This window comes from Paenalicyclobacillus ferrooxydans (assembly GCF_001399675.1).
In the GTDB taxonomy this organism is placed as follows: domain Bacteria; phylum Bacillota; class Bacilli; order Alicyclobacillales; family Alicyclobacillaceae; genus Alicyclobacillus_B; species Alicyclobacillus_B ferrooxydans.
On the sequence record NZ_LJCO01000019.1, the window covers coordinates 1 to 55,724 of the forward strand.

At 51.4% G+C, this 55,724-nt stretch carries 60 protein-coding genes, 4 tRNA genes, 1 pseudogene and 2 riboswitches (1 of these 67 running past the window's edge); of the genes and pseudogenes, 20 read left to right on the top strand and 45 right to left on the bottom strand.

Annotation, left to right across the window (positions count from 1 at the left end):
- Positions 1–1,658: 1,658 nt before the first annotated feature.
- Positions 1,659–1,847, bottom strand: coding sequence for a helix-turn-helix domain-containing protein (locus AN477_RS04545; protein ID WP_054967995.1), 189 nt, complete (start codon positions 1,845–1,847; stop codon positions 1,659–1,661).
- A 282-nt stretch (positions 1,848–2,129) separates the two neighbouring features.
- On the opposite strand from AN477_RS04545, the gene AN477_RS04550 reads away from it, so the two are divergent.
- Positions 2,130–3,197, top strand: coding sequence for a site-specific integrase (locus AN477_RS04550; RefSeq protein ID WP_054967996.1), 1,068 nt, complete (start codon positions 2,130–2,132; stop codon positions 3,195–3,197).
- 464 nt (positions 3,198–3,661) lie between these two features.
- On the top strand, positions 3,662–4,816 hold the full coding sequence (locus AN477_RS04555) for a tyrosine-type recombinase/integrase (RefSeq protein WP_054967997.1): 1,155 nt from the start codon (positions 3,662–3,664) through the stop codon (positions 4,814–4,816).
- Between the two features lie 111 nt (positions 4,817–4,927).
- Here the strand turns inward: AN477_RS04555 and AN477_RS04560 are convergent.
- The 4 genes from AN477_RS04560 to AN477_RS04575 all read right to left on the bottom strand — a co-directional run bounded on the left by AN477_RS04560 (position 4,928) and on the right by AN477_RS04575 (position 5,510).
- Positions 4,928–5,002, bottom strand: a tRNA-Cys gene (locus tag AN477_RS04560).
- 4 nt (positions 5,003–5,006) lie between these two features.
- Positions 5,007–5,081: transfer RNA gene (locus AN477_RS04565), tRNA-Gly, on the bottom strand.
- A 51-nt stretch (positions 5,082–5,132) separates the two neighbouring features.
- Positions 5,133–5,208: transfer RNA gene (locus AN477_RS04570), tRNA-Phe, on the bottom strand.
- 227 nt (positions 5,209–5,435) lie between these two features.
- A tRNA-Ala gene (locus tag AN477_RS04575) sits at positions 5,436–5,510 on the bottom strand.
- Between the two features lie 206 nt (positions 5,511–5,716).
- On the opposite strand from AN477_RS04575, the gene AN477_RS04580 reads away from it, so the two are divergent.
- Positions 5,717–6,235: a PepSY domain-containing protein gene (locus AN477_RS04580; RefSeq protein ID WP_245631715.1), complete on the top strand. Its 519-nt coding sequence runs from the start codon at positions 5,717–5,719 to the stop codon at positions 6,233–6,235.
- A 102-nt stretch (positions 6,236–6,337) separates the two neighbouring features.
- Here AN477_RS04580 and speD read toward each other — a convergent pair whose 3' ends face one another.
- From speD to AN477_RS04600, 4 genes are all read right to left on the bottom strand, one after another.
- On the bottom strand, positions 6,338–6,721 hold the full coding sequence (speD, locus tag AN477_RS04585; RefSeq protein WP_054967998.1) for an adenosylmethionine decarboxylase: 384 nt from the start codon (positions 6,719–6,721) through the stop codon (positions 6,338–6,340).
- 243 nt (positions 6,722–6,964) lie between these two features.
- A complete protein-coding gene (locus AN477_RS04590) occupies positions 6,965–7,657 on the bottom strand; it encodes a rhomboid family intramembrane serine protease (RefSeq protein WP_157061816.1) in 693 nt (230 codons plus the stop codon).
- A 93-nt stretch (positions 7,658–7,750) separates the two neighbouring features.
- On the bottom strand, positions 7,751–8,908 hold the full coding sequence (locus AN477_RS04595) for a glycosyltransferase (RefSeq protein ID WP_054968000.1): 1,158 nt from the start codon (positions 8,906–8,908) through the stop codon (positions 7,751–7,753).
- Positions 8,909–8,957: 49 nt separating this feature from the next.
- Entirely contained in the window at positions 8,958–9,263 is a 306-nt protein-coding gene (locus AN477_RS04600) for a hypothetical protein (RefSeq protein ID WP_054968001.1), read from the bottom strand.
- A gap of 164 nt (positions 9,264–9,427) precedes the next feature.
- Here AN477_RS04600 and AN477_RS04605 point away from each other — a divergent pair, with 164 nt between their 5' ends.
- Entirely contained in the window at positions 9,428–10,288 is an 861-nt protein-coding gene (locus tag AN477_RS04605) for a zinc metalloprotease HtpX (RefSeq protein WP_054968002.1), read from the top strand.
- Positions 10,289–10,460: 172 nt separating this feature from the next.
- On the opposite strand, the gene AN477_RS04610 is transcribed toward AN477_RS04605, so the two are convergent.
- Genes AN477_RS04610 through AN477_RS04620 form a run of 3 tightly spaced genes read right to left on the bottom strand, consistent with a single transcriptional unit; the run spans position 10,461 to position 13,403 of the window.
- The gene (locus AN477_RS04610; protein WP_054968003.1) at positions 10,461–11,669 is read right to left on the bottom strand and encodes an ABC transporter permease; all 1,209 of its coding nucleotides are present in this window, start codon (positions 11,667–11,669) and stop codon (positions 10,461–10,463) included.
- Entirely contained in the window at positions 11,666–12,334 is a 669-nt protein-coding gene (locus tag AN477_RS04615) for an ABC transporter ATP-binding protein (RefSeq protein ID WP_054968004.1), read from the bottom strand. Before AN477_RS04615 ends, AN477_RS04610 begins: the two co-directional genes overlap by 4 nt.
- Positions 12,327–13,403: an efflux RND transporter periplasmic adaptor subunit gene (locus tag AN477_RS04620; protein ID WP_054968005.1), complete on the bottom strand. Its 1,077-nt coding sequence runs from the start codon at positions 13,401–13,403 to the stop codon at positions 12,327–12,329. The genes AN477_RS04615 and AN477_RS04620 overlap by 8 nt, the downstream gene beginning before the upstream one ends.
- 293 nt (positions 13,404–13,696) lie before the next feature.
- Between AN477_RS04620 and AN477_RS04625 the strand changes: the two genes are divergently transcribed.
- Both AN477_RS04625 and AN477_RS04630 read left to right on the top strand, forming a co-directional pair.
- Positions 13,697–14,068: a hypothetical protein gene (locus AN477_RS04625; RefSeq protein ID WP_054968006.1), complete on the top strand. Its 372-nt coding sequence runs from the start codon at positions 13,697–13,699 to the stop codon at positions 14,066–14,068.
- Between the two features lie 372 nt (positions 14,069–14,440).
- On the top strand, positions 14,441–14,875 hold the full coding sequence (locus tag AN477_RS04630; RefSeq protein WP_054968007.1) for a CBS domain-containing protein: 435 nt from the start codon (positions 14,441–14,443) through the stop codon (positions 14,873–14,875).
- A 260-nt stretch (positions 14,876–15,135) separates the two neighbouring features.
- On the opposite strand, the gene AN477_RS04635 is transcribed toward AN477_RS04630, so the two are convergent.
- The 7 genes from AN477_RS04635 to AN477_RS04665 form a co-directional block, all read right to left on the bottom strand.
- Positions 15,136–15,339 carry an alpha/beta-type small acid-soluble spore protein gene (locus AN477_RS04635; protein ID WP_054968008.1) on the bottom strand — a complete coding sequence of 68 codons (204 nt, stop codon included), beginning with the start codon at positions 15,337–15,339 and terminating at the stop codon, positions 15,136–15,138.
- Positions 15,340–15,599: 260 nt separating this feature from the next.
- On the bottom strand, positions 15,600–15,803 hold the full coding sequence (locus AN477_RS04640; protein ID WP_054968009.1) for an alpha/beta-type small acid-soluble spore protein: 204 nt from the start codon (positions 15,801–15,803) through the stop codon (positions 15,600–15,602).
- A gap of 95 nt (positions 15,804–15,898) precedes the next feature.
- On the bottom strand, positions 15,899–17,038 hold the full coding sequence (locus AN477_RS04645; RefSeq protein WP_054968010.1) for a citrate synthase: 1,140 nt from the start codon (positions 17,036–17,038) through the stop codon (positions 15,899–15,901).
- Positions 17,039–17,302: 264 nt separating this feature from the next.
- Positions 17,303–17,932 (bottom strand): response regulator, encoded by a 630-nt coding sequence (locus tag AN477_RS04650; RefSeq protein ID WP_054968011.1) that lies wholly within the window; start codon positions 17,930–17,932, stop codon positions 17,303–17,305.
- The gene (locus tag AN477_RS04655) at positions 17,929–18,942 is read right to left on the bottom strand and encodes a sensor histidine kinase (RefSeq protein WP_245631724.1); all 1,014 of its coding nucleotides are present in this window, start codon (positions 18,940–18,942) and stop codon (positions 17,929–17,931) included. The genes AN477_RS04650 and AN477_RS04655 overlap by 4 nt, the downstream gene beginning before the upstream one ends.
- A gap of 2 nt (positions 18,943–18,944) precedes the next feature.
- Entirely contained in the window at positions 18,945–19,745 is an 801-nt protein-coding gene (gene liaF / locus AN477_RS04660; protein ID WP_054968013.1) for a cell wall-active antibiotics response protein LiaF, read from the bottom strand.
- 250 nt (positions 19,746–19,995) lie between these two features.
- A complete protein-coding gene (locus AN477_RS04665; protein WP_245631716.1) occupies positions 19,996–20,808 on the bottom strand; it encodes a C40 family peptidase in 813 nt (270 codons plus the stop codon).
- Between the two features lie 6 nt (positions 20,809–20,814).
- A riboswitch (cyclic di-AMP (ydaO/yuaA leader) is annotated at positions 20,815–20,971 on the bottom strand.
- 95 nt (positions 20,972–21,066) lie between these two features.
- Between AN477_RS04665 and AN477_RS24285 the strand changes: the two genes are divergently transcribed.
- Positions 21,067–21,207, top strand: a complete 141-nt coding sequence (locus AN477_RS24285; RefSeq protein WP_157061817.1) for a hypothetical protein — start codon at positions 21,067–21,069, stop codon at positions 21,205–21,207.
- Between the two features lie 19 nt (positions 21,208–21,226).
- Positions 21,227–21,736: a thiol peroxidase gene (gene tpx / locus AN477_RS04670; RefSeq protein WP_054968014.1), complete on the top strand. Its 510-nt coding sequence runs from the start codon at positions 21,227–21,229 to the stop codon at positions 21,734–21,736.
- A 164-nt stretch (positions 21,737–21,900) separates the two neighbouring features.
- On the opposite strand, the gene comA is transcribed toward tpx, so the two are convergent.
- From comA to map, 4 genes are all read right to left on the bottom strand, one after another.
- A complete protein-coding gene (gene comA / locus AN477_RS04675; RefSeq protein ID WP_054968015.1) occupies positions 21,901–22,872 on the bottom strand; it encodes a phosphosulfolactate synthase in 972 nt (323 codons plus the stop codon).
- A gap of 95 nt (positions 22,873–22,967) precedes the next feature.
- Positions 22,968–23,513, bottom strand: a complete 546-nt coding sequence (locus AN477_RS04680; protein WP_245631717.1) for a manganese efflux pump MntP — start codon at positions 23,511–23,513, stop codon at positions 22,968–22,970.
- A gap of 15 nt (positions 23,514–23,528) precedes the next feature.
- Positions 23,529–24,941, bottom strand: a complete 1,413-nt coding sequence (locus AN477_RS04685) for a folylpolyglutamate synthase/dihydrofolate synthase family protein (RefSeq protein ID WP_054968016.1) — start codon at positions 24,939–24,941, stop codon at positions 23,529–23,531.
- A gap of 118 nt (positions 24,942–25,059) precedes the next feature.
- Positions 25,060–26,280, bottom strand: a complete 1,221-nt coding sequence (map, locus tag AN477_RS23655; RefSeq protein ID WP_083485962.1) for a type I methionyl aminopeptidase — start codon at positions 26,278–26,280, stop codon at positions 25,060–25,062.
- 222 nt (positions 26,281–26,502) lie between these two features.
- Between map and AN477_RS04695 the strand changes: the two genes are divergently transcribed.
- Positions 26,503–27,303, top strand: coding sequence for a peptide deformylase (locus AN477_RS04695; RefSeq protein WP_054968017.1), 801 nt, complete (start codon positions 26,503–26,505; stop codon positions 27,301–27,303).
- 69 nt (positions 27,304–27,372) lie between these two features.
- Here the strand turns inward: AN477_RS04695 and AN477_RS04700 are convergent, their stop codons facing one another.
- Both AN477_RS04700 and AN477_RS04705 read right to left on the bottom strand, forming a co-directional pair.
- Positions 27,373–28,854, bottom strand: coding sequence for an amidase (locus tag AN477_RS04700; RefSeq protein WP_054968018.1), 1,482 nt, complete (start codon positions 28,852–28,854; stop codon positions 27,373–27,375).
- Between the two features lie 77 nt (positions 28,855–28,931).
- A complete protein-coding gene (locus AN477_RS04705) occupies positions 28,932–29,120 on the bottom strand; it encodes a hypothetical protein (RefSeq protein ID WP_054968019.1) in 189 nt (62 codons plus the stop codon).
- Positions 29,121–29,298: 178 nt separating this feature from the next.
- On the opposite strand from AN477_RS04705, the gene AN477_RS04710 reads away from it, so the two are divergent.
- A complete protein-coding gene (locus AN477_RS04710; protein WP_054968020.1) occupies positions 29,299–29,562 on the top strand; it encodes a hypothetical protein in 264 nt (87 codons plus the stop codon).
- 32 nt (positions 29,563–29,594) lie between these two features.
- Here AN477_RS04710 and AN477_RS04715 read toward each other — a convergent pair whose 3' ends face one another.
- Positions 29,595–30,548, bottom strand: a complete 954-nt coding sequence (locus tag AN477_RS04715; protein ID WP_054968021.1) for an NAD(P)H-dependent flavin oxidoreductase — start codon at positions 30,546–30,548, stop codon at positions 29,595–29,597.
- A 221-nt stretch (positions 30,549–30,769) separates the two neighbouring features.
- Here AN477_RS04715 and AN477_RS04720 point away from each other — a divergent pair, with 221 nt between their 5' ends.
- Complete coding sequence (locus tag AN477_RS04720; RefSeq protein WP_054968022.1) at positions 30,770–31,030, top strand: DUF4031 domain-containing protein; 261 nt, start codon at positions 30,770–30,772, stop codon at positions 31,028–31,030.
- Positions 31,031–31,084: 54 nt separating this feature from the next.
- Here the strand turns inward: AN477_RS04720 and pruA are convergent, their stop codons facing one another.
- On the bottom strand, positions 31,085–32,635 hold the full coding sequence (gene pruA / locus AN477_RS04725) for an L-glutamate gamma-semialdehyde dehydrogenase (protein WP_054968023.1): 1,551 nt from the start codon (positions 32,633–32,635) through the stop codon (positions 31,085–31,087).
- A gap of 216 nt (positions 32,636–32,851) precedes the next feature.
- On the opposite strand from pruA, the gene AN477_RS04730 reads away from it, so the two are divergent.
- The 3 genes from AN477_RS04730 to AN477_RS04740 all read left to right on the top strand — a co-directional run bounded on the left by AN477_RS04730 (position 32,852) and on the right by AN477_RS04740 (position 34,665).
- The gene (locus tag AN477_RS04730) at positions 32,852–33,466 is read left to right on the top strand and encodes a DedA family protein (RefSeq protein ID WP_054968024.1); all 615 of its coding nucleotides are present in this window, start codon (positions 32,852–32,854) and stop codon (positions 33,464–33,466) included.
- 203 nt (positions 33,467–33,669) lie between these two features.
- Entirely contained in the window at positions 33,670–33,864 is a 195-nt protein-coding gene (locus AN477_RS04735; RefSeq protein ID WP_054968025.1) for a hypothetical protein, read from the top strand.
- Between the two features lie 369 nt (positions 33,865–34,233).
- Positions 34,234–34,665 carry a helical membrane plugin domain-containing protein gene (locus AN477_RS04740; RefSeq protein WP_054968026.1) on the top strand — a complete coding sequence of 144 codons (432 nt, stop codon included), beginning with the start codon at positions 34,234–34,236 and terminating at the stop codon, positions 34,663–34,665.
- Positions 34,666–34,825: 160 nt separating this feature from the next.
- On the opposite strand, the gene AN477_RS04745 is transcribed toward AN477_RS04740, so the two are convergent.
- The 4 genes and pseudogenes from AN477_RS04745 to AN477_RS04760 all read right to left on the bottom strand — a co-directional run bounded on the left by AN477_RS04745 (position 34,826) and on the right by AN477_RS04760 (position 38,117).
- Positions 34,826–35,602: an ABC transporter permease gene (locus tag AN477_RS04745; protein WP_054968027.1), complete on the bottom strand. Its 777-nt coding sequence runs from the start codon at positions 35,600–35,602 to the stop codon at positions 34,826–34,828.
- Between the two features lie 22 nt (positions 35,603–35,624).
- Positions 35,625–36,566 (bottom strand): ABC transporter ATP-binding protein, encoded by a 942-nt coding sequence (locus tag AN477_RS04750; RefSeq protein ID WP_211265954.1) that lies wholly within the window; start codon positions 36,564–36,566, stop codon positions 35,625–35,627.
- Positions 36,567–36,618: 52 nt separating this feature from the next.
- Positions 36,619–37,149: pseudogene (gene msrA / locus AN477_RS04755) on the bottom strand (peptide-methionine (S)-S-oxide reductase MsrA); the annotation flags it as partial.
- On the bottom strand, positions 37,146–38,117 hold the full coding sequence (locus AN477_RS04760) for a fumarylacetoacetate hydrolase family protein (RefSeq protein ID WP_054968029.1): 972 nt from the start codon (positions 38,115–38,117) through the stop codon (positions 37,146–37,148). The gene AN477_RS04760 and the pseudogene msrA, both read right to left, overlap by 4 nt.
- Positions 38,118–38,352: 235 nt before the next feature.
- Here AN477_RS04760 and AN477_RS04765 point away from each other — a divergent pair, with 235 nt between their 5' ends.
- A complete protein-coding gene (locus AN477_RS04765) occupies positions 38,353–38,784 on the top strand; it encodes a DUF2249 domain-containing protein (protein WP_054968030.1) in 432 nt (143 codons plus the stop codon).
- An 80-nt stretch (positions 38,785–38,864) separates the two neighbouring features.
- On the top strand, positions 38,865–39,659 hold the full coding sequence (locus AN477_RS04770) for a TVP38/TMEM64 family protein (RefSeq protein ID WP_083485966.1): 795 nt from the start codon (positions 38,865–38,867) through the stop codon (positions 39,657–39,659).
- A 108-nt stretch (positions 39,660–39,767) separates the two neighbouring features.
- On the opposite strand, the gene AN477_RS04775 is transcribed toward AN477_RS04770, so the two are convergent.
- From AN477_RS04775 to AN477_RS04790, 4 genes are read right to left on the bottom strand one after another with little or no spacing between them, the layout of a single operon-like run.
- Positions 39,768–40,904 (bottom strand): Gfo/Idh/MocA family protein, encoded by a 1,137-nt coding sequence (locus tag AN477_RS04775; protein WP_054968067.1) that lies wholly within the window; start codon positions 40,902–40,904, stop codon positions 39,768–39,770.
- 20 nt (positions 40,905–40,924) lie between these two features.
- Entirely contained in the window at positions 40,925–41,893 is a 969-nt protein-coding gene (locus tag AN477_RS04780; protein WP_054968032.1) for a sugar phosphate isomerase/epimerase family protein, read from the bottom strand.
- 53 nt (positions 41,894–41,946) lie between these two features.
- Entirely contained in the window at positions 41,947–43,035 is a 1,089-nt protein-coding gene (locus AN477_RS04785) for a Gfo/Idh/MocA family protein (RefSeq protein WP_054968033.1), read from the bottom strand.
- Entirely contained in the window at positions 43,035–43,760 is a 726-nt protein-coding gene (locus tag AN477_RS04790) for a ThuA domain-containing protein (protein WP_054968034.1), read from the bottom strand. The genes AN477_RS04785 and AN477_RS04790 overlap by 1 nt, the downstream gene beginning before the upstream one ends.
- A 179-nt stretch (positions 43,761–43,939) precedes the next feature.
- Positions 43,940–44,086: riboswitch (cyclic di-AMP (ydaO/yuaA leader) on the top strand.
- Between AN477_RS04790 and AN477_RS04795 the strand changes: the two genes are divergently transcribed.
- On the top strand, positions 44,085–44,645 hold the full coding sequence (locus AN477_RS04795; protein ID WP_245631719.1) for a C40 family peptidase: 561 nt from the start codon (positions 44,085–44,087) through the stop codon (positions 44,643–44,645). Its footprint overlaps the riboswitch before it by 2 nt.
- Positions 44,646–44,788: 143 nt before the next feature.
- On the opposite strand, the gene AN477_RS25375 is transcribed toward AN477_RS04795, so the two are convergent.
- Complete coding sequence (locus AN477_RS25375) at positions 44,789–45,127, bottom strand: hypothetical protein (protein ID WP_054968035.1); 339 nt, start codon at positions 45,125–45,127, stop codon at positions 44,789–44,791.
- Here AN477_RS25375 and AN477_RS25380 point away from each other — a divergent pair.
- Complete coding sequence (locus tag AN477_RS25380) at positions 45,126–45,500, top strand: TlpA disulfide reductase family protein (RefSeq protein WP_245631720.1); 375 nt, start codon at positions 45,126–45,128, stop codon at positions 45,498–45,500. The genes AN477_RS25375 and AN477_RS25380 overlap by 2 nt on opposite strands.
- Positions 45,501–45,510: 10 nt before the next feature.
- Here the strand turns inward: AN477_RS25380 and AN477_RS04810 are convergent, their stop codons facing one another.
- Complete coding sequence (locus AN477_RS04810) at positions 45,511–46,869, bottom strand: MFS transporter (protein ID WP_054968037.1); 1,359 nt, start codon at positions 46,867–46,869, stop codon at positions 45,511–45,513.
- A gap of 393 nt (positions 46,870–47,262) precedes the next feature.
- Between AN477_RS04810 and AN477_RS04815 the strand changes: the two genes are divergently transcribed.
- Together AN477_RS04815 and AN477_RS04820 are read left to right on the top strand one after the other, a co-directional pair.
- Positions 47,263–47,799 carry a TlpA family protein disulfide reductase gene (locus AN477_RS04815; protein ID WP_054968038.1) on the top strand — a complete coding sequence of 179 codons (537 nt, stop codon included), beginning with the start codon at positions 47,263–47,265 and terminating at the stop codon, positions 47,797–47,799.
- Entirely contained in the window at positions 47,799–48,491 is a 693-nt protein-coding gene (locus AN477_RS04820) for a hypothetical protein (protein WP_054968039.1), read from the top strand. The genes AN477_RS04815 and AN477_RS04820 overlap by 1 nt, the downstream gene beginning before the upstream one ends.
- 44 nt (positions 48,492–48,535) lie before the next feature.
- On the opposite strand, the gene AN477_RS04825 is transcribed toward AN477_RS04820, so the two are convergent.
- The 8 genes from AN477_RS04825 to AN477_RS04860 all read right to left on the bottom strand — a co-directional run.
- A complete protein-coding gene (locus tag AN477_RS04825; RefSeq protein ID WP_245631721.1) occupies positions 48,536–48,832 on the bottom strand; it encodes a rhodanese-like domain-containing protein in 297 nt (98 codons plus the stop codon).
- 102 nt (positions 48,833–48,934) lie between these two features.
- Positions 48,935–49,906, bottom strand: a complete 972-nt coding sequence (locus tag AN477_RS04830; protein WP_054968041.1) for a magnesium transporter CorA family protein — start codon at positions 49,904–49,906, stop codon at positions 48,935–48,937.
- A gap of 128 nt (positions 49,907–50,034) precedes the next feature.
- Entirely contained in the window at positions 50,035–50,595 is a 561-nt protein-coding gene (locus tag AN477_RS25825) for an HNH endonuclease (RefSeq protein WP_054968042.1), read from the bottom strand.
- A gap of 6 nt (positions 50,596–50,601) precedes the next feature.
- Entirely contained in the window at positions 50,602–50,889 is a 288-nt protein-coding gene (locus tag AN477_RS04840; RefSeq protein WP_054968043.1) for a hypothetical protein, read from the bottom strand.
- Positions 50,890–50,949: 60 nt separating this feature from the next.
- Complete coding sequence (locus tag AN477_RS04845; protein ID WP_054968044.1) at positions 50,950–51,960, bottom strand: ROK family protein; 1,011 nt, start codon at positions 51,958–51,960, stop codon at positions 50,950–50,952.
- 262 nt (positions 51,961–52,222) lie between these two features.
- Positions 52,223–53,200, bottom strand: coding sequence for a 2-keto-3-deoxygluconate permease (locus tag AN477_RS04850; protein WP_054968045.1), 978 nt, complete (start codon positions 53,198–53,200; stop codon positions 52,223–52,225).
- A 189-nt stretch (positions 53,201–53,389) separates the two neighbouring features.
- Positions 53,390–54,403, bottom strand: a complete 1,014-nt coding sequence (pdxA, locus tag AN477_RS04855) for a 4-hydroxythreonine-4-phosphate dehydrogenase PdxA (RefSeq protein ID WP_245631722.1) — start codon at positions 54,401–54,403, stop codon at positions 53,390–53,392.
- Between the two features lie 34 nt (positions 54,404–54,437).
- On the bottom strand, positions 54,438–55,724 hold the 3' portion of the coding sequence (locus tag AN477_RS04860) for a four-carbon acid sugar kinase family protein (protein ID WP_054968046.1). The gene runs 33 nt beyond the window's last position; only the last 1,287 of its 1,320 coding nucleotides appear in the window; its start codon lies off the right edge, out of view; it ends in the stop codon at positions 54,438–54,440.

The window sequence follows — 55,724 nt, forward strand, 5'->3', positions numbered from 1 at the left end:
ATCTTGTCTGTAGAAGCCATCGACGTGCCTCCTCTACTATTTGCTCGTCACCTTTAGTAGATTGCACTCGATGGCTTTCTCGTCAAGATCCAGCCTTGGAATTTACACCACTACATGAGACTCTAACAATTCCAGCATCAACGACTGTTAATATGGTGATAATTTAGCGTTAAAAATGAGATAAAAAGGAGATAAAATGGCGATAATCTGGGTCCCTTATAATCTTACTGTCAGTAGAATTTGACTGGACGACTTGGTTCTAGGATTCAGGACGAGTCGATCGGAAACTCGTTTCTCGAGCTTGGTACTGGATTGGCCAAATAAGTTGTCCCCGTGAGTCATCTGTCCAAGGTAAACACACGGCTGCTCGATGCTGTTCGACAGGTGGTAGCCAGTCCTCTCCGCCTACCGACGTATCTGGGTTCTGTTTTGAAAGGCAAACCCATGTCGGTGATACGTGCCACATATGCGCCGAGATTCATCAGTACAACGCGAAAAGATGAAGCAGCCTGCAGCCACTTCCTTCGAAATTCACCTAGCCTATAGCTTCTCCCCATCATGATTTCAGGGAGCTCTATGCAACGTGATTATACTCGTATGTCTCGTGTGCCGATTTACTCGCTGCCTCAGTCTAGCTCTGGCTGCCTCAGTCTAGCTCTGGCTGCCTCAGTCTAGCTCTGAATTCCTAGAACCAAGTCATCCGCTTCAAGCATACCCTGAGTAGGCTCTATCGATCCCTTGATTTGCATAAAGTTGATCTAAACTTAGCGTCAAATTAGCATCAAACTTGCAGGCCAAAAATGAGGAACTGATTAGCTTTTTCCGTAACAATCATTGCTAAAATTATTGCCGTGTGGTCGTCAAGAGTAACCATTTTAACCCCCCATCCCCGCTTCACGACGGTCTGCATTCCACTACTAAGAGTGTCTTACGACTCCAAGCACCTAACCGCTTTCACTTCCAAACCACAGTAGGAGCTTGAGACTTATGTTCGGTCAACGCTCTTGCCTACTCCCACAGGCGACGTCCTTTTGTCGTTTCTGGTGCGAAATTGTCACCTGTTACCTTGCTTACTATTTTGTTGTTGGTGCTGAATTCGCACTACTAAGGACTCCCTGCGCGATACGAGCCTTGGTGGGCCACAAATGGCGTCTGTGTTAGCTCGTCGCAACGTGCATTTTTCTTGGCGTCAAAAACGCGCCTTTTTAAAGTCATGCCGATGTACCTTCACGTCATTGCCCCGCCTAAGGATGAACTTTTAACCGTGTCGACCCGTCTTCGGTTCCCACAGCTCGGGCTTGATTTCACTCTGTCCCTTGGCAACGATTTTACTGTCGTCATTGCTCTTGTTTACGTTACCCTAGTTCCGATCTGTCAGTTAATGACTCAAGAGACTCGTTGCCGCGTGCGACTTTCCCGGCACAGCCTATTTGACGCAACCTACGTCTTTTCCGTTCCCAACAGCTTTTCGCAGGTTTCAGGTAATCGCAGATAAGTGACGTCCACTTCGGAAGTTACGACACCTGCAATCTCAATTTCAGAAGCAAAAAGATTTGTGACGGCCCCTTCTTCAGTGAAGGTCGCTAATACCGAGCCTTCGCTTGTGGTAGGACCGTCTCAATTACATCAGATTGATTTGTTCACGTACTACCAACTTGTTACGCCTGAATCTGACTCCGGTGAATCCTCCAGTTGTTTCCCCATTTTTTGCCCTGCAAATCACCCTTGTTTAGAAGCGCATAAACCGTTTTTTTGTCAAGCCTCATTAGTTTTGCAACCTCTGCAGGGGTTAAGAATTCCTTGGCAAGCAACTGGGCTACCTCTTCCGGTGTCAAAGACTTCCTCATCCTTTCCATCTCCTCATCCGCTTTGATTTGGTGAAGCGGGTAAGCATACTCGTTCCGTTCCCAAAAACGTCATTAAAATCCGCTCAATGGGAGTAAAAGTTGAAAAAAATCTCGTCTTTACGCAAAAATACGTTTCTCTTCCTCTAATACATATTGTTTGATAAGGTGATTTGAATTGTCAGAATAAACTTTGTTCGGAAATGGCAGACGATCTCATTAGCGTTTGGTATATGCTCAGTCACTTCGATTTCTCGAAGAACCTACCAGACGGAGGAATGCAGAGTGAAAGGATCAGTTCAAAAACAGGGAGAAACATGGCGTTATGCAATCTACTTGGGTGTCGAGAACGGCAAAAGGAGGTACTTACGCAAAGGGGGAATTCTAACTCAGCAAGAAGCCCAGAAAGCCATGCGCGAAATTTTAAGCTCCGTGGACAACGAAACGTTCGTTGAACCAACCCAGATGACCGTTGGAGAATATCTTGCTGAATGGCTACAAGATAAGGCAACGGTGGTTCGTTACGGGAGGATGAGGCAGTACAGATGGATGATAAATTATCACATAGTTCCTGTCCTTGGTTCCGTTCCATTGCAATCGTTGACACCACAACATGTGCAGTCTTTTTACAACTCACTTCGTAATGGTGACAAACCCCTCTCACTTCGTTCAACGATCCATGTGCATCGCATTTTACACGAGGCACTGAACGGAGCACTGCAACGGGGAGCCGTGGTGAGAAATGTAGCAGCCGCCGTCGAAGCACCCAAAACCGGCAAGCCTGAAATCAAAGTTTGGACTATAGAAGAAGCAACTGCATTTCTGAATGTCGCTCGAGGTAATCGTTACTATGTTGCTTTTGTCCTTGCCCTTGAGACAGGAATGAGATGGGGCGAAATTCTTGGGTTGAAATGGTCCGACGTAGACCTTGAAGGTGCCAAATTACACGTCAAACGCACCAACTCTTTTGGTTATAGCTGTGAACTGATTTCCGGGCGACGTATTGTACCGCTAACTCCATCCTTGACCACAGTTTTACGGTCACACAAGACAACACAATCTGAGAAAGCACGATTTGTTGGGCCTGACTACCAAGACCATAATCTCGTAATCTGCAAACAGGATGGAACACCACTCCGTGAAAGGAGTCTCTGCCACCACTGGTACAAACTCCTGAAGGAGTCGGAGTTGCCGGAGATTCGCTTCAACAATATTCGTCACACATTTGTAAGTTTGATGCTGACACCGCCCGTGCTCGACATCTATTCTCATGTACTCACAACCCAGAAAGACGACACAGACACAAAATGTTCTGGTTGTTTTCGTGATGATATGCACGAGATTGATGGATAACCGACAATAACATTCCCGTTCTGAGATACATCTAAACGCGGCGTTCCGAATAAACCCGGAACGCCGCGTCGTATTTGCGCTCCTCCTCCCCATGTCCTAGCAGTCTCTTTAGGTTAGCTCTGTCTAAACGTACTCGCACAAGCCGTCGTCAAACTCCGAGTTCTTCCGTGTAATTCCCAGTGGTAGAAATGGCACAAACTGTGTAGATGTTAATCGTCCAAACGGTTAAAACTTGTCATCCCGTTTGTTCCCTTCAGAAGCAAATAAGGGTGCTCGTGTTTGTTGCAACAAGAAATCATGTTCTTCTCGAAAGTTTGTTGGCCTTAGATTCCACTCGTTGAATAGGAAGAGATAAAATTGAACCGTGTTCTCCAACTTTTTTCCCGGAAGGGAGGCGATCTTGGGCGGTTCTCGTCTACACTCATACGATTTCAATTTTCATTTTGAAAATGGAGGACGAGAACATGGCAAAGTATCCGGGCGTGGAACCACATGGCAATGGGTGGAGGTACAGTCTGTATCGCGGATGGGTGAACGGAAAGAAGAAGTACGACAAGATTGGGGGCTTCAAAACCGCGCAGGCAGCATACCGGGCACGCTGTGAGGCTATCCGTCAGCTGCAAACAAATACTTTTATCGAACCAAGTAAGCAAACTGTGGCGGAGTATCTAACAGAATGGTTAGCTTCTAGGGAGATTGATGGGACGCGCTATAACACACTCAAACAGTATCGTTGGTTGACCTATCGCCACGCCATACCAAATATCGGCCAAATTGAGCTTCAGAAGCTATCTGCACAGCACATTCGGTCGATGTACACGACACTTCTTGGTGGTGAAAAGCCACTGAGTAAACGATCAGTTCGACACTTGCACCACATGCTACATGGTTCGTTCTCAGAGGCTCTTCAATTGGATTTGATTTCGAAAAATCCACTTGAAGCTGTACGTTGTCCAAAGCCAGATGATCACGAACATCAAGTTTGGACTCCGGCACAGTTGGAAAAGTTCCTCGATGAAGCCCGCAACGAGCAATATTTCATTGCATTTCTTTTGTTGGGAATGAGCGGCGCGCGAAAGGCTGAAATGTGTGGATTACTTTGGTCTGACGTTGATCTCGATGCAGGCCGTATCTTCATACGCCAAACAATGGTGGAGAAAAAGGGAGGCATTCGTGAGCTAGAGACGACAAAAAATCATCGCAGTAAGCGGCCTGTCAGAATAGACCCGTACACCGTTAATGAATTACGAAAACACAAGCTTCTGCAAGCCGAGGACAAATTGAGGATGGGTAGTGACTACAAGGATCAGGGACTTGTCATTTGTCGAGAGGACGGCTCCCCTGTGCCGTACACAACCATCCACAAACAATTCTTACGAGCAGTCAATCGGGCGGGTGTTCCTCGCATTCGCATTCATGATGTGAGGCATACCCATGCGACAATTCTGTACCAGATGCAGGTACCTACGCAAGCAATATCAGACCGTCTAGGCCACGTCAACACATCAACAACTGAGAACATCTACATTCATGTCGTTGACAAGCAGCGCGAAGAAGTTGCCAATGATTACGGACAAGTAATTTTCGGCCAATCTGAGCGGTTAAAGAAACGTATTTGATGGATGGGTTCCCAAAACCGAGATTCCCACGAGATTCCCACGGAGCCTCCCTAGATAAAAAACCGGCTTTCCGAGAATCCCGGAAAGCCTTGGTACACTAGGGTTTTACGTTGGAGGCGCCAGCCAGATTCGAACTGGCGAATCGAGGTTTTGCAGACCTCTGCCTTACCACTTGGCTATGGCGCCATATTGGAGCGGAAGACGGGATTCGAACCCGCGACCCTCGCCTTGGCAAGGCGATGCTCTACCCCTGAGCCACTTCCGCAACGTTTTCACTTCTGTTCAACCAGTCTAAACGCAAGTCCGTTTCAACTGATGGTGGCTCGGGACGGAATCGAACCGCCGACACGAGGATTTTCAGTCCTCTGCTCTACCGACTGAGCTACCGAGCCTTAGTCGTCGAAAACAAGAACAGTGATGAATATACCTTATTTGACCGCCTGGTGTCAACCCACTTTTCGTTACAACATCTGACAACCGGGCCCATTTTCCCGACGGAACAAAAGGCTCTTTGCAGCGAAGGTCCGTTGTACGCGACGACGAGATCAACAAAGGGTTGACCGTCCGTTTCCAGATGGCACAACCCTCTGTAATGAGTCTGGAATATCCCAGACATTCTTGGTGGAGGATAGGGGATTTGAACCCCTGACCCCTGCGCTGCCAGCGCAGTGCTCTCCCGCTGAGCTAATCCCCCATATTATACTTTCCTTATATGCCTTCGCTGAACTTCGTTTGCATTCGCTGAATTTCTGTTCCGCATTACCCTCTCGCTGAGGGACATTGCCTATTATACATACCTCGTCAGCAAAAGATCAAGAGGAAATTTTTTCTTATGAACATAAATATTTTCTCCCTCTGATGGGTAACCTACCCACAAACGTTTTGAGGAGGAATTGATGAATGAAGTGGAAAAGTGCGCTGTTCGCCGCTGCGACAGCTTGTTCTTTGTCTCTTGTGATGCCAACGGTGTGGGCAGCTGATGATCTTCAGCGAAGCGGAATCGCTCCAAACCAGCCTAGTGATACAACAACAGCTAGCTCAGTCAGCCCTGCCTATATCATGGACGCTCCAGAAGAGCATGGGGAAAATCGCGAGTTCAATATCCGATCAAGTGTACAGGTTTCACGCGAAGCCCTTAGGGACGCATACGTTGCAAGTCGGACCGCGTACACCGATAAGCTCAAAAAATACGCGAAATGTTCACAAGCTGATGCCACGAAAGCGATCACTGCCGCTCACCCAGGCATGAAAGTATCACACGTGCAGTTGAGAAACATCCGAACAAGCCTTGTTTATGTCGGTGTAGCCGAGGACGACGAGGACCGGTACCTTTGCGTTGTTGACGCAGGAAACGGCAAATTGCTACTCGACAAACCCTTACCCACGCATCATGAACGTGTGTTTGCGGACAGCAAGTAAAATGCGAGAACGAGGCGAGAGTGTGCTACTCTCGCCTCGTCGTGATTTTCATTTTTGTTTTCGTTTGATACATGTAAGTAACGTAGTTGGTAAAACATTTGCTTAGAGAGCCCGCACCTTGACATCTTGAACGTGAATGGGGCCGACTCCACGCGGGACTTGAATCGACTCCAATCTTGTGGCACCCAAAGCTTTGGTGATGTAGTCACATGCCACGTTCGGATCGATTCGGTCACCGCACGTATATACATCAATACTGGCGTATCCGTGTTCGGGAAAGCTGTGGATAGTCAGGTGTGATTCGGAAATAATAACTACACCGCTAACCCCTTGTGGCGCAAACTTATGAAACGCCACTTCCCTTACCTCAGCGCCAGCTTCAAGTGCCGCATTAACCATGATCCGTTCGATACTGTGCAAATCGTTCAGCTTGTCCTCAGGACATCCCCAAAGCTCAGCAATGACATGACGACCCATTGTGTCCATAGCAAAAAATCCCCCTTTACAACGAATGATCCATGTCGCGTGCGACATGTGGAACCTCATGTTCACCACGGGGGAAAGTTAGTCCGTAGAGGTCCTAACCCTTTAAGTGACGTCGATTCCAAGTCCGGCCCACCATGAAATGTAGGTAAATCAAACCAGCTCCTGTGCCGGACATTACGACTGCTAGTATAAGACCACACCCGACAATTTGCAACAAGGAAATGATAGGCATCTATACATAGATCAGGTACCAACTGCCAAACTGTGTCCGGGTACAGCGAGAATAAGTGCAATGACGCACACAGCAGCCAATAAAATGCTCAAATACCGAACAACTCTCGATATCCTCAGTTGTGGTCTCGCGACAAGAACAGCGGAACAAAGAATCCCTGTCACCAGGCCCCCGATATGCGCGGTATTACCGATATCGGGTGAGGAGAAGCCATAAACGAGGTTGATGACAAGCATCACCAACAACTGATTTCGTGCCGCCTTCGTTAGTATGCCTTTAAAGGACATGTACAACGCGACGCCAAAGATGCCAAATATCGCCCCGGATGCCCCTGCCGCCATCGTCTGATGAGAGGATAAAAGCAGCGTCGCCACGTTCCCCATGAGGCCAGATATCAAATACACCACCAGAAACGCGAAGCTCCCGGTCAGCCACTCAACAACGTAAAGAGACGCCAGCGAAACCATATTGAGACCAATGTGAAGGAAGCTCAAATGGACAAACATGGCCGTAAACAGCCTCCACCACTGACCTCCGTAAATGACATCCGGCCAATCGAGAGCTCCGCTTTGAACGATTCCAGTTACCGAAAGGCCTCTGAATCCTTCAATACCAAGGTACCAGAGCACATTCACTGCAATCAGAATCCATGTCACCGGCGCCTTGCGCCAGAGTCTATTTCGGCGTTTTCGTGACTCCTCCATATTTTGCAACCGCTCCAATGCCACCTTTACGACGATGTACTGAGGTACTGTATGGCTGTCGCAATTGTAGTAAGTTGTCTGACAAGATGAGCCTCAGGTCTGAAGAGAAGGTTCCATTTCAGATTCCGATTGTAGAGCCGCAAATCCCATAGCCTCGTATCCGGAAAGGTACGCTTCGAGCATCGCTGCTGGTGAAAAACGAGGCAGAACCGTCTGTCTGAATGCATCCACACACTTCATTGCCTCTTCCGGATTCCTGAGAACCAACTCCAGTCGTTCAGCGAGGGCTTGTGCATCCCCCACAGGGAACAACCAGCCTGTTTGACCATCCACAATGAGATTACGGATTCCAGGGATGTCCGATCCGAGATTCGGCACCCCGTAATTCCCGGCCTCCAGGATGACAAACGGTGACTCTCCCTCACTCTTCGACGGCAACACATGTGCATCCATCGCCAAGTACAGTGGCTCTGTCTCTTTGACAAATCCAAGAAAGTGTACAAAGGCTTCCACGCTATTCTCGATTGCGATCCGTTGCAATTCTTGAAGTTGTGCACCAGGGCCCGCAATCACCAAGTGAACAGGGCGCGCCAACCGTTTGGCCACCAGCGGTAAGGCCATGATGACGGTACGCAGGTCCTTCACCGGATCGAGCCGGGCTACAATTCCAATTACAGTACTTTCTTGAGGGATATCGAGATCCTCACACAGACGCAATCGGGCGTCTGATCTCGATGCCGCACCGGTCACAGGTTCAATAGCGTTTGGGACAAAGTAGGCCTGACGGCTTGGCAGGTATTCCGCAAATTCTCGATTTCCCACAAATACACCTACGGTTCGTCGCAGACAAAATAGATTTAATCGCGTGAACAATAGACTTTTTGCTCGGCTTCCAAGAAAGTCCTGCAACGGATTGCTATGGACAGTCGATGTAAAATGACGTCTCGAGCGTCTCGACGCCATAAACACGACGAAATTAGCACGGGGGCCATGAGCATGCCAGAGGACGTCTCTCCCCTGCTGTTTCATTTTGACGGCCAGGGTTTTGATGCGTCCCCCTGTCGATCCGCTCACAATCTCGACTTGTGCCAACACGGCCTGCAGGTCGTCAAGCAGAGGGCCGTCCCCAAGGGATATAAATTGAATCAATCCCTCAAGCCTTGCATGTACAACGGACTTTGCATATGCGAGAAGGTGTGTTGCGGCTCCCCCTCGCTCATTTCCGGGGAAAACCACCATGATCTTTGCCACTGTCTGATAATCGCTCCCTCAAACGCCAACTCAATGAAAAAAAAGGCGGTTAGTTTGGCCGCCTTCCCTCATGCACGTGTTCTTCAATGTATTCCTCAATATCCTTATCATTAAAGCGGACAGTTTCATGCATCAACAACACGTAATCAATCGACGCACCCAGTTGTTCGCCCACAAATCCGAGGATATGGTGCCGGCAGCGTGTGGGGTCAGGCCAATACTGCTGAAAGCGGCGTTCCAGATTGCTAAGCTGTTCTTTGGACAAGCCTGGAATCAACTGCGTAAAGGCTTCGGTTGGCAATTCCAGGATGTCATAACTTTTCCCGTCATATTCAATACTAAGACCCAGTCGCATGCGTTCACTTCCCTTCGGCTTCGATGTTGTGCAGGGCGCTTGAAATTCTCGATTTGTTCATTTAGTATAACGAATCCTAGCTTGGCAAACAAATGCCTCTCCCCTAAAATCTAGGTACAACGATGATGTTTCCTACTAATCTATGCTAGGAGGATGTCGCGCCTGTGAACTCGGCAAAAACGTGGTTCTTGATGGGTTTACTGACGGTCATTCTGGTTTTGATAGGGCGCCTGGTCGGCGGCTCTGCCGGTATGTTGGTGTTTCTTGTGATTGGGGTTGTGATGAACTTCTTCAGCTACTGGTCGAGCGGTAAGATTGCCATTCTGATGACCCGCAGCCGCCCTGTGTCAGAAGCTGAGCTTCCTGAAGTGTATGCGATTGTTCGGCGGTTATCGCATCGTGCTGGACTGCCAATGCCTGCGATTTACCTGACACCGACTCAGCAGCCAAACGCGTTCGCTACAGGCCGTGACGCGGCACATGCAAAAGTCGCTGTCACCGAGGGAATTTTGCACGCTCTATCGACCCGAGAGCTTGAGGGCGTACTTGCACACGAACTTGGCCACGTACGCAACCACGATATTCTCATCAGCTCGATGGCTGCAACTCTGGCTGGTGTGATTACGTCTATTGCCAACATGCTGCAGTGGGCCTTGATGTTTGGCGGTTTTGGTGGCCGCGACGAACGGGATGGGAATGCTTTTGTCGAAATTGTAATGATGATCTTTGCACCCATCGCCGCAATGATGGTGCAAATGGCGATATCGAGATCGCGAGAATTTAAAGCAGACGCTACAGGAGCGAAGCTGGTTGGTGATCCCAATCCACTCGCAGACGCACTCGAGCGTCTTGAGTACTACAGTGAACGTATCCCGAATCCCGTGAATCCGGCAACTTCACACATGTTCATCGTCAACCCGTTTCGAGGGGAGTCGCTGGCGAGGCTGTTCAGTACACACCCATCGACTGAAGAGCGGATCAAGCGTCTGCGCGCAATGAGAATCCTGGGTGCTGGACTGAGCTAACGCCTGAAGTGAACAAAGAAACGGAGCTACGGGCTGAATTGAACGACAACGTGAAACTGCACCGTACAGGTCGCCCTGCAGCGGTGCAGTTTTTTCAACGCAGTTCTTGGCTTCGATGTGCAGTCTGAAACGTCGTATGACAGGTCGTCTGAAAGGACATCTCAACAGTCTATTATTCGAAACGCAACGCATCAATCGGATGCAGTTTCGAAGCCTTGTTTGCTGGGTACAGACCACATATCACCCCGATGACAATCGAAAACGCAAGCCCAACGGCAACTGCAAACCAAGATACCTCGGTCGGCAGTTTGGTTACCCAAGCGACAATCCTCGCTCCGATGACCCCAATCAGAATACCAACTGCCCCTCCAAGCACCGTGATCATCACAGACTCAATGAGAAATTGGAATAAAATCGCTCGTCGTGTGGCTCCCAAGGACATACGGATACCAATCTCACCCGTCCGTTCAGTCACTGATACCAACATGATATTCATGACCCCGACGCCGCCCACCAGAAGTGCAATGCCGGCGATGGCCCCGATGATAAGGGTGAGAATTGCGGTAACTTTGCCCACAGTTTGCTCTATCCCGACGAGAAAACCTGACGCATCTTCAAAGGCCTGAGCATTGTGTGCGTGAATATTCAACGCTGTGACAATCCGGTGGGCCATGTCAGTTTTATTGACACCCGGGGCAACCTGGACATCCATTTCGGAGATATCCCACCATGGAAACATGTCGTGACAGGTTGTCGAAGGAAAGTAGAAAGCCTGCGAGCCGAGCAGTCCCGACAAAAAGTTAAACTGTGTCGAGGCAGTCTCCCCAATAATCTCCATGGGATACCCGCCGACATCGACCACTTTCCCGATGGGTGACACATTGCCGAACAACTGTTGGGCCAAGGACTGACTGACCAAGCCCACATGCCTGTGCGCGACAACGTCAACGGTGGAAAACATTCTCCCCTGAATCACGACGAAATGGCTCAGCTGGTCCAAGTAACTTGGCCCTGCATCCAGAGATGCGTTCACCTGTTTGCCGTTGTAGCTAACCGCACCTTGTCCGGAGAGGGTATAGTAAACGGACTGCACCCCACTAAATCCGCGGGCGATGGCAAAGTCTTGGGTTGAGAATGACAGCACCTGCCCAGGCTGCGGTAAACCGGGTTGAACGAGCTCTGTCGGCAGAATTTGAATCGTTTGTTGAGCAAGGTTGCTCTCGAGGACCGATACAATCGCCGCCTTTCCCCCGCGTCCGATAGCGACAATGGCAATGATGGACGCAACGCCAATCAGAATACCAAGCATGGTTAAAAACGATCGCAGCTTGTTCGCCATGAGAGATGTCCAGGCGGACAGAATCATTTCATTCACGTTCATAAGGTGTCGACCACCTTTCCATCTCGAACGTAAATCGTACGGGAGGCATAACTGGCGACGGCAGCATCATGCGTGACCACAACGATGGTCACGCCTTGAGAGTTGAGTCTTCCAAACAGTTCCATAATCTCTTGTCCTGTTGCGGTATCGAGGGCACCAGTGGGCTCGTCGGCCAGGATCAGAGAGGGTTGGTTTGCAAGTGCACGTGCGATTGCCACCCGCTGCTTTTGTCCTCCAGACAATTCGTTTGGATAATGGTCCATTCGGTGTTCAAGTCCGACTTGCGTGAGCAATGACCGTGCGCGCTCTGACCGTCTCCCCCTGCGCCACCCGGCGTAAACGAGGGGCAGCTCGACATTCCGAAGAGCGGTCATCCGCCCAATCAGGTGAAAGTTTTGAAAGACAAATCCAATCTGTCTGTTGCGGGCGTGTGCGAGTTCATCCCGACTCATACCCGCAATGTCTGTCCCAAACAAGCTCACCCGGCCGCTTGTCGGCACATCGAGACAGCCCATGATATGCATTAATGTCGATTTTCCGCTGCCCGATGGCCCCATGATGGAAACAAACTCCCCATCCTCAATGGTAAAAGAGATGTCACGCAGAACCGGGACCGTGTTACCTGCGATTTGATATGACTTGCTCACGCTGTTGAACTCAATCATGACCCGTCACAACCACCCGTTCCCCGTTTGACAGGTTTGTCGGTGGATTCAGTACAACCTCTTGTCCCACTTTCAGCCCGCTCGTAACCTCAACAGCCGTGTCTGTAGTGATGCCAAGGTTTACAGGGATCTGCACGGCGCGATTCCCCTGCATGACATAGACCATGTACTGACTACCCACTTGGACAAGCGATGAATACGGGATGGTCAGCGCGTTTTTGTGCGTTTCGCTGATAATGTTCGCGTTTACTTGGTATCCAAGCGGAATTGGACAGTTTTGCGGCAGAGAAAGGTCCACCTCCACCTGCCCGGCACCACTGTTTGAGTTATTGGCGAACAGCGCCACCGATTTGACTGTTGCAGTCCATGTATGGTTCGGATAAGCATCAGATGTCACCGAAGCCCTCTCACCTGCTTTCACATGTACAGCATCCACCTCAGAGACATTCACGACGACTTGCTTTTGGGGACCGACGACTTCGATGACAGGTGCCGAACTCCCGTCTGAAGCCAAGCCGTCTGGGCTGAGGGACAGAACCGTCCCTGTGATGGTCGCTTTGATGACCGTCTGATTATAGGCGGCCTGTGCCGATGCGAGTTGAGACTGCGCCTGCGCCAGCGAGCTCTTCAGTGATGCCAGCGTACCATTGAACTGTGCACGGAGTCCCAACGGTGTGGCGTTTGCCTGTTGCTGTGTTTGATTGAGGGTCGCTTGCGCTTGCTGATACTGTGTCTCGGCAGCATCCAATTGTGAGGTCTGCGCTGCATTTTGGCAGGTCATGAGCAGTTGTCCTTGATGCACATGCTCACCAACCGTGACAGACACCTTCGATACAGGTGACGGCAGGTCCGTTTGAAGCACAACCTGACGTTCGACAGGGTACACATCCCCAGCCGCAAAGACCTGATTTTGAATCGTCATCTTGTGAATCACCGCAACCGTCACGCGGGGCTGCTTTGGCCGAATGACCCAATACAGCACGCCCGCGATGATGAGTACAATAATGACGCCAACGCTGCCGATCCGTTTTATTCGTTGACGTCTCCGGCTTCGATTAGGCTCTTCCACGCAGCGAGGCTCCTTTCAATTTCAAGTCCGCACTAAAGCAATTTTATTGTCCCACGGGATTTTATTGTCACGATAACACATTCAGAGCCAAAATTGCGCTTCGACACAGATATCATTACCAGATGCACAGCATGCCAACTCGGGGGAGGTTGGAATCGAGTTCAACATGTACCAAGGTTTTTCTTTTAGTCATAAGCATAGTGCACGGACAACGGCAATTCGGCCCTGGACAGGCGCATAGTTCGTCCAACCCCATCATAGTCTGTACAGATGACTGGAAAGAGGGGTCGGACATGTACGTCGCACTCTATAACCGTTTAACCGGATGGCTATGGTTTGCCATCGGCATCTGGAGCCTTTTTTCCCGAAATATCGGAGACTACATTGATATTGCACGTCCGGAAACCTACATCAGTCTTGGCATTGGACTGCTTGGCATGTTTGGCGCACGGGGAGGTCGCCTCCGTAATCAGACCATCATCTGCGGGATACTGACAGTAGTGAACCTGGCCTGTTTGGTTCTCATTGGCACGCCCATGGCCAGTATGATTTTTAGTCCAACTCCGCTTGAAGGTGTCTTTCGGTTCCTCTGCGTTGTTTGGGGGATTTACTGCCTATACCATGAACTCCACCTATGGACGGTTCGGTTGAAGACCACGGAGTAATCAAAGCGGTAGATCAAGGCTGCGTGCTGACCTAACGTCAACGAAAACGACAGAACAACCAGCAACCGCGTTTCGACACGTTGTCGACAGAACGCAAATCGCGCTAAAGAAGCATTCGACACGTTGTCGAAGACACTCAATTTTTGCGATTTCGAATTTCGACATTTCGACAATTGAACAAGGACCTTGTTTCGCCTTGGTTCGACTTCGTGTCGAATTATGGTCATCTCGCATCGAACCTTTTGACTCGGCAGAACAGGAGGTTGGAAACTGCATGAGCGATGGGAGTCCCCGGCATACTAGTCCATGGGCATGTTACGAGTCCAACGAGGTGTTTGACTCCGCCCAAAACGGATAACAGGGGGCGATGCATTGAAAGTCCAGGACTTGATGACCAAAGATGTGTCTTGCGTACAGCCTGGGGACTCGGTGATGCAGGCCGCGCAGGTCATGAAATCGAGGAACGTAGGGTCTGTGCCTGTCTGTGAAGGGAAAAAAGTCATCGGGATGATTACCGACCGCGACATCACAGTGAATGCCGTTGCGGCAGGTAAAGGCGCTGATTCTAAAATCGACGCGTGCATGACACGTGAAGTCATCTCTTGCAAACCTGACACAGACGCTCATGAGGCAGCAGACATCATGGCACGCCATCAGATTCGCCGGTTGCCTGTGTGTGACGCGTCCGGCAATTTGGTTGGTATTTGTTCGATTGGAGACCTCGCTACCGTGGACATTCACATCAACGAGGCTGGCGATGCACTGAGCCAGATTTCCCAACCGGCAGGGCAGCAACAGCTCCATTAACATCCCTGTTGCCTTTGGTACCTGCTCAAGAACCCGCTAAAGGTACCTGTGCAAATCAAATGCAAATGTCCATGTGGTGTAGTCCCTGTGACTGCACCACTTCTTTGCGTGCGGCGCGATCCACCTCTTCCGTTCGCTTGGCTACGCTCCGAACAACAGCCTCAGCACACGACACAAGGAAGGTTTCACCGCAACGAAAAACACTTGAGCCCTGCACATCTGTGCAGGGCTCAACGTGAACAGTCGATGGAATTGTTGGATTAGCCGCGGCCGCCTGACATTGCCTGTTCCGCAAAGGAGACCAAGCGTTTGGTGATTTCGCCACCAACCGAACCATTCTCACGAGAGGTCGTGTTGGCCCCGAGTTGTACGCCGAACTCAGAAGCGATTTCGTACTTCATCTGTTCAATTGCGTGCTGTGCGTTTGGTGTCAAATACTCATTGCTGTTTTGTCCTTGTGCCATCTTTGTTCACCCCCTCCTTGATAAGTATTGTGCCCGTAACAGCTGTCACTACACTGTCACATTCTTCTAGAACAGGCAGTGCGCTGAGGTGGTTGTTCATATGCCGTTATGACTCCAGCAGGCACCTTGGAATCAACTTGTTTCCCTTTGCGGCTGGACTTTCGTCCCGTTGTAAAGGAACACATCGCGATTTGTCATGCAAAAGGCCCAGGCTTCCGCCTGGACCATTTCGCCTATACAGGTTGTAGATTTTTAGTTGGTTATCTGCTGCCGCCACTCATGGACTGTTCAGCGAATGATACCAACCGCTTGGTGATTTCTCCACCAACTGAACCGTTTTCACGAGACGTTGTGTTCGCACCCAGCTGTACGCCGAATTCGGACGCAATCTCGTACTTCATTTGCTCTAGAGCGTGCTGTGCGTTTGGAGCTACATACTGATTGCTGTTCTGTCCTTGTGCCATTTATCATCGCCTCCTCGATAAATAATGTGTCCCGGAGGGGCGATTATCAAACTGGAACATTTGTCCACATACATGTCCACTTACGTTGACGTAGATTACCGACGGTCCATAGGTACGTATGTTCTATCTGTTGCACCTGTGTATTCTGCACGCGGGCGGATCAGGCGGTTGTTCCTATACTGTTCGAGGACGTGCGCCGTCCAACCTGACACACGGCTGCAAGCAAAAATCGGTGTAAACAGGTGCACAGGCAGACCGAGCGAGTAGTACATGGAAGCCGAGTAGAAGTCCACATTTGGGTTCAAGCCCTTCTTCTCCATAACGGTGCGCTCAATCACCTGGGACATCTCGTACCAAGCAGTGTTGTCTGCGCGTTCACCCGCTTGTTTGCTAAGGCGACGAAGGTGTGTCGCCCGCGGATCTTCGGTTCGGTACACGCGATGGCCAAACCCCATAATTTTACGTTTTTCTGCCAAGGCTTGATCGATGTAGGACTGGACTTTGTCGACGGTGCCGACCTCGAGCAACATCTTCATGACTTGTTCGTTAGCGCCGCCGTGCAAGGGACCCTTCAAGGTTCCGACAGCAGACGTAATGGCTGAGTATATATCCGACAAGGTCGCAGCAGTCACACGGGCGGAAAAGGTGGATGCATTGAGCTCATGATCGGCATGAAGAATGAGAGCGATATTAAACGCCTCTTCTGTGAATGCATCCGGTTTCGAGCCAGTCAGTAAATAAAAGAAGCTCGCCGCCATGCTGAGCCCTCTGTCTGGCTCAACCGGTTCGAGACCTTGTCGAATTCTTTCATACGATGTGACAATCGTGGGTACCTGAGCAACGAGGCGAGTTGCCTTGCGAACATTCGCGTCAATCGATTCGTCGCCGTTGTCATCGTCGTAAATCCCGGCGTACGACACCGCAGTTCTTAAGACCTCCATCGCGTTTGCATCTTTCTTAACGGTCTTAAGAAAATTCAGCACTTCCGGCTTTAAAGCCCGCTGTCCAGCAATTTGGTCAGTAAAGGTTTTCAATGCACTGGCAGTTGGCAGTTCGCCGTTCCAAAGCAGGTAAATAACTTCTTCAAATGTGGCTTTCCCGTTGATCAAATCATGGATATCGTACCCCTGATAAATCAACCGGCCTTCTTTACCGTCCACGTAGCATATCTCGGATGTGTTCGCAACAACATCTTCCAAACCTGCTGCGAAGGATGTTTGTGAATCTTCGGCCATGCAGATCCTTCCTCTCCCCAATGTAAGTGGTGAAACTGTCCAACAAGCAGTACCAGTGTCAGATGTCACTGTGGGGAAACAAAAGCCCTTGCCGCCTCACCGTTCGTCTCGCACGAACTAAAGCCGACTACCCAAACCATTCACCCCTTCATTATACTACAACCAGAAAGGCGACAAAAATCTCGTGTCAACTGGCAAACCCTTCTATGGCGCGAACAATTTGTGTCTGTACTGCCCCGGACTCCCCGAGAAACGGGCCGCCGTTCAGTCGAGATGGTTACGAATTGCATAAATTGCAGCCTGTGTCCTGTCAAGCACGTCGAGTTTCAGAAAGATGTTACTCACATGTGTTTTTACTGTCTTTATCCCAATTCCGAGCTGGTCTGCGATTTCCTGATTGTTTCGACCCGCGGCAATCCCTCTGAGTACGTCGCGTTCCCGTTCTGTTAACTCTTCCCATGGCTTCGGCCCCGTCGGGCTGCGGAGTTCGCCAACCAACGTCTGTTGAACTTGCGGGTCAAGGACTGACTCGTGACGCGAGGCCCGTCGCAACGTGTGCGCAACCGCTTCGGCTGGCGTGGTTTTCAGGATATAGCTGAGCGCACCTGCTCGAAGTGCTTGCACCATTCGTTCATCATCCAAGGAACTCGTCAGAATGACGACTTCTGTGTCTGGGTGCTGAGTTCGTATCAGTTTCGTTGCGTCGATCCCATTCATCACCGGCATCAAGAGGTCCATCAACACAACGTCAGGCGTCTGTTTGGTAACCAATTCGACTGCCTCTTGCCCATTTACAGCTTCCCCCACCACTGTCATGTCGCCTTCCGTCTCCAGAAAACTGCGCATACCAAGTCGTACCAAAGGATGGTCGTCCGCAATCAAGACCCGAATCATGATTCACTCCGCTCCCGTTCCTCAATAATCGGCAGTTGAACTTCAACCGCAGTTCCCTGGCCAATCCGCCAGATGTTGCATCGGCCGCCAAGTGCTGTCGCCCGTTCCTTCATGGCATGGATCCCGTAGGAGTCACCCACCTCGTCTGATGGCTCAATCCCTTTGCCATCATCGACAATCGACAGCGTGCACATCGTCCCTGACCGCTCCCAGGTTACCTGAATCGTGCGCGCGTCGGCGTGTTTCAACACATTCCCAACCGCTTCTTGCAAAATCCGGAACAGCTGCGTCTCCACAGCAGGTTCCAGTGCGATGTTTGTTTTTTGCACAAAAGTACAGCTTAGCTGATGCCGATCCGATATTGCATCCAAAAAACTCTTTGCAGCCTCGTCGAAATTCCGCCCTTGGAGTTCAATCGGTCGCAGATGTAACAACAGGGCTCGCATCTCCCGCTGTGCCGTGGTTGCAATTTCCGCGATCTGCGCTACGGTGTTCGGCAGTGTCGGCAGTTGTTGTCGTTCCTGCTTTAAAGCTGAGGAGGCTAACATAGACAGTGCAAACAACTGTTGACTGACTGAGTCATGCAGTTCGCGTGCAAGCCGTTGACGCTCCTGAACCGTTGCCAGTTGTTCCGCATCCACAGCAAGTCTTCTGTTTTCCTCTGCCAATCGCCGAAGTGTTCGAACCTGTTCCTCGATTTGCTCGGCCATCACATTGAACTGCCGTCCGATTCGACCAACCTCGTCCCACTCTTCCACCCCGTCGATCCGATGCTGCAATCGTCCCGCGGCGATAAGCGTTGCTGCTTCTTCAAGGTTATACAAGCGGCGAAGAAACGGTTGCACGACGGTGTACCCAATTCCAAACCCGATCAATAACCAAACGACCCCGACTCCAATCACCATCCACAGTCGAAGGGGATGGAAAAGCCCCATTACCATCATTCCGGTCACGACCCCGAGGACGGGGAGGATGGTGGTTGCCAGTAACACTTTCCCGCGCGTAGTCATCGTCAAACCCTGACGACCTGGACATCGCCGATTTTCAGCTCAACATCCAAGTGAACGCGTCTTACAGCGTCCTTGTATGATGGGTCCACATAGTGTACTGCGCGCCCCGTCCCGCTTTCGGCGTGTTCGAACACATTCACATCGCCGATATTCATGACAATATCAGCTGAAATCGGCAAGTTTGCCGGCACGAGAACCCGAATATCCCCTATCCAACCTTCAATGCGGAGATGATACGTCCGATCCTCTAACAACGCAGTGGCAAGATTAATTCTTACGTCACCTATGCCATGCCAGACATCAAGGTCTTCCAGAACCCAAGACTGTCCCCCGAGGGACACGTCACCAATCCAGTGCCTGTTGGATGTGCGCCCAGGTTTCCACCCTTTTATGTCACCGATGGCGTCCTTCCAAGCAACCTTATGTTTCTTGCCATCAAAATCCACCGTGAGTGAGGGTCCATGCCTTCTTGACTGTCCAGGTGCGAAAATCCTGAGCCCAATAAAAATGAACACAGTGGCCCAGAAGACACCGGAAACCGAGGTCTTGGCCAAGACCGGATTGATACCACTGTTGTGCAAAAACAGGAACACGCCAAAGAGGGTTAATAGAATGGCACCAAAGGGTATCCTTCCGCGTGCGAAACTCCGTAATCCGCCAAGGCCGATGGCTATAAGAAAAAGCGGCCACAAGACATCAAAAGACCAAAAGGTTGAAGACAGATGTAAGACGTGAAATTCCGATAATAAGTACACGAGTCCACAAATGACCAGTAATAGCCCGATCCACGATGATGTCCGCAAGTCTGTCACCTTGCCCTTCGCTGAATCTAACCTTATCGTACAAGTCGTCTCACGTACACACAACTACCTGTGGACGGGGCAGAGGCTCCGTCTTAAGACGGATTCATAAAGAATGCCGCCCAACCTCACGGTCGGACGGCAGCATCTCATTATCACATGCGTATGAAAACTACACCTGCCAGATGAATTACATCTTCCAGGCTGTACGCGCTTTTCTCGCTTGCGTGTGGATCAAATTGTACATGTTAGATTAATTGTACATGCGCTTAACAGCGGTCAGATGCTTGCCCCAGTAGCTGCCTGGGCCAATCGACAGATAGCCGACCTTACCGAGCCCGCCGCCTTCTTGAATCATGCGGTTGTGCCCTACATAGATGCCGCAGTGTTTGCCGTTCTCGAAAATCAATAGATCGCCAGGGCGCATGCTGCTTCTTGGAACCCTCCAGCCAATGCTGCTCGCCTGAACCTTTGAGGCTCCACTCATCTTGTACCCAAGTGCATGGTGGTACACATATGCAGTAAAATTCGAACAGTCAAATCCGTACTGACCCCTGTCTTCATTGTGCCCCCACCGGTATGGTGTTCCAAGTTTGCTCTTTGCTACAGCCAGAACTGCGTTCGTCTTTGCTTGCACCGATGCACTTGGCAATGCCCGTGCGTGAACAGTACGGTCAAATCGCACGCCGGGCGGCAGTTGCGTTGACACACGTGCTGAACGAGCGGCACTCGGGGTGCCGTTTGGAGCAACCCAATAGGTGCGCTTCACCACGTAGCCGGTGCGACCTTGTGGGTCGCGGACGTGCCACCACTTTGCGTTGCCTCCCGCCAGTACTCTAAGAACCGTACCACGAGACTCAAGTTTGATTGCGTTCCTCGAGGTCTGAGGTGAACGTCGCAACCACACACCTCGAACAGCGTGAACTGTCTGCACTGTCGCAGCCTTTGCCGTTATGATGCTTCCTGCTGTGCCCTGTGGCGCCGCCGCCATGGATGCCAATGCAGGAAATGTACACGCAGCAACAAAACCCAAGACCCATTTATTTAAGCGTCGACTGTGTTCCATGTAGAGCATTCCTCCCAAAGCCTCCGAGGTTAGTTGTCGGGTTCGGATAAGAGGATTTACCCGGGCTTGTCCGCCTTCACCCCAAGCAAAATAGACTGTCGCGACAGTCTTTCGCACAGTTCCCCCGTACCTGCCTTGTGGCAGGATTCGGCAGTTTATTTAGCAATGTGTTCTGTGAGGGGCTTTATGGAAAGCCGAATCACACTATCAACGCTAACATCTTTTCTGGTATGACCCCATAGTAGATGGATGGCAAGGATGGCAAAAACGCACCAGACCATCGGGTTCGTCTGCGTGCATCAGCGCCAATTGTGGTATCATATGGTGTGGGCTCCAGCTGATTTGAATTCGATTGGGATGACGTCAGTTGGTGTCTGCGTGGAAAACTTTGACGGTTGATTCAAGGAGGGGATTACATATGGCAGATCGTACATTCGGCTTTGCCGGCAAGCAAGTACCGTTACAAGGACCCGAGTTGAAACCCGGAGACAAGGCGCCAGATTTCGAGGTTCAGGCCAACGACTTGTCCAGAGTAACACTTTCCGATACGAAGGGTAAGGTTCGCTTGATTAGCGTTGTCCCGTCCCTCGATACCGGCGTCTGCGATGCTCAAACGCGAAGATTCAATGAAGAAGGCGCCAAGCTTGGAGATCACGTTGCCATCCTGACCATCAGTGCCGACTTGCCGTTTGCGCAGAAGCGCTGGTGCGGAGCAGCTGGTATTGACAAGGTTCAAACCTTGTCAGACCACTTAAATATGGCATTCGGTTCTGCATATGGCACCTATAACACGGAATACCGTTTGGAGAGCCGTGCGGTGTTTGTCGTTGATTCCAGCGACACAGTCACCTACGCAGAATACGTACCCGCAGCTGGCGAGCATCCGAACTACGAAGCAGCCCTCGAAGCTGCCAAAGCTGCAAAGTAACCTGCACCGCAAAAGTTAACGAATAAAAGGGCTGATTCACTCTACCCAGAAGGTAGAGTGAATCAGCCCTTTTTAATGCTTTTTAAGATGGCTTGTAATACTCTTTAATGCTTTTTAATGGGTTTTGATACTTTTTAATGCAGTTCCAGTCCTCGTAGCCTGTATTAACGGTCATCTTTCTTCGGCGGATTTTGTGGTCCTTCTGCTGCAGGCCGTGACGAAAGATTTGGATTCGGTTTCCACAAGACGGGGCGGGATCCAGTGCCTCCGCCTGAGCTTGAGCCCGGTTTAGCCGACTTGGGATTCTCGCTCTGAGAAGATGGAGCACTTTTTCCACTGTCAGTTTCGAGCATCATACTAAAGGTATCGCTGCGCAAACCGCGTCGAATACTCTCCAGTGCAACGATGTCAATGGGTTTTACGTTGCCGAGATTGACTCTGTTGCCAAAACGACGAATATGGTAAATCTGTTGTTTACGTTGCGGGGCTTCCCAGATGAGCCGAGTCGACAGGGGGCCAAGAGCATTGACCAGTGCTTCGACGTCTGAATCGTGTACTTCCCCGTGGGGCCCGTACACGCCAACAGACTCCCCGCCTTCGCGTCCCTCAACCAAAATATACTTGGCTCCTTCAGCCAAATCGCCCCGAATGATCTCAGCTTGTTCCTCTACGGCAAGAAACGTGCCCTCGGCCTTCTTCCCAACCTCAGAAAGTATCGTAAAGCCCATTTCCTTTGCCGTTCGAATCACTTGCCGCCTGGTGTGAACCGGAAGGTCGATTGTCCCGTCGGAAACCTCTATCACCCGGATTCCGGATTTCCACAATGATTCTAAATAAAGTTCCCATACATTTTGGACAATCGCAATTTCGAGGGATGTCCCGCCTGGGTAGGCGAGCACACCATACTCCTGACAAAGACTGACCTTACTGTGGATAGATTCAGGAGAACACACTCCTGCGCTGCCAAACCCAAACTTCCAAAAATCCACGTGATCTGAAGCCATCTGAAGCAAATCCCGAAACATGGACAAGGGAATTCCGGTGTCAATCACCATTGTGAGACCCGCAAGACGTGGCTTAGGAACGCGCCCCGGCAACGGATCGCGCAGGAGTTCCCACCAGTTTAGTTCATTCACGTTATGCATGCCCCTTTACGCCAGTCATTCACTGTGACAGCTTATGGGGTTCAATCATGATTCGTGACAACCATCCCAAAAAATGAACGGTTCATTCAGTGCAGCAACAACATTAATCCTGCGACGGCAACAAGCACAATCCCGGACAGCTTGTCCGCGGAAACGGCGACCTTCTTACCGAGAAACCGGCCGATTTCAAGCCCGACATACGTCATCACAAGACTGATGCAACCAAAGGCAATTGCAGCCAGTGTCAGAGGGACGTCTAGCATACCGAGGCCAAAACCGACCGTAAGATTGTCAAGACTCAGCGCTATGGCGAGAATAATGCTCTTAACGCCCGGTAGGGACGGTTCCCTTTGCTCGTCCGCCTTTTGCTCGTCTGACGCCTTCAGGAAAAAGTACACCCCGACTGCAGCCAGCAAACCAACTCCGACGTAGCGGGCGTGATTGCCAATCAAGCGGGCAACCTCATCACCGAGGAAGATACCAAGTATCGGCATCAGAGCCTCAAAAAGAGCAAACAAAAACGCGATCTGCAGCAGTTTAGAGCGCTTTAGCCCAGACGTACCTAATGCAACTGACGCAAGCGCGTTGTTCAGACCAAGGGCCATTCCAAGGAGTACGAGCTGCAAGACCATGGCGAATTCCTCCCTTTACCGCTTGCTCACCTTCAGGGGAGCCCGTCGCCAAATGGAGCGTGTATCAAACTCAAACAACCGCATTGCGTCCCCGACAAGAGATTGGGTGCCGAGCACCAGCAATAGATCCGCTTCGGAAGAGAGCCTCTCCCTCGCGCTAACCAAGGCGTCTTCCAAATACTGAGCTGTCGAAACGTCTTCATAGAGTGTCCGGGCAAGCCTTGTCCAATTGTCATCAAACTGAAGGTGCGGGTTGTGCGCCCGACAGATGACCACAAAGTCGACAACATCCGACAGAACCTTTAGAACCCCTGTACCGTCTTTATCCTCTGGGATACCAATAATGGCACCGACTCGTCCCGTGATCCGTTCACCGGAATCTGTTTCTTGTCGGCGATTCCGGATGTACTCGCGAACGAGGGCAGCGGATCGGCCGTGGATGGTTCCATCTACGACGACTCTCGGCTCAATCGATACAGTCTGCAGCCGACCAGGCAGGGATAGTTCCTGAAGGTCTAAATACGCCGGGAGAACCATATCAGGGCGCTTGTCCAATGCAGCATGCTGTGCTGCGGACAAAGCAACCGCCACGTTGTCTGCCAGATGAATTTGTGCGTACGGTAACCTCACTTGGCATTCACCGCATTTCGTCTCGACGGTGATGATGCACGTGAGACCTTCCACCCGCCTATCTCTCACGGCAATCGTGTCGCCAAGCGTTGATAATTCGATGTCATCACTCGACCGCTCGGTGAGAATCCCTTGCACCGTAGCTGTCTGAGGATGTGTACAAACCCAACGTGTGTCCTTTGTGATGACACCCGCCTTTTCGGTTCCTACCTCTGCATATGTTCTCCCGAGCTCTCGAGTGTGTTCAAGGAAAACAGGTGCAATCACAGCACCGACATGTCGAACCTGATTGACGTCATCATGAAGAGCGCCTCGCCCCAGTTCAAATACATTGATATCGGTCTTGCTGTCAGAAAACCACTTCACCGCGATCGCAGCGAGCAAACCTACCGGCCCAAAGTACTCGTTCTCCGGCAGGTCCCAGTTGTCCACCGTTTCCCGCAAGTCGTCAACATACCGAGCAAACTGTCGTTCCGGCATCACCTGACCATTTACGCGAAAACGCTCCATAAAGTCAACCAAATGTGGACCGGTAAAGAGGCCCACACGAAACCCCATTTGCTCGAGCATAGCGGCTATCAAGATGGAATGAGAGCCCTTTCCTTTACTGCCTGTCACGGCAATGTTGTACATGGACGCATCCAAGTCACCCATAGCTTTTAGAAGTCGGCCTGTCCACTCTGGATGGCGCGTTTCCTTATCCATGCCCCGCTGTATGTAAGGTTTGGCCCGGTTATAAGAACTGTAAATCCAATTGATGGCGCCAAAGGCGCCACCGTCAAAAGTACGATTTGTCAATTTCATCGCTCCGTCATCGGTGCGTTGTTCCCAACGTGTAATGGATTTCAGAAGGTAGTGTACCACATCGTTCAATGCTGAGACGAGTGAACAGATAAGTTTAAATGAGTTTCGGCGTTTAGATGCGTTTTCGCATTGCCCAAGTGCGAAAATAAGGATGCCCGACATACACAAATCCGGACTTTTCATAGAACCGGATGGCTCGCTGGTTGTTTGTTTGAACCCACAGCTCAATCCCAGCCATACCTTTCGCTCTTGCTTGCTGCACGATATTGTCCAGTACACTTGTTGCCAAGCCGCTGCCGTGCAACTGCGCATCCAACACAATGGTATTGATATGCAAATACGGAGGTCGCAGCGAATAGACACAAAATCCTCGCACGTGGTTTTGCTGGTCAACCAGTACGTAGGTGGTCGTCTCAGGTACGTACAGCACTTCCATGGGCTGTACAGGCCGTCCCCATGCTTCAAGCAAAATCGGGTCCATCTCCTGTTTTGCCAGACTCAGTATCGCCGTGTCGTCGGGTTGCTTTTTTTTCCGCCACGTTAATCCGAAGCGTTTCTGAAATTCATCTGCATGGTTTGACGGTTGACCTGTAACCGTCAAGATCTCCACACCATCGTCATGAACATGTACGGTGTGTTCGAAATGGGCTCCGAAGGATCCGTCTCGTGTCACTTCCGTCCAACCATCCTCCCGGATGAATGTCATCGGCTCGCCGGCTACCACCACAGGCTCGATGGCCAGCACCATTCCAGAACGCAGGCGCGGACCGTGGCCTGGAGGTCCGTAGTTGGGAATCTGCGGTGCTTCATGGAGACTGAGACCAATGCCATGTCCCTGTGCTTTTTTGACAACAGCCAGTCCGGCCTGTGCAATGGATTCCCCAATCACATGTGAAACATCGGACAGGCGTACATCAGGCTGAATGACAGCCAGACCAGCATCCAAGGCGTGCTTTGTTGCAGATACGAGGTGCCGTGCATCCACACTACAATCACCAACCAGGTGTGTCTTTGCACAGTCGCTGTGGAATCCGGCAAATTGTACCCCGACGTCTACTTTGACCACATCCCCGGTCTGAATCACTCGTTCTCCGGGTACACCGTGACCGATTTCGTCGTTAACGGAAACACAAATAGCCCCAGGAAACGCGTATTCTTCGCGAAACGACGGCCTTCCGCCATACGCGGTCATCGCTTGTTCCGCAATTGCGTCAAGTTCTTTTGTACTGATCCCGGGTTCTAACAGGCCAGCTACTGTCTCGTGCACCAACGCGTTGATCTGACAGGCTTCCCGAATCAGGTTAATGTCTTCTTTGCTCTTCGTATAAATCAAAGCGACTCCCCCAAGCGCTACAGCAAGACTCCTGTGTTCTGGTTTATGACCAGCACGGAAGAGTTGTTCCAATCTACGGGTGTTTGCAGTAAAGCTTGGGCGCCGAATGATGTGGATTTGATCTCGTCGTATGGGCTAATGCTGGGGTCAAATCACAGTTTAGATGCATTTTGTGTGCAGAGCAGAAAGTGGGCTTTATTACAGGGTACTCGGGGTGAGCGGATGACGGTTTTGCAAGTTATTGAAGGTGAACGGGAGGAGCTGCGTCAAAAAAGCCAGCCGATTCAATGTATTGATGGCGCTGTAGTGGAACTGGCGCGCGATTTGCTGGAGACCCTGCGTGTATATCACGTGGCAAGCCTGTCCGCGCCGCAGTGCGGGCGTTACGTAAGGATGTTTGTTACAGACATTCTGGGAAAGCAACAGGTGTGGATCAATCCTGAAATAACCGAGTTCGAAGGGAAAAGTGGAAGTGTAGAGTCCTGCGCGAGTTTTCCAGATTTAAACCTGGAAGTCAAACGACCCGAGAAATTGGTGGTGCAAGTCCTTGAACTGAATGGAACGACCACAACACAAACTTTGTCTGGGATCGAAGCGAGGCTCGTGGCCCACGAAATCGATCACCTGGATGGTATCATTTTTCACGACCGTCTAGATGCAGAAGAGCTATTTGAGCAGATGTTAAACAGCGTTGAGACCAGCTCGTCGGACATCGAGTTTGAAGAGGTTCAAGAGTTCGAGGAATCCGATGACACTTGGGATATCGCGGACGTAACCGACACAAGCGCCGGTGACGAGATGAGCAGCGATGACAGCGAGAATGAAGATGTGGATGACGACATACAGCAGATTCTTGACCTGCTTGCCGATGGCGTGTGGAAGATTACCTTGGCCGTAGAACTACTGAAAGAGTTTGATCTCGACGAGCAGGAGTTAGACCAACTCGCATGCCTTGAGAGGTTGGGTGAAGACCTCTCCGAGTCCGTAACCTACTTTGAATCCACGTTCGGAGATGAAGCATAAGGAGAGCGGCAAAGACGTCATGGCCTTTGTCACCCTCCTCAATCCTTCCAGGATATCAGCACCGCATTCCTAATTCTCGAACGTCGGAGCCTTCCTGTGCTTTGTCGCTTGTTCGTATGCGTAAGCCAATCGCAGCAGCGTCGGTTCGGAATACGCCAAGCCGCTGAACGTGACACCAACGGGTTCGCCATTTGAAGCGGCAAACCCAGCCGGAACAGTGATTGACGGATAACCTGCTTTCGCCGGAAGTGCTGCACCCCAGTTATTCGGAAACAACAGCGCATCCAGTTGGTGTTCTTTCATCACTGCATCGATGCCGACTTTGGCTGCGTAGTACAAGTCACGCGCGCGTGCTTCGATGTATGTCGACTCAGTCAATGTTCCACTGGTATCCTCGGCTGCGGTCAATAAGGTCTGCCCATGTTTCAGTGCAGATTCTTCATGGGCCAGATTAAACGCAATTACTTCAGCCAAAGAGTGGACCTTTGCATTCGGACCCAAGGTTGCCAAATACGCGTTGAGGTCGGCTTTAAACTCGTAAATGAGAACGTCAATAGACCCTGACTCCTTGAGGTTTGGAATGTTGACCGGGTCGATAATCTCTGCCCCTAATTCCTTCATTCTTTCAATAGCCTCGTTCATCAGTTGCAGCTTATCCTCAGGCAGCCTTTCGTAAAAACCTTCTCTTGGCACGCCAATCCGCGCGCCGCGCAGGCCTTGACTGTCAAGAAAAACGGTGTAGTCAGATCTAGCCCGGCCGACACTGGCCAGCGTTGCAGGGTCTTTCTCATCCACGCCGGCAATAACACCGAGCAAAATGGCAGCGTCACGGACTGTACGAGCCATGGGGCCGGCCGTATCCTGACTGTGCGCAATCGGGATAATACCTGTTCGGCTGACAAGACCAAGCGTCGGCTTGATCCCGACAATGTTATGTTGACTGCTCGGACTGAGAATCGAACCCGACGTCTCCGTACCAATCGCAACGGTCGTGAGGTTGGCTGCGACGGATGCGCCTGAACCAGAACTGGATCCTCCTGTATCAAGTTCCCCCGGCCCATACGGATTGAGAACTTGACCACCGCGTGAACTAAAACCGTTCGGCATATTCTCGGTCATGAAGTTGGCCCATTCTGTCATGTTCGCCTTACCGAGCAACACCGCTCCCGCAGCACGTAACCGCCTTACAATAAATGCATCTTCGGCGGCTCGTGAATCGGCCAAAGCCAGTGATCCAGCACTCGTGTGCATCTTATCCCCTGAGTCGATGTTATCCTTCACAACCACCGGAATACCGTGTAAAGGGCCTCGCGGTCCGTAAAGCGCGCGCTCTGCATCCAATGCTTCTGCGAGGGCGAGGGCATCAGGATTGACCTCAAGTATTGAGTTTAACTGCGGACCTGACTTGTCGATCTCAGCAATACGACCTAGATAGTATAGGACGATTTCTTTGGATGTCAGTTCACCACGCGCCATCGCGCTTTGTAGAGCTGTGATGGTCGGTTCTTCAGCAATGCCTGTCAAATCGGGATACCATGGCTTGTTATCCAACGTTACTCCTCCAGCGACTCAGCTATCGTTTTGTATGCTCCGAAGCGTACTTCGACAGTTTCATCGTTATCTACTACTTACCGTTGGTCGTCTTCATCTACTACTTCATGTTCTTTCACGACATGTGTGTAATCGTATCCGTGGGTGCAGTGCTCACAATGAACTCGAACAGCGACCTCTCCAGCAGGAGCTGTCACGTGATTCACGTTACCGCATTTCGGACATACCGAGTCAAATTCCCAGTGTGTATGATGGACCTCATTCATTGTGATCCCCTCCCATCCTGATGCTTTTATGATAATCCACTTTATAATCTCTTACTAGTCATGTTAGAAACTACAACTTTTAAAGCAACCTAACCAGCGCAATCAACCAGCGCATGATGGCGGTCCTCTGTGGGAAGTGTATAGGTGATATTCGCCATTCTACTGAGGGGGGATTGTAATGCCTGACGAACCAACCTCCATGCAAGCTCAAAGCAACCTCGGAGAGGCTCAGGACTCAGTCCATAAGGCACGGCGCGCCGTTGCAGAGGCGCTCTCTAACACAACGACAACAAGTCTGGAACAAGCATCCCACGCCGTGCAAAAGGCACAGCACGCAGTCGCTCAATGCACCGACAGCCCCATGGGCCCAGCTGTCCGTGAAGTGCAAGATGAACTGTCATCGGTTGAAGCGGACTTTGGCCGTGCGCAACAAAATACCTAAGGAGGTACGTCTGACTCACGGAGCTGTATGACCTACCAAACGGCGCTGAGTCTGTCACTCATCGTCTTGGCGTTTTGCAACATCTCCGCGAACAGCTCTGCAACTGTGGGGACGCTGTGAATCAGCCCCATCGACTGGCCGGCCCAAGCGTAGCCCTCGTCAAGCACCCCTTCGAGGGCAGCACGTTTGTTGCGCTGGCCACTCACGTATGGGTAAATTTGTTCTGCGGACTTGTGCTCTGATTCCTCGCTCAGGATTTTCTGAACCCACTGCGAGTTGAGGACCCGCCCAGGTGCACCAATAGAACGCTTGATGACGACTGTTTCATTCTCTTGGCCTTGAACCAGCGCAGCTTTGTAGGCATTGTGCGCGATACACTCCTTTGTTGCGACAAACCGAGTGCCCATCTCGATGCCTTGGGCTCCGAGCGCGAGTGCGGCTGCAAAACCTCGTCCGTCCGCAATCCCACCGCTTGCAACAACGGGGATGGACACCGCGTCAACCACCCGTGGAACCAACACGAGAGTACCCGTGTCGGATCGGCCAATGTGACCTCCACCTTCTTGTCCCACAGCCATCACTGCGTCAGCGCCAAGTTGTTCTGCTTTCACAGCCTGTCTCGCGGCGCCGACAAGGACCAGTTTACGAATACCTGTACCCTCAAGTTGCCGTAAGATGGGTTCCGGGTTTCCACCCGTGAGACTGACAACGGGAACCCCTTCGTCGACAATTACCTCGAGCAGTCCAGCGATATCATGATGTTGGCTAATCGCCAAGTTTACACCGAATGGTTTCTTCGTGAGTGAGCGTGTCTTGTCGATTTCAGCCCGCAATTCCGCTGCCGACGACAGCGAAGTGGCAGTGACCTGACCCAGCCCGCCCGCGTTTGAAACCGCTGCTGCCAATTCAGAGTAGGCAAGGTTTGCAAGCCCGCCCTGGATAATCGGCACGTCAATCTCAAGCAGTTCTGTCAGCCTTGTTTTCACCCCGGTCACCTCCGCTATGTATCACGAGACTTCCATGGTCGATCCGTTGTTCCTCGACTTGAGACCCGCTGTTACCGTCTTTTGCATGCACGACAGGTGCCAGTTTCAATCGAATCCCTAAGTTACGTTACATAAGTTACGTTACAATAGAGGTATCTGTATCAAAGGTGTCTGCATCGTTCCAAAAGCGGGAAATTGATAAATTACTGTAGGTGAGTCTTTTGATATACACGGACGGCATCCATATGATTTCATCCGTCAGTCTCGAGGAGTTGCATACGTTCGCTCGCGACAAGTTGAAGTTGCCGGCGAGATGGTTTCATCCCTCTCCAAGGCACCCGCATTACGATCTGTTGACGCCCGATTCGCTGCAGAGGGCTTTGGCTGAAGGGGCAGTCAAAACCACATCGAAAGCCATTGTGCGCGTCATTCAAGGGAACCCCAACCTGACTTTGCTAAAGGATCCCCACTCATCCTCCTGATGGGAAAAATGGCTGCCTGTTCGGCAGCCATTTCTTCAATCGTCAGCCCTCATCTTACATGCGCTCGGAAATGATCTTCGATACCACAAAGTGGCGCAGATAGTCTCGGCTACCGGCCTTCGCGTCCGTACCAGACATCTTGAAGCCCCCAAACGGATGCACACCAACCAACGAACCCGTGCACTTGCGGTTCAAGTAGAGGTTGCCGCACTCGATCCGCTCCATCGCATAGCGCAAATGTTCGCGGTTGACGCTGAACACGGAACCCGTCAGTCCATACTCGGTATCGTTAAAGATATCGACCGCCTGTTCAAACGACTCAGCTTTGCAAATCGCGAGGACAGGTCCAAAAATCTCTTCCTGCATAATCCTGGATTTGGGATCTGCGTCGACAAAGATGGTCGGATTGATGTAATAACCTGTGCTGTCATCAGCTGTGCCGCCAAGCACAAGTTTGGCCTCGGATTTGCCGATCTCGATGTAACCGACAATCTTGTCAAACTGCTTCTTTTCGATGACAGGGCCAACTGCTGCGTTGCTATCGGGGGTGCCCACCTGAAGCCCTTTGGCCGCTTCGACCACTTTATTGACGACCTCGTCATACACATCTTTGTGGATAATGGCGCGGGAACCAGCAGAGCACTTCTGGCCTTGGAAACCGAAGGCAGACTGGACAATGGCGAGGGCCGCTGCATCGAGATCAGCTTCGCTGTCAACGAGAATGCCATCCTTGCCGCCCATTTCTGCAACGACGCGCTTGATGCCGCGCTGTCCACTGACGCGTTTGGAAGCATGCTCAGCAATGTGCAGACCGACGTTTTTCGATCCCGTAAAGGATACGAATGCAGTGTCCGGATGACCAGTCATGTAGTCGCCGATCTCCTCAGGAGCACCCGGCACAAAGTTGATGACGCCGTCTGGCAACCCGATCTGCTTCATCAGTTCCATAAATTTGTAACCGACTACAGAAGAATTCGGAGATGGTTTCAACAAGACAGTGTTGCCTGCGACAATAGCGGAGGTTGTCATTCCCGTAAGAATCGCGAGCGGGAAGTTCCAAGGTGGAATAATCACACCAATGCCAAGCGGCGCGTACACCTCATGGTTCATTTCTGCCGGGAATGGTACAAGCGGGTCAGGATGAGCCATCCGAACCATCTGACGGCCGTAAAACTCGAGAAAATCGATGGCTTCAGCGACGTCCCCATCTGCTTCTGCCCAGTTTTTGCCGACTTCATAGACCTGCCAAGCAGCAAATTCAAGCTTGCGTCGGCGAATCTCCGCTGCTGCCTTAAACAGGTAACCTGCACGGATTTCAGGGTCGGTGTATCGCCAGGTTTCGAGCGCTTCTTTGGCAGCGGCAATCGCGTCGTCAATGTGCGCTTTTGTCGCCTGACTGACGTACCCGACAACTTGATTGTGATTCGACGGATTCAACGAAGGACTCGTTTCGGTCGTCTGAATCCGCTTTCCACCAATAATTAACGGATAGGTCTGGCCAAGTTGGCCCTGCACTTTTGCCAGTTCAGCCTGCATTGCGGCTTTGGTTGCTGGATCTGCAAAGTTAAGCGGTGGTTCGTTTCGATATTCCATCAATGTCTGCATGTAAACGACCTCCTTCCGTTCACTATCATACTATGTCTGCTCAGGATTTGCAGGTGGTTGATTCAGCTAAACAGCAGCATCGACAAATTACTCGATACAAACGAATGCATGGCGTTATATGTGTCCAAACTAGATAGAAAGGTCAAAAGAACATACGCTTGAACAAAAGTGGAGTTACTACTGTTTCACATAGTTCTAGCAGACAGGAGTCCTTTGATGCACTTTCACATTCATGCAGTAATCGCCCACTACGGATACGCTGGCGTGTTCCTCGTTCTCATGCTGGAGATGATAGGTATACCCTTTCCCGCCGAAACCACCTTGACCATTTCCGGACTGGAATGGACCAACGGTGTGTTCGCGTTCTGGCCTCTCCTCGCCGCAGCCGTGCTGGGCAACGTCGTCGGATCGACGATCGCTTTTGGGATTGGTTCCCTGCTCGGCCGTTCGGTCATCTTGCGGTTTGGTCGCCTTGTTCGTATCACAGAGGAACATCTTGATGCGGCAAACCGGAAACTGGCGCGATACGAGCTCCCGGTTGTGGTCGCGGCAAAGTTTATCGCGGGGATTCGCATTCTTGTTCCCTACCTTGCCGGTATCAACCGTATGTCGTTCTTACGTTTTACCATCCTGAACACCATTGGTGCCATCCTTTGGGCAGCCCTGTTTATCGGTGCAGGCCGCGCCATAGAGGTCACCTGGTCGAAGTATCACTCCCTCGTCACACACCACATTGCGCTCTTAACGGTTGCACTCGGCCTCACTGTCGTTGGCCTTGCAATGTACCGTCTGTCGAGGCGTAGGCGCGCGAAACGTGAAACTCTCCTCTAATCCATCAGAAGTCCAGTCAATGACACAACCACGGATTGTATTCCCGCCCCCGCAATATCAAACAATAATTAATTGTGAAATTTCAGTGACAATTTTGAAAAATTTGCGTTATAATTTTAATCATCAGAATACTCCGTCGTTTTGAACCTGCGTTTGATTTACTTCTGCTGCAAACACATTGGTCTCCGGGAGGGAGCACTGATATGCGCGAGAGCAAGGAAGCGATTTCGTTCAAAAACAAAGCTGCCCGTCCTTTTATGAAAGCCACTCCTGAAAAGACGGGGAATGTCATCGACTTCATGCCCTACCTTACCGCAAAGCAGAAACAAACGGCCCGCCATGCAACATTTCTCACGCTCTTCCTCATCTTCCTCTCGATCTTCATCGTTGTCATCTGAACCCATACCGTGAGTAACGAGCTGAAGGGACGATGACTCCTGGTGTTGAGTCCGTCCCTTTTATAGTTCATTTGCCTATAGTTCATTTGCGCTATCATTCACACTTTTCTGTAGTTATGTTGAGCCATAAAATCCGTTCCCTAAACGAAAGAGTATGCTAAAATGTACCGGGGAAACGTCTTCGTCATCTCGGCGCATAGGATAAGGCTGCGGATACGCGCACAAGTGCGTACAGTTCATGTTGGCGCGACCAACATGGTGCTGGTGTGTCCAGCGGGCCGTCTTGTCGTGAGTTAGGAAGCAGTTTTCGGTGCATGCTATACACAGCCTGATGGTTTTTACGGGGTTGTCAAGGAGGAGTGACCGGTTATGCCAGACAGCATTGCGACTATGGAAGCAGAACGTGCAGCCACCTCACAAGCGGATGCATTCGAACTTTTACTAAAACCGGAGTATCAGGAAGCTCTACACGACATCGTGGAACAACTGCCAAAGTTGGCTGTTGTTATGTCGTTGTTCGGAAAACTATATGACGTGGCTTCTGAAGCCCTTACCGACGGCGAGTTGATGGGGTCATTGGAAGAGCTGTTGAAACAGAAGACGCAGCCTATCAAGGAGAGTTATGCGAATCTTTCCTGGGCCGCCAAAGAGGCAAAAGAACGGGCAGAATCCGAAACTGCACCGATTGGTGTGTTTGGCATCCTTCGGATGCTGAAGGATCCCATGGTGCAGAAAAACTTGAAATTGGTCTCTGCATTTCTGTCGGTGATGGGTGAGCGCAGTAAGACGACAGCGGACTAAAAGTGTAATCCTGTTATATTGCAAATCCTCTCCAACATGCGTGTTCCATTGTCGATCCGATGCTTCTTCCGATCGCATTGAAACACGCATTTTCCTTGCCATAGCGAGCAGACGTGTCACTCGGCCCACTGCCATGGCAGCGCCTTGCACTGCAGAACCTCTAGTAATGGCCTAAGATCCCTTTGCGCCGTGCTCTCTTACTGGCCGTGGCAAACACAACCATCCCGAGCCCAACCCAAAGCACCGCATTTACGACGCTCCACAGCAACCAATAATGTGGGCCAATTAAACCAAACTGCTCAATCATCATTTGCTTAAGTAAAGCATTCATTGGCGCAATCGGTACAAAAACAGCGATGGCTTGTCCCCATCCAGGCAGTGATGCAAAGGGTGTCATCACAAGGAAAAGCAGGACGAACTGCAGCAAACCGAGAAATTGATTGCTCCGTTTAAACAGAATCGTCATACTTGCGACGCAGTATCCGATACCAATGGCAGAGGCCATCGCCAGCCCAAACGGGATCAGCTCTACAATCGAAACACTAAGGTGCCGATGTGTCATCCACATGATGAGGAAAAGAACAACAAACGTGAACAGGATGTTGTACAGAAACATGACGATGCTGCGCAACAGGAGAATGCGTGACAAACCAAGGGAACTGATCATGACTTGTTCAAGGGTTCCATTCTGAGCCTCATTCATGATATCCCAGCCCATTGAACCGACCGCACCCATTGCCAGGGTCCAGAGCAGGTAACCGACAATCACGGAATCCAGCCTGTTTCCAACCACGTGACTTCCAGCGACATACGATGCTCCAAGGAAGAGACCGTAAAACGCGATCACGACAATCACAATCTGACTGATAAGTTCGGTCGGGTAACGCCGAAACAGCAGCCACTCCCTCCGAAACTCAGCTAACAATCCAAACCACACGGTCAACCCCCCCGCCCTCGAATCACACAGAGCCTTGCTCAGCTTCCTTGTGCGTATAGTGGCGAAAAACTGTCGCCAAGTCGGCTTGTTCGCGCTCGATACGGACAACTGGAACAGGCTTCAGACGCGATACCACTTGATAGAGGTCTTCAGACGAATCAACAGGAATTCGAAACCGGTCTGGTCCTTCAAAGACAGCCCCGGCCCGCTCGAGTTCAGGTCTAAGCTCTTTTGGGACTCGCTCAGCGAGTTCGATGACGTACACGTTCCCCTCAAAACGATCGAGCACCTCGCGCTTTTCTCCCTCGAGAACAATCCTGCCGTTTTGAATAATGGCGATCCGGTCTGAAAGCGCCTCTGCCACGTCCATCTGATGCGTCGTCAATACGACGCCGATGCCTTGCTCGCGAACCAGTTCGAGGACGATTTCCTGAATTCGGTCCGAAGAATCGAGGTCCAATCCGAGGGTTGGCTCGTCGAGCAGAAGCAGATCCGGTTGATGAATCAGTGCAGCACAAATGGCAACCTTTTGCTGCATCCCTCGACTCAGTTGTTGAACGGTGTGGTTCATCTTGTCAGAAAGCTCAAACCGCTCCAAGAGCTGCCGACCGAGGAGGACTGCATCCCGCTTTCCGACGCCGCGCAGACCCGCCCAGTATTGCAGGTTTTCGAGGGGCGACAGTCGCCAGTACAAATTACGGCTGCCTTCGAGGACAGCTCCCACATGGCGCAGTGCTCTCTGGCGATGGCGCTTGGTGCTTTCCCCGAGTACCTTTGAATCACCCTCATCGGGCGAAATCAACCCGGCGATCATTTTGATGGTCGTCGACTTCCCCGCACCATTCGGTCCGAGGAAGCCGAGGATTTGGCCGCCTTCGAGTTGAAACGACACATGGTCGACAGCGAGTACAACACTTGAGCGCTTGCGGTATGTTTTGCAAAGTCCATCTACCTGAAGCAGCATGATGCAATCTCATCTCCACCCGCCGTACATTCTGCTGACTCCCCTATTTTTCCCACGTGATGTTCAGGAATTGATCGCGACCGGATCCAGCACGATACATCCGGTAGTGCTGCGGGCTCTTCTTATAAAAATCCTGGTGGTATTCCTCGGCCGGATAGAACTCCTTCGCTGGCAATATCGGCGTAACGATAGGCCTCGAAAACCTTCCGCTTTCAGCGAGTCGTTGTTTCGAAGCCTCAGCAAGCTCACGTTGTTCTTCATTGTGATAGAAAATCGCCGTCCGATACGATGACCCGCGGTCACAGAATTGCCCGCCTTCATCGGTTGGATCAATCTGCTGCCAAAAGACTTCGAGCAATCGCTCATACGGGAACTCAACCGGATCGAACACAATCTGCACTGCTTCAACATGACCTGTCCTCTCCGAGCACACTTCTTCATACGTCGGGTTTTTCGTCTCCCCGCCCGTATATCCGGAAACGACAGACTTGACACCTGGCCACTGGTCGAATGGCTTGACCATGCACCAGAAGCACCCGCCTGCAAAAGTTGCTACCTCATAGGTTTGTTGTTCCACGTTCAACACCCTTTCACAACGTTTCTGAGTGTACCGAGTCCCGTTATCGAAAGCTCGACCAAATCGCCCGGTATCAGCCAACGATGGACGTCCGTACCGAGTTCAAGGATGCAGCCAGTCCCTACAGTACCGCTGCCGATGACGTCTCCAGGATACAATGAAACTCCGGCGGAAGCCCGTTCTATCATCTGTTCAAACGTAAAGTAGATGTCACGATAATTTCCTTCCGACAGCAGCTCCCCATTCACGGACGCGGTCATAGCCAGATTATAGCGCTGTCCGTCCTGATACGGAGCAAGTTCATCTGGGGTTACAATCCATGGGCCGAGGGATGTGGCAAAGTCTTTCCCCTTGGCTGGACCGAGTCCAACCTTCATCTCTTCACGTTGAAGGTCCCGCGCACTCCAGTCATTCATGATGGTGTAGCCAAAGATAAAGTCATGCGCCGCACCGGAAGGGATGTCTTTGCCGTGCCTTCCAATGACACAGGCCATCTCGAGTTCGTAGTCGAACCACGTGCACCCCGGAGGAACTGCAATCTCGTCTTCCGGTCCGGCGACGGCCTGGTGATTTGTGAAGTAAAACACAGGAAAATCATACCATTGCGGCACCATGTCGAGGCCCCGATGCCTGCGCGCTGTCTTCACGTGTGCCTCGAAGGCGTAAAAGTCACGGATGCTTGCCGGCCTAGGCAGCGGAGGTAAAAGCCGAACGCCGTCCAAGTCTGAGATCCCTTCAGGCAGCTCAACGTGGCTGGCCCGATTCGTTAGGTTGGTTAATGAAAGCTCTAAGTTAAGCTCTGCATTGATCTGTCGAGCGAGCTGGAGATTCTCATCAGCAGTATCGAGGAACGCTGACATGGTTCGCGGCAATTGCCCTTGACTCACTGCATGCATATCAACGACCCATGCGTCATTGTACAGCCATCCTGCTTTGCTGCTCCCATCCGGTTTCTGAAATGTACAAAACTTCAAGTGACAACCTCCTCCGGCAAGCCCGCGTTGGAGCGAGACTTCACGATATGCCCATCTAGAAAGTAGGTTAACATACTGGGGCTATGACGTGGCGCACAACATCACATCCGAGAGTTTTCTATTCTAATAGCAGTCCACGTGGTTCCGGTTCGCCGGTGACTGTCGGGCAAGACCCATCCAAGCAAAGGCAACGATTCCATTGAGCGGGCAAAACCAGAAGGGAGACTGGTCCTTCATGTATATAGAGCATCTCGATGTCCGATCTATTCTGCGCGCAAAGGGTAACCCATTTAAAAGAATCAGTCAAACTGTCGGTGCTCTGAAGGACGATGGCATTTTCGAACTCCGAACCACATTTCGCCCGACGCCACTCTATCGTGTACTTGGTAAAAAGGGATTTACGCACATGACCATTTGTCTCGGTAAAACAGATTACCTGACACAGTTTTACCGAGACACCGAGCAGCCTCGATTCGTCGTTGATCTGCGCGAAAATGCGAAGGCACTCACGGACAGCTCTTTCTTTGACCAAAACAGCAACGAGAACAACGGCCAGAACAACGACCAGAACAAGTTGAATGCGGAGGATATCCTGGATGCCATCAAGAAAAGTGATGAACAAGCGCAGGTGATGGTTCTACGAGATGATGGCGTTCCCGGGTTATAAGAAATCATCGTGAAGTTTCACTCTGACGGGTAGATCTTGGCCGAAAAACGGGTAACCTGACTAAGGATACGACCCGACGAATGTCGACCCAGTGGTTTGTGTCTGGGGGAAAGGGCGGTTCTATGTCAGGCACCAAGGCGCGGCGCGAGCATTTCACGTCCGTACACAGAGAGTTTGCAGCGGATGTTCCGGTGCACAAAGCAAATAAACCGCGTCCTCGAACGTTGCATCTCGTCTCTACCGGCGTGGTGTTTGTCATCGGGATTCTGGCCGTGGTGTGGTTCTTCCACCTCGATCGCCACGGAGAAATCACAAGATTGATTGTCGCTTCGGGTGGTCTCGGGATCGTCATCTCCATTGTACTGATGGCGTTGTTCTGTGTCATTCCGGTGCCAGCAGAGTTTCTGCTCATTCTGGATATGAAAGTATTCGGAGTCTGGTGGGGAACCCTATACAGTTGGATTGGCACAATGGTGGGTTGCACGGGGGTATTTTTACTCGCCCGTTATGTTGCGGGCGGAATGCTTCGGGCATTTATCCCTGAAGATAAAATGGAGCAAGTCAGCGAGTGGGTCAGGAAACGCGGAGTTGCGGGCCTATTATTAGCACACGTAATACCGCTTCCATTCATCGTGGTCAATTACGTTGCAGGCGTCATCCGGTCCGTACGTCTATGGGACTTCATCTGGACCTCCGCCATTGGGGGTGTGCCTTATTACCTTGGGGCTGCTCTGGTCTTCCTCGGCGTGTCCCGCAAGTACATGGTTTGGGCAGTGATTGGGCTCATCGCCCTCGTAGCCATATGGGTCAGCGGTTTCTGGTACACTCGACGAGCCAGCCTTAGAAAACCATCAGGCGAAACCGGCAGTCGTTGACAGGCAACCGAAAATGCCGTGCCCGGCGACATGGACACGGCATTTTGCGTGGTCAAAGACTGCTCCCAGAAGCCATACTTCTGCAAAAGCAATCGAAGCCGAACTAGCCTACTGCACTACGGAGACCCACTGGCGAGTCGCAGCGGACAGCTCCACGGCCTCTAAAACAGCCTGGTTTTTCACCCCGTCACTGAAGTTTGGCTGCGGATTCGTACCCTTCGCAATCCCATCCATCAGTTCTTTAAACAAGTTGATGAATGTGTGCTCGTAACCGATGATATGCCCTGCCGGCCAGTAGTTTGCGGCGTATGGATGAACTTCTTCCGTGCAGTTGATCCGGCGAAATCCCTGAAGACCTGCTTCATCATCTGCCAAATACACCTCGAGCCAGTTCATATCCTCCAGGTTCCAACGGATCGAACCCTTTTCCCCATTGATCTCGAAGCGGTTACCATTGCGATTGCCCGCGGCAAACCGCGTTGCCTCAAACACACCGAGAGCTCCATTCTCAAAGTGGGCAAGAAATGCTGCAGCGTCATCAACATCCACGTCACCGGTTGCCCCATTCACATCCACGTCCGCTTGAAGTCCGGAGGTCATCTCGCCGAGGGGCCGATTTCGAATAAATGTTTCCATCGTACTGACGACATTGTGAAACTCACCGACCAGGAAACGAGCGAGATCGAGAATGTGCGCGGCAATATCGCCGAGCGCGCCGGACCCTGTGACCTCTTTTCTCAAGCGCCACACAAGCGGAAAGTCAGGATCCATAATCCAGTCCTGGAGATACTGTGCGCGCATGTGATAGATTCGCCCCAACCGACCGGAGTCTATCAGCTGTTTGGCAAACTGGACAGCCGGTGCAAAGCGGTAGTTGTGACAGAGCATGTGAACGACCCCTGCGGATTCGACCGCGTGCTGCATCCGGCGTGCTTCCTCAAGACTCATGGCAAGAGGTTTCTCACAGAGGACATGCTTACCGGCCTTTGCAGCGGCAATGGCAATCTCCGCATGCGTGTTGTTCGGTGTCACAATATCAATCAAGTCGATATCATCGCGCTCAATGAGCCTTCTCCAGTCGGTTTCATACGAGGCAAAGCCCCATTTGTCTGCCGCACCACGAACACCGGTTTCATCCCGTCCCGCAATCGCCTGAAGCACGGGTACAGCGTCTGTGTCAAAGTAAAACGGAAGATCGCGATACGCATGCGTGTGCGCCTTCCCCATAAACTTGTACCCGACCATGCCCACCCGAACCTTTTTTGTTACGCCCACCACATCGCACCTGCCTTTTGCCGAATGAGGACATGCTTAAGGAATGCCACTGCCTTCTGAAACCCCTCTTCGACGGACATCAGGCTGTCTTCATGTTCAATGCTGATGGCACCATCGTAACCGACCATGCGAAGGGTGCTGATGATTTGACGCCAGGTCTCTTCCCCGTGGCCATAGCCCACCGTCCGAAAAATCCAGGAGCGATGGAGCTCATCCGCGTAGGGCTTGGTGTCAAGAACCCCGTTTTGCGCCATGTTTTGCGTATCGAATGCCGTGTCTTTGGCGTGGAAATGATAGAGTGCCCCCGCCTTGGCAATCTCCTTGATGGAGGCAATGGGGTCCATCTGCTGCCAGAATAGGTGACTCGGGTCGAAGTTCACGCCGATGCTATCACCACACTCTTGCCGCAAACGAAGCGCCGTTTCGGTGTTATATACGACAAATCCCGGATGGGCCTCAATCGCGACTTTCACACCATGAGATGTAAGAAACTGGTTTTGCTTTGTCCAGTAAGGGATCACCTTGTCTTTCCACTGCCAATGAAGAACTTCAGCGTACTCTGGAGGCCAGGGACAAGTGACCCAAACTGGGTTCTTTGAGAACTCCGACTCACCCGGACAACCGGAAAACGTAATGACATTTTGCACTTCAAGGGCCTCGGCTAAATGCACTGCGTTCTCAAAGTCGGCGTGCGCTTGCTTTGCAACCTCAGGATTAGGGTGAAGAGGGTTACCGTGACAGGACAGTGCACTGATCTCAAGCCCGCGCGAAGTCACCGCATCCTTGAAGGCGTTTAACTTCGACGGATCGGAAAGCAGCAAAGAGGGGTCACAGTGCGCTTTGCCTGGATAGGGTCCACAGCCGATTTCCACCGTATCGAGTCCACTCTCAGCAATGTAGTCAAGCGCCTCTTCGAATGACCTTTCACCAAACAACACGGCAAACACGCCAAGTTTCATACCATCCGACCTCCCAGATTAGGTTTGTCGAGGAATAGGTTGCCCGAGTGTCCTTACTTCCCGAGCTGTACGGCCTGCCCCGTACGGGACGATTCATAGATGGCCTCAAGGATCTGTGTCACAACAAGCGCCTGCTTTGGTGTGACGATAGGTTGCCTGCCTTCCCGAATACAGGCGATAAAATGTGCTGCCTCTACATCGCCAGCGTTTTGCGAAACTGCACCGTCTAAGGCTGTCCCGCCGATATTTAGGTCTGGGATCTCGGTAAACAACCGTCCATGGCGTTCTCCGTTGATGCGCAGTCCATCTTCCATGTCTGCCCCACCCTCAGTTCCGCATAAGACTGTTCGGGCTTCACCTACGTGCAGGCTGTTCAGGGCCCAACTCGATTCAAGAATGACCGTTGCCCCATTCTCGAATGTAATGAATCCAAAAGCGGAGTCTTCAACCTCAAATTTTTCCGGATCCCAAGGCCCCCAACTGTTTGCCGCATGGTTTCTCTGGCCCAGTTTGTGATACGCCGTACCCATCACCGTTTTTGGCCGATAGTTATCCATCAACCACAGGGTCAGGTCCAGTGCGTGCGTGCCGATGTCAATCAGCGGTCCTCCGCCTTGCATGCGCTTCGAGAGAAAGTTCCCCCAAGTGGGGACGGCGCGGCGACGGATCGCCAAAGCTTTGGCGAAGTAGATCTCACCGAGTTCCCCACGCTCACACAGTTGTTTCAAATACAGTGAATCAGGCCGAAAGCGGTTTTGATACCCAATCGTCAGAATCTGTCCTGTTCGTTCAGCCGCGTCGACCATGGCCTGTGCTTCTGCGGTTGTCATAGCCATTGGTTTTTCACACATCACGTGCTTCCCTGCTTGCAGAGCGGCAACTGTCACCTCCGCGTGCAGAAAGTTGGCCGTGAGCACGTACACGGCATCAATCCCCGGTTGTGCCAACAACTCGCGGTAGTCCGTAAACACCTTGGCGCCTTGTGCGCCGTATTGGTCCCGCCCTTTGACAGCGTTCTCTTCAACAACATCACAAAACGCAACGATTTCCACACCCTGAATCTTCGCGATACTCGGCAAATGCTTGCCCAGGGCAATACCTCCAACCCCGATGATGCCTACTCGTACTCTTTTATCAGCCATTACCTCTCACTCCTTGGCGCGGATTCGAGGAATGGGAAGTTCCCATATGTAGGTCGTTCAACGACAGTTGGTTGTGCCCACCGCACGGCGTTCTGAATCACACGCTGCACATCTTTGTGGTAGTAGGTTGGATACTCTTCATGCCCCGGGCGGAAATAAAAGATTTTTCCTCGGCCGCGTTTGTATGTGCAACCACTCCGAAAGACTTCGCCGCCGGTGAACGAACTAATGAAAACCAGTTCATCTGGCGCTGGAATATCAAAGTGCTCGCCGTACATTTCTTCGTGTTCGAGTCTGATATGCGACCCGATGCCCTCAGCGATAGGATGCGTCGGATCGACCACCCACAACAGTTCTTGCTCTCCTGCTTCACGCCACTTCAAGTCACAAGATGTACCCATCAACTGCTTGAAAACCTTTGAAAAGTGACCCGAATGCAAGACAATCAAACCCATACCGTCCCACACGCGCTTGACGACCTTGCGGACGATGTCATCAGAGACTTTGTCGTGCGCCACATGGCCCCACCAAACGAGGACATCGGTCGTGTCGAGAACATCATCCGTCAAACCGTGGGATGGTTCCTCCAACGTCGCCGTCTTCACATCATGACCTTCGCTTCGTAAGGCATCCGCAATGACTGCATGCATACCGTTCGGATAAATGCTGGCAATCGCTTTCGATTCTTTCTCATGGATGAATTCATTCCATACTGTAACCTTCATCGAAACCAACCTCTCTTGTTGTCGTTCGTCTGTATCAGGGTGTTGATTTAGACCGTGACAATACCCTCAGCATGTCCGGCCGCCGACGAAACCTTCCCCGATGGACCGACTCTCTTTATACAGTCTATCGCAGTTTTCCATCGGTTTCATAGTGAAACAAGCCTGCGCCCATGTTAACCTCATCACACAGGCCGAATCCTGCAAAGCAGGTACGGGGGACGCTTTTGCGCAGCAAACCTGCGCTTGGGGTGAAAGCGACTTATGTCGCAAGGATGACCTCGACCCAAACCCGACAACTAACCTCGAAGGCCACAGGAGGAAAACATGACAAACAAACACCGCATCACCCGTTGGTTGATGTCTGCTATGGCATTCGCTTCTGTGACTACAGCTGTGGGTGCCTTTACAACTGCTTCTGCAAGTACCGTCAGCAGCGTTCGCTCGCTGCCGCCTGGCGTTCATTATGATTACAGCATTCACCCTGCAGCTCCGCTCAGTGCTTCCGTGCAAGCTAAAGAAAATGCAGTGTTGTCCGTGGCGCGAAGCAAACTCGGAACACCTTATATCTGGGGACACAATGAAGACCGTGGGCAGTATGGATTTGACTGCTCAAACTTTACGTCATACGTGTATCACCATGCGCTTGGGTACAAGCTGAGTGGTGCCTCCCAAGTACAGTACCATTCTGTCGGGTGGAATATTCCCGTCTCCGCCATGAGACCGGGTGACTTGGTTATCTTTGACCACGGCGGCCACGTCGGCATCTACGCCGGTCATGGTGAAATGATTCAGGAAGGCGGCGGAATCGGTAAAGTCGGATATCTGAAGCTGGCCCCTGGCTCATACTGGTACAAGCACATCACTACTGTAAAACGTATGTTCTGACAATCAAGCGAAACAGCGGGTCTCTTTGCGAGACCCGCTTTTTAAATGTGGCCATACCCAACTCAGCAGGTCTAGGCGCTGTCCAGATTTATACCCCGCATGGTATTATGGTATCGTAGCGGCGTGTTTACGTGCCATTCATACTAAACTGATTGGTGGGGACGATCCTTGAAGTCAAAGCACTTCTCAACATACATAGCAAGCAGTGCATTTATTCTTGCAATGGCTTTATCTGGGTGCGGTACTCCAAGTACGGTCACTTCAAATCCGGCTTCGCGGGCTGCAGGGACCGAAACAATCTCCGGTGCGACAAGTTTACCAACAAACCAAGCGGGGATGAGCGGTGCCCAGAACGCCGCAACCACGAATTCATCGGCATCAGGCGCCGCCAATGCGTCGACAACGACCTTTGGCGGGCCTTTAACGGTTGGCAGCACAGCCCCGGACTTCGTTTTACCGAATTTGAGCGGGACAGGAACCATGTCCTTAAAGCAACTCTTATCGGGCGGTAAACCTGTCGTAGTTAATGCGTGGGCATCCTGGTGTCCACCATGTCAAATGGAAACCCCTGATTTGGTCAAATTGGCAAATCAGTACAAAGGCAAAGTACAGTTCGTTGGCGTCAATTTAACCATCATCGACAAAGTTTCCGACGCCAAGAACTTCGTCCATCACTACAACATACCATACCCGGTGTTGCTTGACCCGAAAGGAACCTTTCAACAAAGCTATTCTGTCATTGCGGAACCGATGACATTCCTCGTCAGCCCTAAAGATAAGATCCTCGATATTCATATGGGCATGATGACGGCTTCAGATATGCAACAACTCGTGCAACTCGGGCTCAAGACTTAAGACTGCTTCTTCACTCGACGAACGCCTGCTGTTCGAGGGGCGTTTCCACCGAAAGGCGGCTGTCGAGTTTCGGGCGAACAAACCATGGTCCTTTCATAGCAAAGATACTCGGGATGAACAGCATTTCTCCGACAGTTACAATCCAGAACCATAGGGTCCATCCCATCAGAGCGGCCACCACAATCGGTGCAACAACGGATAAGATGGCAACCATCACACGTACGGAAAGCCCAAATACCCCCCAGCCAGTAGCTTGCAACGATGCCTTAATGTCTTCCAGATTCTCGGAAAACAGCGCCATCCACGGGGCGTACGCAATACCCATACAAGCCCCGAGAATTGCACCTGTCAGTTCAATCTTCCCGATGGATGGATGAGTGCCCATCATGTTGATGAAGTAAATCAACGTTGCAGCCGTTGTCACGGCCCCGACAAACGAGACAATCTTACGCAGTTGCAGCTTATCAGAAATGTAACAAGCAGCAATCATCACAACGAGGTTGAGTAGCCAAAAGTACTTCATAATGGATGCCGCAGTGGCGGCTGAATAGCCAAACTCCTGCGTAATCATCGTGGAACCGAAAATCGTTAAAGTATAGTAAGCGCTGAGCCAGAATGTAATGCCAAGCAAATGTGCCCAGATATGAGGTGCGCGCAGCAACTCGCGTGTACGCCCTGGATCACCGGCGTGCGTTTGCTCTGGTTTTCGGCGCCCGTTGACAGTAACCAAGCTTGCCGTGGAGTGAATCACTTCCGCACGCAGCTGAGGAGAAATGTCTGAGATACTGAACAAGACGATGAACGAAAGGACCAGGGAGATGGTGCCGTTCAGCCAAAACTGAGATTGCCACGTTCCCCAAATTGGTAACGTCCACCCCGCCAACCCTGCCGCAACAAAGCTTGAACCCACAGGGCCAAAGGTCCAAAAGGCATATGCAACTGCCCTGCCGAGACGCGGTGAAAAGTCACGGACCAAGCCCGCCGTCGCAATCACGGCACTGCCTTCCACCAATGACAGGATGACACGGTTTAGCAATAACCCCATTGGCGAGTGCACGAGGACCATGGCGTAAACGCACAGAGAACTGAGAAACAAACTCGGCACCAAAGTGTAGACACGCCCGCGTCGATCGGATAGCCGACCCGCGATGTACGCTGAAAATGCCCCCGCTATGGTTGACACGGCAACAATTAATCCATACGTCTTCAGGGTCATGTGAAGGTCTGAGAGCAAGAGAGGTACGACAGATGACATCTGCGATTCATAGTTCGCAATGATGTTGGCCATCAAGGCCACAATGAGGAGCCAAACACGCCTTCCCCCGACTGGATAAGCTCTTAACTCCCGGAGATAAAAAGGTCGATTCATCACAATCCTCCTCTAAAAGAAAGCGGTTTCACACAGGCCCTGACTGTATCTCCCAACCACAGTCGTTATCTTTCGGCATGTTGAACTTTGGCTGCCTGCCCATCTCCACAACCCGACAGACGGTGAACTTAATGCCGATAACGGGACTGGGCAGCAAATACTGAACTACCCAACTTTAATATTATATTATTCTGAATATTGTATATGTTACACATACCAAGGGATTGTAGTCAATATGTCAACACCCTTGACTGCAACAGGTCGCTGCCATGTACAATCTCTGCAGGATGTATTATCATAGCCAACATACCCACATGGGTATGTTTCCGATTTGATGGAAAGGGTTTCTGTGTTGCACACAAGCAACAACTAGGTGCTAGAAAGGGTGTTATCTTGAACCTTGTAACGAAATGGGTACTCATCCTGATTGGGGTTGTCACACTGCTGGCGATGGTTGTGACAGCATCCCCTTCAAAGCGGGGTTCCGCGACACAGACAGCCCGACCCTACGATGGATATGCTGCGCCAGACTTTACCTTGCCCCGTCTCTCAGATGGCCAGCCGGTATCCTTATCGCAGTATCACGGTAAACCATTGTTCATTAACTTTTGGGCCTCCTGGTGTCCCCCATGTAATGCGGAGAGTCCGGAACTAGTAAAGGCCTACGCAAAATATGGCAGTAAAGTCGTATTCATCAGCATCAATGTGACCCATGACGATACCCTTGCAAACGTGAAGACGTTCCTAAAAAAATACAATGTCCCTTACCCCGTACTTCTGGATAAACAAGCCAAGGTGAGTAACGAATACAATGTTCTCGCCTTGCCAACATCGCTGTTTGTAAACAGACAAGGAATGATAGTGGCTCGATACTCCGGAGCCATTCCAAATCCTGAACTGATCTCAACCTTGCAAAGGATTGAAAAGTGATGGGTATCGTTCATACATTGCAACGCGTTCCATCTGAATATGCTGGTGCGATTATGGTTGTGCTTGGTGCTTGGATATTTCTCCGCTTGGAGCGCAATCAGCAAACCCGTGCGGCTGTATCCGAACGGGCACTCGAGTTTTTATTCACCTACATCATCATTGCCAGACTCTCCGGTTTGTTCCTTCACCCGGGTGAACTGCTTCATATGAACGTTTGGACGCTCCTTGCGCAAGCGCCCTCGCAAGGTTGGGTATATGGGCTCGTTGGCGCAGTTCTCATCGTGTTGTGGAGGATGCGGATACATAAACAGAGGGATTGGCCAGTTCTGATGGCAGCGACCAACGCTTCGCTGTTCGGCATAGCAATCTGGTGGTTGATTCGCGTTTTCATCGACCAAGGACCATTCCTTGTCCGAACCATTGGCATGCTCCTGATAACCGTGTTCTTATTGCTTTTCTCACTCCGAAAACCCTCAACTTGGACTCTGCCGCATCGAATTTGGACCCTCATGGCTGTCGCTTTGTTGCTTACATCCATCGGGTTACCGAAGATAGTGCAGCTTGGACTGTTTACTCCAGTTCAATGGTTTGCCGTTCTCATACTGTTTGCCGGGCTTGCTGCAGAAGCCGCCCTCGATATCCAAAAACAAAAGGACCCCCAGCGTCACTCAGTACCAAACAGGAACGAGTGACTGCGTAAAGGTCCAAAATCCCCCACGTCGTTGATATGAGAAGGTTATGCAGTCCAGCTGGACAGCCCGCCTTGCAGTGACCGGACATTGTAAAAGCCGCGTTCCCGCAAAAGTTCGCAAGCCTGAGAGCTGCGGTTCCCGGACCGACAGACCAACACAACTTCCTTGTTTCTATCTACTTCTTCCAGCCGGTAAGGCAAGATCCCGAGTGGAATCAACGTTGCCCCTTCAATGTGTCCTTCGCGGTATTCGTCGATCTCACGAACATCAACAATTTGCACATCATCATAGGCAAACAACTTTTGCTTCAGTTCACGAATTGTAACCTGCGGACATGACATCTCTCGCATACCCCCATCCGTATATTTCAATCTATATTTTTATACCCACGGAGGTATTGTGTCAAGTCCATATCTCCGTCCACATCTTACAATGTACGCAGGCTAAATCCACTTTCTGCGTCGAAAGATAACGAGCATGCCGACACTGAGGCTGACCATACTCAACATAATAATGATCGTGGCTGCCCACGTACGCTGATAAGGCAAAGGAACGTTCATACCGAACACACCGGTTATCAGTGTCATTGTGGCCGTCAACGTGGTAATAATGGTGAGCACCCGCATGGTCTCGTTTGTCTTAGCAGTTCCGAGCGAAGAATAGGTGTCTAGCGCGCCTTGAACCAGGTCTCTGAACACCTCAATGGAGTCGGTGATTCGTTCAAGGTGGTCTGATAAGTCCATATAATACGGGCGATTCTCGGGCCGAACCGTAAAGGTGTAGAGGGAATTGACGTTGGCAAAGATACGTCGTTGCGGGTCAATCGCTCGTCGAATCATCACAATGGTGCGTTTGAGCGCAAGAAACTCCTCTGTAATCGCCAACGCTGGATTTTCATACATCTCGTCCTCAAGGTCATCAATACGTGTAGAGAGCCTGTCCACGATAGGAAAATAGGTATCCGTAATCCCATCAACGATGGAGTACAAAAGGTAATCAGGACCTTTGCTCATATTAAATGAGTCGTGGCGCGATCTTGCTGCAATCCTCCCAACAGAAGGGATAGCATGCTTGTGCACCGTAACAATGTAGGTTCCGCCCAGAAAAATATTCAGCTCTTCAATGGAGATCTCCGGTTCACTGTCTTCGTTGTATTTCAAAGAGTGAAGCTCGAAGAAGTCATACCCGTCATATCGATCAACCTTCGTTCGAGGTGATTCGTGAATACAGTCCTCAACAGCCAAAGGGTGAAAACCAAACTCCTCTGCCACAGCCATGATCTCATTCGGTTCCCAGTTATAGATATCCACCCAAAGCATGGATTGCGGATTCTCCGAAACGCGCTTCATGTCCTCAATTTCAATGTCATGTTCCAAAGTCTCTGTCTCAGCATTGTAAAGGTATGTCTTGATCATGCCGCACCCCCTTTCCACACCGGCGGCTGCAATTTCACGACATCATAAAAGTGGCAGCACCCGCAGGGTGAAACCACCCAGCAGACGCGTTCATCCGCGGATCTCTTAACACTCCATTCGTCGGCTTATCACTCATTGGGGAGATCTGTTCGTCGATGTTTCACTCGGGGAACGATGGCGCATGCAAGTGCATATCGCTCGACAACGTAATCAGCATAAGGGGAAGGTGTTCCACACCCGGCCAAGATTTCAAGGAATCTGAAGGCCTCTTCGTTTTGTCGCCTTTGGTTACAATGGCGACAAGCGCAGAGGAGATTCACCGGATGATACACGCCACCCTCCGAATACGGAATGATGTGATCAACAGTGTCTGCCGGCTGTCCGCACCACAAACACGTAGCGTGATCGCGACGAAACACAATATCACGATACCGCGCATTGAGTTCTGGTGCGTCGTAGAGCCAGAGTGTACCTGCATCATCAAAATAAGCCCTGGATGCGGCGACCTCTTTCTCGGCCCGCTCGGTTGTACAAGGCGTAAGCACTTTTCCTCGCGCGCTTCGAACAGGAGTGACAGACCCCAGTTTTAGCTGATATCCACAATGAAGGCATGCGTAATTTGCTGTTTCAAGATCGCGGATTCTCCAGTACCCCTTACACCGCGGGCACATGCCGAGCGATCCAGTCATGCTGGCTCACACATCCTCTTCGGTGTCCAGGCCTTGGGTGTCCGGGTCTTGGCTATCGATGTCGGTAATCAAATGAATTGGTTTGATATATGGACTGGTCCATTGAGGCACACCCTCAGTAGCGGTCCCTTCTCCCAGATCCTCAGACCAGTCGCCCGTCAGATCGCGAGCCTGCTCCTCAGACCTGTCCTCAGGTGCTCCGTCAGACGATTCGTCAGTGGCAAAGCTCTCGTTGGGTAACTCCTGATCCATGCACAGTCCCCGCTTCCCCATCATGTCGAATTTATACGGCATTAGTATGTACCATCCATTCCGTTCAATTCGACTGAGCCTCCATGGTGCACTCAGGTACACTCAGGAGATTGACTGTACCAAAGGTAAGAGTGCGGCGCCTATCACCCCGGCGCGCGTCCCTAATTGAGCTGGTAAAACGCGAACTCTAGAGAACGCGTTGCTTCGAAAGTGATTTTGGTCAATGGACTGTTGTAGCGCTTCAAACAGTGGTTCACCAATCTGAGCGACCCCGCCGCCGATAACAATCACCGACGGATCGAACATGTTCACAACATTGACCAGTCCAACACCAAGATACCGGTAAACATCGTCCAAAATGGCACGTGCACCACTATCTCCTTGCGCCGCCAACCTCGCCACAGCGCTCGCATTCAGTTGCGCGCCCAGTCGTTCCTCAGCCATGCGAGCGATTGCTGTACCTGAAGCTAGCACCTCGAGACAGCCCCGATTGCCGCACCGACAGAGCGGACCATCCAACGCGATAATATGGTGTCCCACTTCCGCCGCACATCCGGATGCTCCCTGGCGTATCTTTCCGTCCAGTATCACTCCCCCACCAATACCAGTGCTAATCGTAAGGTACACCATGTCGCGATAACCGGATCCCGCTCCAAAGCGTAACTCCGCAAGTGCTGCCGCATTTGCGTCATTATCAAGAAAAGTAGGTAGATGTAAACGCCGTTGCATTTCTGCCTGCAGAGGAATCCGGTCCCATCCTGGAAGGTTCGGTGGACTGTAGACCATGCCTTCCCTCGGGTTTAGCGGACCCGGTGCACCGATACCCACACCGATGACACTTGATACACCGCTAGACGATAGTACGGCCTCCACTGTATTCACTATTCTGTCCAGCACTGCCTCAGGGCCTTGCTCAGCTTTCGTGAGGACATCTGCTGATTCGATGATTTGACCGTCCGCATCCACGACGGCTGTGGCAATTTTCGTTCCCCCGACGTCAATTCCTACTGTGTACACAAAGTCACATCCTTGTTTCAGTTGCCATCTGGATGTTGCTAAACCAATGGGCAATGCAATGAGCCTGGTGAGATACCCTTTCTGCACTGCTGTCATAACTTCCTCTTGCAGGAGTCTTTCGAAAGGGCCCTTTAACGGAACTTAGTTCCGCTGTTGCCGCACATGGACAAGCGGGTTACGGCTCCCACCCGTCGTAAAGTGGTTTTGTAAGCAACGCGATTACAATCTATCCATTACGTAGTGTTGAAATATGAATAGAAGGGAGCAGCGGTATGCTGCTCCCTTTCATCATGAGCGATCAATGAAAAATTTTGCAAGCTGCAATGGGTCACTCGAAGTCACTCGAAGTCACTCGAATTTATAAGCGCGCTGAAGCTTTGACAGCTTCGACACGGTCACTCCGTTTGGAGAACCAAGCGGTGATAATCGGCACTAGGATGGATGTCACAATGACGGCCGCAGCGACCTGGACTGTCGCGGTTGCTGCAATCCCTTTGTACCCAGCGTAGACAGCTGCCACAGCGACTGGAACCGCTGCGGCGTTACCTGCAGTGGAAGCAGCTGCAATGCCGCCAAGACCAGTACCACCAGTCAGCTTGTCCAGCAAAACGAGTACGATACCGGTGATAATGACCACAGCGAGTCCAAGCAGCAGACCAGAAAGTCCAGCTGACAACACATTCTTCAGGTTAATGCCAAACCCGAGTGCCAGTGCAAACAACGGGATGAGTACACCTTGTGCTTGACTGAGAAACTTCCGCATATCCAGGTCCAGGTTTCCAAGCACCATTCCGATGACAAGGGGCAGAATGGCATATACGAAAGCCATAGCCGGGAACGCTGCGAGACCCGCGATTCCGAGGATCAACATTGTGAAAAATGGGCCAGATTCAAGTGACATGATAGAGTACGCCGCAACGTCTTCAGCTCGTTTGCCGAACTGGCCCATGAGAGCCATGTAGAGGCCGCCGTTGGTATCGGAGAATGCTGCAACGATTGCGAGCGCTGACAACCCAAGTATCATGTGGTTCTGATCGGGCACTGTGAACTTGATGAGCAGGCCGATAATCGCAGCGACGGCGATTTTACCCAGCCAGAGCGAAACACCTTTCTTCAAAATGTAGCCTGCTGCCTTGAATTCAATGGTAGAGCCGAGAGAGATGTAAAAGGCAGCCAGCAGCGCTGATGCACCCATAAACAAACCGCCTGTAAACGAGCTCTTGAATACGGTATTGTCTGCCAAGTGCGGGAAGATGGTCCGAATGATGGCACCAATCAAGAGCGGGATAATCATCATTCCGCCTGGAACTTTGTCAATTATTTTCTTAATCGGCATACACAAGTCCTCCTTAGATGTCCTGCTGATTACACTGGTTGTTGATTCTGGTGTGAGCTTGTTCCAAATGTAAGCACTTCCCAGAAGCGCTTACATGAAGATCCAAGTAAGGTGACGCAAAAGGTCTTGGGAAGGGACTGGTCTCCCCTTCCCAAGGAGCCCCCTGAAGGGGGCGAACAGGCTTCTGCTTTACTGGGCACTTCCTGAAAGGAAGTCTGCAGCCACTAGTACGGACTCAATCATGCTTTGCTCTCTCGCAATACCCTTTCCTGCGATGTCAAAGGCTGTGCCATGGTCGACAGATGTCCGTAAAATTGGCAGGCCCAGCGTCACGTTGATGCCAGTATCGAAACCAAGCATCTTGATAGCGATATGACCCTGGTCATGGTACATAGCAATCACCGCATCAAATTCGCCGTTTGCTGCCCGTGCGTAGATCGAGTCTGGCGGCCACGGTCCACTGATACTGATGCCAGCTTCTTTCGCTTCTTCGATGGCCGGAACGATTTCTTTCTGCTCCTCATCTCCGAACAGCCCACCTTCGCCAGCGTGGGGATTCAGGCCTGCCACCGCGATGCGAGGGTTCTTCACCCCGAACCTTTCGAGGGATTCCGCCGTCAATCGGATACGCCCGAGCACACGATCCTTAGTCGCCATCTCGATTGCTTGTTTCAGGCTTACGTGGGTTGTGACGTGAACGACCCGAAGCGCTTTATTCACAAGCATCATGGCTGAGCTTGGCGATCCCGATAAGGCGGCCAAAGCTTCCGTGTGCCCAGGGAACTTGATGCCTGCCATCTTCCAAGCTTCCTTGTTCAGCGGTGCTGTGCAGATAGCATCGATGGTGCCATCAACCGCAAAACGCACGGCTTGTTCAAGGTAGTCGTACGCACACTGGCCTGCTTCTGCGCTCAGCTGTCCCCAGGGTAGTCCTTGCGGGACATTGCCGAGATCGAGCACCTCGATGACTCCTAGCTCGTACTTTGCTTCAGCCACGGTTTGGATGCACCGGATAACAGGCAAAGATGACAGCTTTCCAGTCCCTTTTAGGATGGTCGCTGCTTCTGTTAATCTCGATGCGTCACCAATAATAAAGGTGTTCACGCGGTCAGTAACTTCAGGGCTGAGCGCTGTCAAAATACAAATTTCGGGTCCAACACCAGCGGGGTCGCCCATGGTCATTGCGATGATTGGTTTTTTCAACGTATTTCATCTCCATACTCATGTAGTCAACGTTTCAAATTGGGGATGGGGTGGTCAAAAACCGTGCAGCTTGCTCCAAGGCATCTGCATCCCCAAATCCACCTGCTTTGGATATCAACGGGATGTTCCCGTGTGGTGTCTCCATGACACTCCATGGCATCCCGGAAACGACTTCACCTTCTGGCCAGATGGCCGTTGCAGACAATGCCTCGCAGATGGCAAGCGCAGTGTCACCACCGGTAGCTGCAAAGCCAAAGCTGATTGCGTTATCGACACCGTGTATCTGTGTGACCCACTCCAAAACCACTTCTGCCAGGTCGCTCTCAAAGCTGCCGGGGATATCCGATTCGCGCACAGCACGCTGTTCTGACAAGGTGACTCCGACAACGTTGGTTGGTGAATGAAGCAATTTTTGTTTGGCTCGAAGCATCTCTTCATCGTGCGTCGATACATCCGCCAAAGCCACAGGCTGCATTTCAACAATCGATGCACCCAGTGAAGACGCGGCGTACTCCAACTGAACGTGTGCCGTGGGATTCGCGCTGCCGACTGCGAGCAGAACGCGGTTGCAAGTGGTGATATGGGATTTGCTGGCGCGTTGAACCAGTTGATCTTCGTAGGCGAAAGTGACACCGTCCGCACCGACCCAAAGTGAAGCCAAAGGCTTTGCCAGACCTGCAGAGCCACATGGGAGCACCCGTGGATTCTCAGCAATCGCTTCTGCAATGACCACCAGGTCTCTGTCGGTCTCAGCATCTGCTACAACGATGACCATGTCCTCGGCAATCGACTCCAGGAATCGTGCAATCGCAGCGGGTCCCTGGTTCACGACGCCGAGACTCAGGTCGATGACCGGCAGACTCGTGGTAGTGCGAAGAATGTCTGAAATCCTGTCCGTCGTCACGGGGTTTCGCGGGTCTCTGGCAAAAGCAGTTTGGCTGATGGGAAGCCCATTGACGAACAGCTCTCCATCTCGAACGGTTCGACCGTTGGCGGGAAAAGCAGGGGCGACGACTGCGATGCTGCGTCCCAGGCCTCTCAGTGCAGCCTCCATCTCGCTTCCAATATGCCCACGAAGGGTAGAATCAATCTTCTTGTAAACAAAAAAGGACTCTTGCAGCGTCGATGCTAACTGCTGGCCTGCCGTAAAGACTCGCTGCACCGCCATTGCCTCATCAATGCTCCTGCTTTCTGCATCGAACACTTGAACCACATCCTGTCCAAGAGACAACATCCAAGGTACTTGCGAGTTGAACGTCACGCGAACCCGGTGAGATACGGTACGGAAGTAGTTCGCTGCATCAGCGGCCCCGGTCAGGTC

What these genes read in the sequence shown, in the direction of transcription:
- AN477_RS04710 (WP_054968020.1), top strand. Translation starts at nt 29,299, where the DNA reads ATGCCTGACGAACCAACCTCCATGCAAGCTCAAAGCAACCTCGGAGAG.
- AN477_RS04820 (WP_054968039.1), top strand. Translation starts at nt 47,799, where the DNA reads ATGGGTATCGTTCATACATTGCAACGCGTTCCATCTGAATATGCTGGT.
- AN477_RS04665 (WP_245631716.1), bottom strand. Translation starts at nt 20,808, where the DNA reads ATGGAACACAGTCGACGCTTAAATAAATGGGTCTTGGGTTTTGTTGCT.
- AN477_RS04830 (WP_054968041.1), bottom strand. Translation starts at nt 49,906, where the DNA reads ATGATCAAGACATACCTTTACAATGCTGAGACAGAGACTTTGGAACAT.
- AN477_RS04790 (WP_054968034.1), bottom strand. Translation starts at nt 43,760, where the DNA reads ATGAAGGTTACAGTATGGAATGAATTCATCCATGAGAAAGAATCGAAA.
- speD (WP_054967998.1), bottom strand. Translation starts at nt 6,721, where the DNA reads ATGGACACAATGGGTCGTCATGTCATTGCTGAGCTTTGGGGATGTCCT.
- AN477_RS04750 (WP_211265954.1), bottom strand. Translation starts at nt 36,566, where the DNA reads ATGCTGCTTCAGGTAGATGGACTTTGCAAAACATACCGCAAGCGCTCA.
- AN477_RS04825 (WP_245631721.1), bottom strand. Translation starts at nt 48,832, where the DNA reads ATGTCATGTCCGCAGGTTACAATTCGTGAACTGAAGCAAAAGTTGTTT.
- AN477_RS04845 (WP_054968044.1), bottom strand. Translation starts at nt 51,960, where the DNA reads ATGACAGCAGTGCAGAAAGGGTATCTCACCAGGCTCATTGCATTGCCC.
- tpx (WP_054968014.1), top strand. Translation starts at nt 21,227, where the DNA reads ATGGCAGATCGTACATTCGGCTTTGCCGGCAAGCAAGTACCGTTACAA.
- pruA (WP_054968023.1), bottom strand. Translation starts at nt 32,635, where the DNA reads ATGCAGACATTGATGGAATATCGAAACGAACCACCGCTTAACTTTGCA.
- AN477_RS04650 (WP_054968011.1), bottom strand. Translation starts at nt 17,932, where the DNA reads ATGATTCGGGTCTTGATTGCGGACGACCATCCTTTGGTACGACTTGGT.
- AN477_RS04615 (WP_054968004.1), bottom strand. Translation starts at nt 12,334, where the DNA reads ATGATTGAGTTCAACAGCGTGAGCAAGTCATATCAAATCGCAGGTAAC.
- AN477_RS04590 (WP_157061816.1), bottom strand. Translation starts at nt 7,657, where the DNA reads ATGGAGGAGTCACGAAAACGCCGAAATAGACTCTGGCGCAAGGCGCCG.
- AN477_RS24285 (WP_157061817.1), top strand. Translation starts at nt 21,067, where the DNA reads ATGGCAAAAACGCACCAGACCATCGGGTTCGTCTGCGTGCATCAGCGC.
- AN477_RS04640 (WP_054968009.1), bottom strand. Translation starts at nt 15,803, where the DNA reads ATGGCACAAGGACAGAACAGCAATCAGTATGTAGCTCCAAACGCACAG.
- AN477_RS25825 (WP_054968042.1), bottom strand. Translation starts at nt 50,595, where the DNA reads ATGACTGGATCGCTCGGCATGTGCCCGCGGTGTAAGGGGTACTGGAGA.
- AN477_RS04545 (WP_054967995.1), bottom strand. Translation starts at nt 1,847, where the DNA reads ATGAGGAAGTCTTTGACACCGGAAGAGGTAGCCCAGTTGCTTGCCAAG.
- AN477_RS04795 (WP_245631719.1), top strand. Translation starts at nt 44,085, where the DNA reads ATGACAAACAAACACCGCATCACCCGTTGGTTGATGTCTGCTATGGCA.
- AN477_RS25375 (WP_054968035.1), bottom strand. Translation starts at nt 45,127, where the DNA reads ATGGTTCCTGTCCCGCTCAAATTCGGTAAAACGAAGTCCGGGGCTGTG.
- AN477_RS04635 (WP_054968008.1), bottom strand. Translation starts at nt 15,339, where the DNA reads ATGGCACAAGGACAAAACAGCAATGAGTATTTGACACCAAACGCACAG.
- AN477_RS04780 (WP_054968032.1), bottom strand. Translation starts at nt 41,893, where the DNA reads ATGAAACTTGGCGTGTTTGCCGTGTTGTTTGGTGAAAGGTCATTCGAA.
- AN477_RS04785 (WP_054968033.1), bottom strand. Translation starts at nt 43,035, where the DNA reads ATGGCTGATAAAAGAGTACGAGTAGGCATCATCGGGGTTGGAGGTATT.
- AN477_RS04580 (WP_245631715.1), top strand. Translation starts at nt 5,717, where the DNA reads ATGAAGTGGAAAAGTGCGCTGTTCGCCGCTGCGACAGCTTGTTCTTTG.
- AN477_RS04730 (WP_054968024.1), top strand. Translation starts at nt 32,852, where the DNA reads ATGCACTTTCACATTCATGCAGTAATCGCCCACTACGGATACGCTGGC.
- AN477_RS04810 (WP_054968037.1), bottom strand. Translation starts at nt 46,869, where the DNA reads ATGAATCGACCTTTTTATCTCCGGGAGTTAAGAGCTTATCCAGTCGGG.
- AN477_RS04655 (WP_245631724.1), bottom strand. Translation starts at nt 18,942, where the DNA reads ATGACTACGCGCGGGAAAGTGTTACTGGCAACCACCATCCTCCCCGTC.
- AN477_RS25380 (WP_245631720.1), top strand. Translation starts at nt 45,126, where the DNA reads ATGTCCTTAAAGCAACTCTTATCGGGCGGTAAACCTGTCGTAGTTAAT.
- AN477_RS04765 (WP_054968030.1), top strand. Translation starts at nt 38,353, where the DNA reads ATGTATATAGAGCATCTCGATGTCCGATCTATTCTGCGCGCAAAGGGT.
- AN477_RS04695 (WP_054968017.1), top strand. Translation starts at nt 26,503, where the DNA reads ATGACGGTTTTGCAAGTTATTGAAGGTGAACGGGAGGAGCTGCGTCAA.
- AN477_RS04610 (WP_054968003.1), bottom strand. Translation starts at nt 11,669, where the DNA reads ATGAACGTGAATGAAATGATTCTGTCCGCCTGGACATCTCTCATGGCG.
- AN477_RS04600 (WP_054968001.1), bottom strand. Translation starts at nt 9,263, where the DNA reads ATGCGACTGGGTCTTAGTATTGAATATGACGGGAAAAGTTATGACATC.
- AN477_RS04775 (WP_054968067.1), bottom strand. Translation starts at nt 40,904, where the DNA reads ATGGTCGGGTACAAGTTTATGGGGAAGGCGCACACGCATGCGTATCGC.
- AN477_RS04625 (WP_054968006.1), top strand. Translation starts at nt 13,697, where the DNA reads ATGTACGTCGCACTCTATAACCGTTTAACCGGATGGCTATGGTTTGCC.
- AN477_RS04680 (WP_245631717.1), bottom strand. Translation starts at nt 23,513, where the DNA reads ATGGTCTTGCAGCTCGTACTCCTTGGAATGGCCCTTGGTCTGAACAAC.
- AN477_RS04735 (WP_054968025.1), top strand. Translation starts at nt 33,670, where the DNA reads ATGCGCGAGAGCAAGGAAGCGATTTCGTTCAAAAACAAAGCTGCCCGT.
- AN477_RS04740 (WP_054968026.1), top strand. Translation starts at nt 34,234, where the DNA reads ATGCCAGACAGCATTGCGACTATGGAAGCAGAACGTGCAGCCACCTCA.
- AN477_RS04645 (WP_054968010.1), bottom strand. Translation starts at nt 17,038, where the DNA reads ATGGCCGAAGATTCACAAACATCCTTCGCAGCAGGTTTGGAAGATGTT.
- AN477_RS04705 (WP_054968019.1), bottom strand. Translation starts at nt 29,120, where the DNA reads ATGAATGAGGTCCATCATACACACTGGGAATTTGACTCGGTATGTCCG.
- AN477_RS04555 (WP_054967997.1), top strand. Translation starts at nt 3,662, where the DNA reads ATGGCAAAGTATCCGGGCGTGGAACCACATGGCAATGGGTGGAGGTAC.
- AN477_RS04850 (WP_054968045.1), bottom strand. Translation starts at nt 53,200, where the DNA reads ATGCCGATTAAGAAAATAATTGACAAAGTTCCAGGCGGAATGATGATT.
- AN477_RS04770 (WP_083485966.1), top strand. Translation starts at nt 38,865, where the DNA reads ATGTCGACCCAGTGGTTTGTGTCTGGGGGAAAGGGCGGTTCTATGTCA.
- AN477_RS04840 (WP_054968043.1), bottom strand. Translation starts at nt 50,889, where the DNA reads ATGCCGTATAAATTCGACATGATGGGGAAGCGGGGACTGTGCATGGAT.